Genomic DNA, 57671 nt, shown 5'->3' with positions numbered 1-57671 from the left:
TGAAGATGTAATTCTCAGACAGTTGAATTTTGTTCTTCTAACAGTTCTACATCGCTGTTGTGACCGTCAGTCCAATATTCATTTCACTTTCATAGAGCTTGGAACTATCGCCACAATCTGCAATGGGTTGAAGTCGCAAATACAGCCACATCCAGCGATCGCGGCATTAGACGCATATATTCAATTACTGAATTTTTAGAAGGTGGTACATGAAAGCGCTATCTGTCCGTCAGCCTTGGGCATGGGCAATTATTTATGCTCTCAAAAATGTTGAAAACCGAGGCTGGCCCATTCATTATCGCGGCGACATTCTGATTCACGCTGCCAAAACTTGCACCAACAAAGATTACCAGCTAGCGAGAGAATTTTGCCACAGCATGGGGGTAGTAACCCCAGAATTAATCTCTTTACGTCGCGGTCAAGTTATTGGCATTGTCACAATAGTTGATTGCAAGTTTTCACAAGTTGCGTCTGGCTGGGGGATGCCTGAGCAATACCACTGGAAGCTGGAGAATCCACGCGAGATTACACCGATTCCTTACATTGGGCGATTGGGGATATTTGAAGTGCCAGATGAACTGGTCAGGAGTGCGATCGCCTCATGAAATCAGTCCTTTCTCTTTTCTCCGGTATCGGCGGACTCTGCCACCACGGAATATCAGCCGCAGGTCTATCCCACAAATTCCGAGTCCAGCAATTTGTCGAAATCTCCGCTTATTCTCAATCACAATTGCGCCATGAACAACCAGGAATTCCAATCCACGCAGATATTACCAACTACCACTGCCAAGAATCAATTCGCAATTCGCAATTCGCAATTATTAACTAGGAGTAAAAGAAATGAATCAAAAAATTAGTATTGCTGATAGAACGAAAGCTTTGGCAATAAGAATAGTTAAAGCTTGTACTTTTTTAGATGAAAAACCCGGAGTTTGTCGAACATTATCAAAACAGTTACTCCGAAGTGGTACTTCTATAGGTGCAAACGTTAAAGAAGCATTAAGGATAAGCTCACTCAACAGTTACAGAATCAATTCCCATATCACTGGAGAGCAACAATATAACTGATGATGTTACTTAGATTTTGCTGTCTTAGTAAATTTAGCGGATAAACAACACAATTCATAGCTGCCCTTAAAAGTAGCCAGTATTGTGAGCCCACTTAGGGAGCGATACGCTGTGTGCAGCCGTGAGATTAGATTACTCCTCACCGAAAGTCAAAGCGCCATATAAAAACACAATGCTTTATGTTTATGAGGTGGCGGGATGTTGGTTTAGCTTTGCTGGCGAAGTATTTCCTGAATTCCTGAATCAGCACTTGGCAGCGTCTACTGGCATCTCTGGCTTACCGCATTAGAATTCTGCCTTGTTTTCGGTCTTTTGGCGACACTTGTACAGCTTGCATACTATAATCTGCGGCTTGATGAGCTAGTTCTTTGGCTCTAGCTTTTAAGTCTTTCATTCTCCCTCCATTTCGATAAGCAGAACGTCCAGGTTTTCTATCTCTTCATATAGTTATCTGCCCTGCTAGACAGGAAACTAGCGTCTGCATACAAATCAAATACTACTCGTTGCAGTCCAAAATAAGCTTGCAGTAGTGCATCCCTTGTTTCTGGTTTCATATCCTCCCAAACATCTAAGCAAAATTACAGCATATAGCTGTAGACAAGATTGCATCTTGATTACAACTGTTTACTGTGAAACGGCGATTGCAATTCTTGGGTAGTGCCTGCAATCGCATACGCTTGTACATGATTGCTGATTGGGGGCAATACCAGAGTGTGATCGCCTTGATTCTGGAACAATTGAATGAAGTTTTTGCAACCAGTTTTCAGACTTAGTTTGGTCATCGGGATCTCCCCGGCGGCTCCAGCGTTAGAAGGTTACTTCTGGCTACTCCGGTTTTAGCTCCGGCTACTTTTCCTGGCGGCACTTCAGTTTTAGTTCGTCAATAAACCGTCTTTTTCAAGAATTTAGTAATTTTGATACAACTGGCTGTGATTTATATCTCCGTGAGTGGGAATACTAAACTGTAAGGTAATCACCAATTCAGTTAAAAACTTTTTTTCTGCTTATATGAAGGGAAATATAAATTAGGGATGCAACAACTCTTCAATCTGGGACAACTTGTATACTTGCGTGCTGACCCATCAAGATCGGGGCCAATAATTGAGATTCTTCCGCCAGCAGGGGGACAATCTCGTTACCGCATCTTCCACTCTCCCACTCAAATTCTGGAATACCATGAAGAGCAGCTGGTTGACGCAGGAGCTACTTCAAAAACCACTGGATTATTGGAAACATTAAAAGCAGGGCAATGGCTAAATGTACAGAGCTTTCGTGCCAGATTGACAGCAGCGAGACTTTCTCATCCACAAATTGATAATCTCTACGCCCTGCACTCAGCACGCATCAAGTTTATCCCCTTCCAATTCAAACCTTTGCTGCGTTTCTTGCGTGCTGACCAGCCTCGGTTACTAATTGCTGATGAAGTTGGTGTCGGGAAAACTATTGAGGCTGGTTTAATACTAAGGGAACTCCAAACCCGCCAACAATTAGACAACATTCTGATTGTTTGCCCCAAAGCCCTCGTTTCTAAATGGCGAGCGGAAATGCACCGTTTTGATGAGGATTTTCGACCACTGACTTCAGAAACTCTCTCCTACTGCCTAAGAGAGGCTGATTTAGATGGAGTTTGGCCTCCGCATTATTCTCGTGCCATAGTCCACTTGGAACTCCTGAGAATTGATAAATATCACAAGGGAATCAAGGGGCATGGCTCCAGTCCTGGATTAACGACACTTAACCCATCACCCCGCTTTAGCTTGGTTATTGTTGATGAGGCACACCATCTTAGAAATCCAGGGACTAGTTCTCATGAAGTAGTGAAATTTCTTTGCGACATTAGCGAAGCTGTAATATTTCTCTCCGCTACCCCGCTGCATCTTGGCAATCGTAACCTTTACACGCTACTCAATCTGCTACGTCCAGACCTGTTTCTTGATGAGACAGTTTTTAACGAGATGGTCCAACCTAATCAGCATCTCAATCAAGCCATTAGACATATTCGCAGTCGCCTCCCCCAAAGTACTTGGCAAACGTCATCACTCCAAGCGTTGCGAGATGCCGCAACAACAACTTGGGGTAAGCAGGTACTAAGCCAAGATCCTCGATTTATGGACTGGTATCAAAAGTTTCAGGATCGCGCAACACTGACTAATGCAGATCGAATTAATTGTCTGCGGGATTTAGAAGAGGTGCATTCACTGGCTCATGTAATGAATCGTACTCGTAGGCGGGATATCGGGAGATTTACGATTCGTGAACCACATACCATTTCTGTACCGTTCACACCACAACAGGAAGAATTTTATCAGGCATTGATTGAATTCCGTCGAGAAATGCTCTCCTTAGATCATGAAGAACAAGTGATACGGCTGATTACGGATACTTTAGAGCGTCAGGCGGCGAGTTGTTTACCAGCTCTTGTGCCTACACTTAATAAATTTATCCAGACAGGTAAAATTAAACTTTCTGATATTAGTGACGATATTGAGACAGAAAATGAGGATACTAAACTTCTTCCCTATTTACTAGAGAAAGCAAAGCATCTGCGTAGACTAGCTGCTGCTTTACCAGCGAATGATCCAAAATTGGATCAGTTATTGAGAATAATTGAGGAAACACTACTGGGTGAGTGTTCTGGCAAAGTATTGGTTTTCTCATTCTTTTTGCATACCTTGGCTTATCTGCAAAAACAACTGCAAGGTGCTGGTTACAGAGTAGAAGTAATTACTGGAAAGGTGGAAGATGCAATTAGAGAACATCTACGAGAGCGCTTTCGCTTGCCCCGCAAACATCCAGATGCACTCGATATCCTTTTATCTTCTGAGGTAGGTTGTGAAGGACTAGATTATGAATTTTGCGATCGCTTGGTAAATTACGATATACCCTGGAATCCTATGCGGATTGAACAACGCATTGGACGAATTGACCGTTTTGGTCAGCAAAGCGATAAAGTACTCATCTTTAATTTTGTCACACCAGGCACTGTTGAAGAACGCATTTTCTTTCGTTGCTTTGAACGATTGGGGATCTTTCAAGACACAATTGGGGATTTGGAGGAAGTGCTGGGAGATGTTGTACAAGATTTAACTCGTGTGGCACTTGACCCGAAACTCAGCCCGGAACAAGCTGAACAGAAAGCACAGCAAATGGCAGATAATGCACTCCGCCTAGCAGAAGAACAGCATCGACTGGAAGTAGAAGGTGGTTCATTCTTGGGGCTTGATGAGGGCTTTACTTCGGATATTGAATCTGTAGTTGCTCAAGACAAATTTGTTTCTGCTGATGATTTACGCCATCTGATTGAAATGTTTGTGGAACAGCCGACATTGGAAGGACAAATTACTGTTGATAGTCGGCATTCGGGACTCCATCGGCTACGCCTGAACAAAGATGGACGAGGGGAACTGCTTAAAAAAGTGCGATCGCTGAAACAGTCAGACCGTTCCACGGTTATTTTCACACGTTGGCTAGAAGGTAGTGAGCTACATTGGCTACTCACATTTGACCAGAAAATAGCTCTCGAACAGAGGGATATTCCATTTATCACGCCTATTCATCCTTTAGCGCGGGTGGCGATCGCTCATTTGGCAAGCATAGATGAGCCATTGGTTACGCAAGTCGCTATCCATGACAATACAATGCCACTTGGACAGTACCTTTTTGTTTGTGACCTCTGGGAAACGGTTGCTGTGCGCCCAGAAGTGCGGTTAGTAGGAAAAGCATGGAACCTTAATAATTCCTGTTTTGCACCTGAAGTTTCAGCAGCACTGGTGCGCTTGTTGAGCCACGCCGTACAGCCAGCAGAATATGTCAGTCTTCTACCATCTTTAATCGATTCAAGCATTCAACAGCTAGATGAAACTGCACACCAGCACCGTTTAAAAGAACTCAACGAGTTGCGAGAGAGAAACAATACGCTATTAAATGGCAAACTGGCTAGTCTTGATGCTTATTACCAAAATCGTCTTCAGCGCTTGGAAACTGAACTCAATCAGGCGAAAGATGAACGGATTATTCGGATGAAAGAATCGGAGCGATCGCGTATTCATCGAGATTACAAAAGCAAGCGTTCTGATTTAGAAAATCGCCGTGAAGCAGACATTATTAGTCAGAGGATTACTGTAGGAATTTTATTAGTAGAAGGGATGGTCACAAATGGTTAGCAATTACAAACAGCTTACCGAAGAAAATATTATAAGATATGGTACTGATATAGATGATTATGGACCTGTCTTTCTTACTAGCCTGTATAGTGACAGAACGCACTTTATTTATGAATTACTTCAAAATGCAGAGGATGCAGGAGCTACAAAAGTAAATTTTAAATTATTTAATGATCACCTTAAATTCTATCACAATGGCAGATTATTTACAGAGGCAGATGTTCAGGGTATCTGTGGACTGGTGAAAAGTACCAAAAAGGAAGACTTAACAAAGATTGGAAAGTTTGGCATTGGCTTTAAATCAGTCTATGCCTATACTGATTCTCCAGAAATTCATTCAGGTGATGAACATTTTTTTATTGAACATTATGTTAGACCTCATGCTGTAATGAGTGATGTTATTATCTCTAGAGAATATACTACTCTTTTTATTATTAAATTTAACAAACAAGATTTGTCTAAAGCAGCTGCTTACCAAGAGATTGAAACTCATCTGAGAAAATTTAATCCGCGCAATTTGCTATTTCTAAATTACATTGAAGAAATTTCTTGGCATCTAGAAAAAGGACAGCAAGGAATTTACAAGCGAGAGATTTTAGAACATGACGCTGGTTATAAACGAGTTACTATTAAGATAAATACATCTTTTGATAATAGTCAAGAGACTTGGATCATCTTTGGTAAACCAGTTCCTTATCAGCTAAATCTCAAAGTTGAAGTTGCTTTTCTTGTTCAGAAGGATAAAAAAACTCAGCAAGAACAAATCGTTCCTGTATCGAATTCTCAATTAGTAGTTTTCTTCCCAACTGAAAAGGAAACTCACTTGAATTTTTTATTACAAGGTCCTTATCGTACTACGCCAGATAGGGCAAAAATTCCTCCTAATGATAGCTTTAACCAGAAACTAATTGAAATTACTGCTGATTTAGTAGCTAGTGTTCTTCTAAAGTTAAAAGATTTAGGATTACTCACTGTAAGTTTTTTACAAATTCTTCCCATACGTGCATCTGAATTTCCAGAAAATACTATGTTTTATCCTGTATTTAACGAGGTATGTGAAGCCTTTCAAGAAAATGCCTTGTTGCCTACACCTGACGGACGTTATATTCCAGCTATACAGGCTAAATTAGCTCGAAGTACTGCACTTCGTAAACTTCTTTCAGATACTCAATTACAACAGCTTTATGGAGATAATTACACATGGTTATCTGACGAAATATCTAGGAATACTACTCCTGAATTATGCCAATATATTAGGGATATTTTGAAAGTTGAAGAAATAGAACCTGACAAATTTGCTTCAAAATTTAGTCTAGATTTTATTACACAGCAGTCAGATAATTGGGTAGCAGAATTTTATACCTTCCTCATAGGTCAAGAAGCACTTTGGAAAGAAGAAACACATAGAAAAAATCCACCACTATTGAATAAACCTTTCATCAGGTTACAAAATGATAAGCACGTAACACCATTTGACTATCATAGTAAAAAACCAAATGCCTATTTACCAACTGAGGTACCAACAAGTAAAGCAACAGTTAAAGTAGAAGTTGTTGCAATTCCAGAAGCTAAAATATTTTTAGAAAGACTAGGTTTAGAAAAACCTAGTAGTTATACAGAAGTACGTGATCATATTATTCGTAAATACAAAGTATTAAAACAAATTGATGAAGAAGAAAATAAAAAGGATATTAAAATAATTGAGGATGCTTTACAAATATCGTCTTCTACAGAAAGAAAACAGCTTATAGAACAACTAAAAGATACACCATTTCTACTATGTATCAATGCAAAAACAAATAAACAGGAATATCAATCACCTGAGAAAATATATTTTCGTTCCAAGAGTTTAGAAATGTACTTTGAAGGTAATGAAGCAGCTTGGTTTCTAGATAATAATAATAATATTTTTATTGACCATGAATTGCTGATTGAGCTAGGTATTAGTGAGACAGTTCGTTATTATTATAGTTCTCCTAATGCTCATGGTTATGTTATTCTTTCTGATAGTAAAGGTAATCATAAACGAGGTATTAAAGGATTTGATCCTAACTTTTCTATTGATGGTTTAGCTCATACCTTAGAAAATCCTACATACGATAAGTCATCGTATATATGGAATTATTTGTTATTACCTAACCGACAAAGGCTGAGTGGAGTAATAGAATTATCTAAACGTGTAACCTACCAAGATGCTCAAAAAGAAAAATGTTTTTCCAAAGTATGGCATCAAGTTTCTACCCAAAAATGGCTTCCTAATTCCCTACTAAAATTGTGTCAGGCTAACACTTTATCTCTTGATGATATATCTAAGGATTTTATTAGAGATGAAAAAGATGAGGATCTTGCAACTTGTATAGGAGTCAAACCAAGAGCTTCTCTGCTAGAAGAAGCTACAAGAATAGGAATATTACCCGAACTCCTTGATTACCTAAGAAAAAACCCACGCACGCAAAAGCTCTGGGTTGAAAAATTAATTAAAGGTGCATCATCTGAAGGAACACGAAACAATGGAACAGGATCAATAACAACATCTAGTAATGGTACTTCGCCAGAACCAGAAGCACCTAGTATTGACTACATAACCGCTCTTAAGGAAGTATTTTCACAACCTGGTAAGACTGAATTAAATGAGGCTTTTGAACCAAGTCCGGTTGCTAATCCTGAAGCGCGTTTACAAAAGATACAAGATAGTATTCGCAATGATAAAGAGAATGAACCATCCGCTATCGAAAGATTCAAGAAAATTGAATCTAAGACATGGGAGGGGAAAAATAAAGAGATTGTAACTTTCCTCAAAGAAACGTACAACGGGAAATGTCAAATTTGCTCTGAAACTTTCCCAAAGCGAAATGGCGAAGCCTATTTTGAAAGAGTATATTTAGTTTCTTATACTAAAGCAAGATGGATTGATCAACCCGGTAATGTTCTTTGCTTGTGTCCTACCTGCTGCGCTAAGTTCAAGCACGGTTCAGTCGACCCAGGAGATGATATCGAAGAGCAAATTAATTCACTTCCCTTAACAGGAGGAAAACTTCACATTGAACTCTGTGGTCAAGACACATACATTACATTTTTGGAAAGACACATAATTGCACTTCAAGGTTTGTTAAAGGGGGCTGTAGATTCGGTTCAGTAAATTAGTAAATTAATGGTGATGAACAATTTATCTAAGTAAAAATGCTGTCATAGATTACTTAAATTTTGTGTACAATTTAACAGTTAATAATGAATAGAATATATTACAAATTGTATAGTAAGGTGAATTGTGTCAGTCAGAACAGAATTGCTACTCAATCTCAGACAAGAAGTTCTTGGCCCCAGGGAGTCTTGCTATGAGGTACTGCCCAGCCAGCAAGATCCACGCAATGAATTTATCACTGGTGTCCTCATTCCTAGGGATGCCAGTGATGAAGATGCTAAAGAGATTGAGGGGGAAGCAGAAATATTAGGGACTGGAATGGACGACTATGGCGAGGATGAGTCAGATCAAGATAGTCCTGTAGCTGCTGCTGCACCTGTCTTAAATCCAAAATCACAACCTCGTTCTTTAGGTATTTCTTTTATTATTGGTGCTACGAAAGGGATTGAACCAACAATAGAAATTTGTGCAACTTGGGCGCGATATCGTTCTGAGAGTAATCCCCAAGGAAATCAGGTCTTTAAGCGAATTCCCAATTTTTATATCACCCCTGAACCGATTTCTATCACAAACAACTTAACGATCTCTGAGACTGACGCAGTTAAAATCGCAATTCGGAGTGTTCCTCGCTCTGATAACACCTACAAAGTATCAATTTACCTAGTTAATGAGACTTCTTTAATTGACCCACTGAGTAAATTGGGAAAGAGACGCTTTGAGACTGGCGACCTAATTTTTCAACCTCAAATTCGGGTTGTGACTGGAGAAAATGCAAAGCTTTTGCCTTTTGATAGTTTTCAGCCTTCTGATGAGACTCCTGAAATCGGAAGTCTTCAGGAAGAAGACGAGTCATTAGAATTAATATACCGAGAATATCTTGCCTATGCGCGGGGTCATTTGTGTGCAGCAATTTGGAAAGAAATAGACCCTGAGCGTCCCTGTCAGGGAGAAAATTTATTAAAATGGATTGATGGTTTTCCTGTACAGTTTAAATGTGGAAAACAACAATGGCAGAAGTTTAGTCTGCCAGACTGTAGAACAGAATATGTACCTTGCTACCCAGTTGAATCCCCTGCAATTGATTGGGAATCTGAAATAGAACAAATTCCAGACCTAAATACTGCTACCCTGGCACAAGCATGGAATTCAACCGTAATGTGTACAGCATTACAGCCTCTAGTTGACGGTTATGCAGCCTGGATTCATCAACAACAAACTACGGTCAGTCAATTAGAGCCTAAATATCATCGAGCTGCTAATCGACATCTCGAAAACTGTCGCATAACTCAACAGCGAATACAAGAAGCTATTGAGTTAATTATTCAAAATGAAGAAGTAAGACTGGCTTTTTGTTTTGCCAATAAAGCGATTAATCTTCAGGCATCTTGGAGAAGACCAGGACATGATTTTACCTGGAGACCTTTCCAGCTAGCGTTTATTTTAATGAATATCCCAGCGATCGCTAACCCTTTGCATCAAGATCGTCAAACTTGTGACTTACTAGCTTTCCCAACAGGTGGTGGTAAAACTGAAGCATACTTGGGACTAGCTGCTTTCACACTAGGATTAAGAAGATTACGATCTGGTAAAGATTCCTCCAAAGAGCCAACTGGACAGGGCGTGAGTGTAATTTCTAGATATACCTTGAGATTATTAACAATTCAACAATTTCGTCGCGCTTTAGGGTTAATTGTTGCTTCCGAAGTACTAAGAGTTGAAAACTTAGGAATGGGTTTTCCAATTGGATGGCGACCGAAGGATTGTCAGCGAAGCGACCATCATATTTGGGGAACAACTCGCTTCTCAGTCGGATTGTGGGTAGGTGGTAGCGTAACCCCTAATCGCTTGAAAGATAAATATTCTAATGGTTCTCCTTTGTTAGGTGCTATTTCAGCATTGGAAGGAAAAACAGGAGTAGAAGGCGATCCGGCTCAGATTCTTAACTGCCCTTGTTGTGGTTCAATCCTAGCGATACCAAGAGACGGATTACTTGGAGGAAAAACACACATAATTTATTTAGTTATGCAGGGAGCGGTTGCTAACCCATCAATTTCTCACCAAACAGAAAACTGGGAAGAACTTGAATCCGAACCGATTTTTTCTTCTTCTCCTGTCGCCAATTCTAGTAACTATATAACCCTTTCCCTAAGTCTGAACATAAAAAAAGGATCAAAACTTTCAGTAGGGAAGTTGGAGGGATGGTGGAGAGATAAAATTCAGCCTCAGTTAAACTCTATACATCTAGCCCCCTTTCGAATTAGCAGACCTGGATACTTTAAGAGAATTCATATAGGAACTCGCAAAGGTTCAGAAAAAATAGAAAATTTTGAAATTTATTGTGCTAACCCAGATTGTGATCTTAACACCCAAAAAATCTGGAATGAAAAAGTCCCTCTCGGATTTAATCAAAAGTGTGATAAACAAACAAGTGTCACTGATAAGTTGGTCTGGGAAAAGCCTCTTGAAGCCTTTAAAGCCCACACAAACTTTTCTTCAAGGATTCCAATTTCAGCCTATACAGTTGACGACCAAGTTTATTCCCGTATTCCTTCATTGCTAGTAGCCACAGTTGATAAATTTGCCCGTTTAGCCTTTGAGCCAAGAGCAAGTGCGCTCTTTGGAAACATCAATCATTACAATAGCAGGTCTGGTTTTTATCGTGATAATGCAGGGGCTAGCGAGCCTAAAAGCCACAATAAAGCTGTGAATCCACTCCTGCCACCTGACCTCATTCTTCAAGATGAACTTCATTTAATAGAAGGACCACTCGGTAGCATGGTTGGGCTTTACGAAACAGCAGTCGACACTCTATGTGAACGAATATATCAAGGTCAACTTGTCAACCCTAAATACATTGCTTCCACTGCAACAGTGCGACAGTCTCAATCGCAAGTACAATGCTTGTTTAACCGCTCTGTTTTTCAATTCCCGCCTCCTGCTTTATCAGCGGACAACAGTTTTTTTGCTCGAACATCAAGGAATGTTCATCCATTGGAGATAGATGCTAATGGAAAGCATCCTAGTGGTCGCCTTTATGTAGCTGTTTGCGCTCCAGGGAAGGGCGCTCAAACTCCCATTGTTCGCATTTACTCATCAATGTTTCAGAGTATTGAGCAACTGAAACAGACAGGATATAGCGATAGTGACTGCGACCCATTCTGGACATTAGTAGGCTATTTTAATGCGATTCGAGAATTGGCAGGTGCTGTAACACTTTATCGTCAAGACATTCCTGAACGACTGCGGCACAATGCAGATATTATGGAAGTGACCGGACGAGAACTAGAAGAAGCGATTGAACTTTCCAGTCGTATGGATTCTACTGAATTACCTGGTTTACTTAGCAGCCTATCACTGCCATTACCAGATGCCAGAGATGCTGTTTTAAGCACTTCCATGTTCGGTACTGGTGTTGACATTGACCGCTTGGGTTTAATGGTAGTTAATGGTCAGCCAAAAACTACTTCATCTTATATTCAAGCTACAGGTCGTGTAGGTCGTTCAACTGGAGGGCTGGTGATTACTTTCTTTAGAGCCAGTCGTCCCAGAGACTTAGATCATTATGAATTTTTCACTGGCTATCATAGAGCGATTTACCGTTATGTGGAGCCGATTACAGTGACTCCCTTTGCCTCTAGAGCCAGAGAACGAGGGATTGGACCAGTAGCAGTGGCATTACTGCGACAAGCTAGAACAATTCAGGGAGTAAATGTTTTATCTCAATGGGCGGCGGATGCTAGGCACATTGGAAATGCTCGTAACTCAGCTGAGTTGGGATGTATCACCGAAGTTATTAAAAGGCGATCACAAATTCAGCTAGAAACTCGTCGTCCACCAGAAGACCAAGTTAATGGCGAGATGCAAAGAGGACTTGACCGATGGGAAACTATTGCACAACAAGAAAATAATTTGGAGTATGTAGAGTACGCGATTAACAAACCTCCTACAAAACCTGTTGTGTTAGGAGATGAGCAACATCAACAACAAGATTTTAAATTTGTCTTTCGCAACTCTCCACAGTCTTTGCGCGAAGTCGAGTCCATGACGCGCTTTGGCTATATTTCAATAAATCAGCAAAATCAAGCCAATCAGGGAAGTTAAACTATGGCAAGTAGAGGTCAATCATTGCGTCCTTCACAATACATCACCACCTTTGGACCAGGTAGTATTCTAGAAACACCAGATGGCCCGGTGGTGATCGCAGCACCAAGCCAATCCAAGTTATTTGACAATGGGCGTAGACCTGAAGATTATGAAATTACAGACTTGAGGCTCTCTCAAACATTACTCAATGGCAATAAAATTTTCTATATTCCCTCCAATGCTGATTTGGGAAAACCTGAAAGCATTTCAGTTTACCATGCTTACTATTTTCCTACTTGGTCTTTATGTACAAAACATGGAATTCTCTATCAACATAGAAGAGAGGAAAAAATTGGTTGCCCAAGTTGTGGACAACTACAAACTCCTTATAAGGCTTGGGAGAAATCTCGTGAGGAGGCAGTCAGATTTGTTCTAGCTTGTTCTCATGGACATCTGAATGAAGTCTCGTGGCGCTCACTGATAAAACATAAACCAGAATGTCAGGGAACAGACTTTTACAAATGGGAAGGGGGTGGAGGTGCGATCAGAAATATACAGATTATCTGTCCCAGTTGTAGCGGGACAGAAAATTTTGGAAAAGCTTACTCTAGAGATTTTCAATGTAGTGGTAGATTTGCAGAACGAAAAGAAGATCCAGCAGGATGTGAGAAACGATCCAAAATTATTCAGCGTGGTGCCGCTAATTTAAGAGTGTCTGAACTCAAAACTGCTCTAACAATTCCACCACTGGATACAGCTTTACATCGGTTGCTACAAAGTCGGGCTATTCTTGCTGCTTTGCCTATAAATGTAGAGTCCAAATCTCAAATTGTCCAGATGTTAGATACTTTGGTAACAAGACGACTTCTAGACCCAACATCTGCCGAAACTATTAAACAATATGATGAACAAGAAATCAAGAATGCAGTCAATGATGTTCTTAATGAGCAAACAAGACAACGCAACGCAACTGAAGAAAACCTAAAACAGGAAGAGTTTAAAAGTCTGAGTAATGCTGCTTGTTATGGCGCTCCATCACATCGTTCAGATAAACCAGGTGGTCCAAATCAGTTTGAAGTTCACCACGAAAATGTGGAAACATTCACGTTAGGCTCGGGGCGAATTTTAAGGGTTACACCCCTTAGCCGCTTACGAGTAGTAATGGTACAGGTTGGTTACACACGACCAATTAGCACAGATAAGGATGATCCACAACCTAAAGTTGTCGCTGTTGAGTATAAACCACCTAATGAAACTATTGCTTGGCATCCGGGTGTTGAGTTATTTGGTGAAGGTATTTTTTTAGATTTGATATCTACAGAAGAACCAAAAGGCGTTTCAGAACATTTTGCATTGAAAGGTTTGGCTTATACTCGTTGGTTATCAGCTTATAATTCAACTAATGGCTACCAAAAAATCAAGGCTATGCCCGGAAGTCAGAGGAGTTATTTACACCCCGTCTTTGTCTGGTGGCATACACTAAGTCATCGTTTAATCACAGCGCTCTCGGTAGATTCTGGTTATTCCTCGGCTGCCATTAGGGAACGGGTCTACACCTATACAGAAAATAATAAAACCGTTGGTGGTTTACTACTTTATACAGCCCAGTCAGGAGGTGATGGCACATTGGGAGGACTAATTGGCTTAGTACCTCATTTTGAACGCATTCTTATGTCTGCGTTACGCAACATAGATGCTTGCTCTAATGACCCAATTTGTATTGAAGAAGAATTTGGGGAAGATAAAGTTAATGGCTCTGCTTGCTATGCTTGCCAATTGATTTCTGAAACTTCTTGTGAGCATAGAAATACTTTACTTGATAGGCAATTGCTATTAGAAAATTTACTCTAACAGTAGAAACAGTAGTCGCTGATATAGCATCTGCCTTGGATGCTTTTTATCGTTACTTATGTTCTAACCATTGTTACGCCCAGAGCTATCACAGCTACTGCTCATAAGCTGGCACGAATTTTTATCGACTTTGGATGAATGGACGCAAATATAAAGATACTAGCATGGATTATTATGAGTAACGTTACCAAGAAAGAGTTATGAATAACCTATAGAAAAAGGCTCTAGCTTTAGGTTTTGATCTTACTCCTCAGCCCCAAGCAAATACTGTTTATTAGGAGAGAAATACAATCTTTCTATGATTTGCTTAACAATAGGTTTTGCTATAGCTTCTGCTAGGAGAGGAGGGACAGAATTTCCAACTAATTCGAACATTCTAGTCATTGGGGCCTCAAATACAAAATCGTCTGGAAAACTTTGCAGTCTAGCAGCTTCTCTAACAGAGATAGTGCGATTTTGTTTTGGATGAATATAAGCTAGGCAGTCTTTTCGCATATGAGCTGTCAATGTCCAAGAAGGTTTATCTAATGGTAAACGCTTATATTTATCATTAAAAATATCCCATCTGTAGCGTCTCATTGATTCAGGCAAATTCATGTATTTCCCTCCTGGAGGGATCATAGCAAAGCAAACTAAATCCACTGGATTATGAGATCGGCAAAAATGGTTCCATACTCCTTCCATATCTTCTTCTTGAACTAAATTTTTTCTCATTTTTTTTTGATACTCTGATTGAGGTGGACAAAAATAAGGTTTTTTCCTATCATTTTGTTTTTCACCTGCAAGACCAGTTGCTTTTCCATTTAAAGCTAAATATCGCATATATAAAGAGATAAGAGGTGTATATCGAGATGAAGGATATAATGGTAATAAATCACTGATAGCTTCTTCTACAGATGTAACTGGAACTTTTTGTATCATTTCAAAATCAAAACTGAATGCTAAATCTCGACGTATGCCTATTATAAAGAGCCGCTTTCTTGCTTGAGGGACACCATAATCTGAAGCTGTTAAAACTTTATGATTAATACTGTATATTGGATATGTATCTTTATGTTTAGGTAAACCTAACTCTAGCTGACTAATAATTTTATTAAAAATAACTTTATTCTCTAAATTATCTACATTCTCCATCACAAAAAAGGGAGGTTTATAATAGTTTATGAATTCTATAAAATTTGTATAAAGAAAATTTCTTGGATCTTTTTCTATATCCTTTTTCAAGGATTTCATTTTTCCTATACCAACTAATGAAAAAACTTGGCAAGGCGGACCACCAATTAAAATATCAACCTCTCCAGGGGCTATATTTAATTTATGGAAATCTATAATAGATTCAATTTCTATGGCATCAAGCTTAAGCTTACAATTAGGAAAGTTTTTATGATGAGTCTTGATAGCATGTGGATTTTTATCAATTCCTCCCAATATTTCACAACCAGCATTTTGAAATCCTAAACTCATTCCACCAGCACCACAAAATAAATCTAGTACTGTAGGTCTTCTATATATCTTACTACTCATTGCCATCTATAATCTGTAATAAACTAATTAGTGTAACCTTTGTAAATATCAGCTGTAAAATCACAATTTTTTCCTGCATTTATACAAGCTTTTATCTAATTAGCTTGCATTTATTTTACAGTATTATATCATAGCTTTATAAGTAAAAAAGCAAAATTAAGTCTAATTAATTAGGTTCTAAACTATAAAATTAAAGTATGCAATATTTGCTTATATTTATATGTCATCTTCAACTATTTCGGCAAAGCTACGTAGCTTTTCAAAAATACCCACTGTATCACAATCAAGTGTTCCTAATCTACCAAAAAATCGAGTAAATCTGACTAGTAATGCTTCAGCAAATGGGCTATCAAGTGACGCTATACGTTCTCAGCAATTCTCATCATGAGAATAATTATCAGTATCATCAGCATCTATGCAAAATTTTCAGTTAAAGGTATGGTTTTTGTATCTCAATACTCGTAAGTGCAGGGGCTTTTTTGAATCAGTCAGGAATTTTTGATGAAATAGTGCAATACTTTCACTCAACCCTGAAAAATTTACCTGATAAACAAATAGGTAAAAACAAATACTATCAGATGAGCGATGCAGCATTAAGCGCATTTTCAGTATTTTTTACTCAAAGTCCTTCATTTCTGGCTCATCAAAAGTCAATGGCGCAGAAAAAAGGGCATAACAATGCTCAAAGCTTATTTGGAGTACATCAGATTCCCACAAATAACCATATCAGAGACTTGCTGGATGATGTGGAACCATCTGTAGTATTTCCGGTGTTTTATGAGATTTTTAGAGCATTAGAGCAAGGTAAACATCTGGAAGCGTTTCGCTCTTTGAAAAATAATTTATTGATAGTTCTGGATGGGACAGAATATTTTTCCTCCAATCAGATCCACTGCCAACATTGTTCGAGCAGAACTTTTAGAAATAGAACAACTCAGTATTTTCATACAGTGGTAACACCAGTAATTGTTAGTCCTGGTAATTCCAAAGTAATCCCCTTGATACCAGAATTTGTAGTGCCTCAAGATGGACATCAAAAGCAAGATTGTGAAAATGCGGCGGCAAAGCGTTGGATTGAGAAATATGGTTTACAGTATTCATCTCTTGGTATTATCATCTTAGGGGATGATCTTTATTGTCATCAACCTTTATGTGAATTGCTTTTGATGAAGCAGTTAAATTTTGTTCTCGTGTGTCAGCCTAAATCCCATAAAACACTTTATGAGTGGTTAGAAGAAATGCCTCTTGATACATTAAGTATTAAACGGTGGAAAGGTAAAATTTATGAGATTTATAAGTATCGTTATGTGAATCAAATTCCCTTGCGGGATGGTGAAGATGGCTTATTAGTTAACTGGTGTGAATTAACTGTTACTCGCTCTGATGGCACTATGGTTTACAAAAACAGCTTTGCCACAAATCATCAAATCACTGATATTAACGTTGAGGCAATTGTATCGGCTGGTCGCACCAGATGGAAAGTTGAAAACGAAAATAACAATACACTTAAGACCAAGGGTTATAACTTAGAACACAACTTTGGACATGGTAAAAACCATTTATCTTCCCTATTAGCTACCTTTAACATTCTGGCATTTCTATTTCATACTCTACTTGACCTCACTTCGGAAAAATACCAATTTATTCGCCAGCATTTACCAACGCGCAAGACCTTTTTTGATGATTTACGAGCTTTAACCCGTTATCTCTACTTTGATTCCTAGGACAATCTACTCGACTTTATGATCCACGGTTTGGAATTAGAGTTTCATCCTAACTCAAGCTGAAAACATCATTTTTGAGAATATTCATAATTCCGTGTAATACATGGGTATTTTTCCCATTCTATGTATTACTTGGTGGATTCTTGCACCTATTAATTTGTTTTCAATAGCCATACATACCTTCAATTCATTATTCAGCAACATTCTCAATAGATTTCATGTTCCATCAGTTAGTCTTACGCTAAAAGTTGTGATACCCATTCTCATAATGAGAATTGCTGCTACAGTCAATGAATAGATATGTTGCAGAATAATTTTATGGTAAAGTAAATAATTTTGACATAAATTTGTTGTGCCAATGCGATCCGAACAAACTTTGCGACTGTCCAATCGTGAATTTAAAGAGGAAAAAAGTCATTGTTGACTCCATCACAAGAACCGAAAACATTAGCAATGGATGTAACTGAAAGTCCCACAGAAGGACCTAAATATGGTCAGAAACGTTTTTTCAGTGGTAAACAAAAACGACATACGCTTAAGTCTCAATTTGTGATTGACCTGGAAAGATTACAAGTGATTTGTGTTGTCAATAATTCAGTCCGTAGACTTGATTTCAGGCTCTTTATTCACAATAAAGTTCGTTTTCATCCTCATACTAAAAGTTTAGAAGATAGCGGCTACCAAGGAATCGCTAAATTTTATGCCCATAGTTATGTACCAATAAAGAAACCGATAAAAGGTAAATTAACCAAGGAAGAAAAGCAATTTAATCGTGATTTAGCGCGTCGAAAAGTTGCTGTTGAATACGTTAACCGTACATTCAAAATATTTCTGATTTTTAGCCAGCGATACCGTAATGGCAGAAAACAGTTTGCATTGCGTTGTCACTTAACCAAGCTATGTATAACTATGACCTTCAAATAAAATGCTATTTAAATTTTTGACAATTTGTTTAACTCCTTAATCTACCACAAAAATTTTTGCAAGAGGTCTAATTTATTTTTTGAAAGTCCCTTGTGAAAAGCTGTGATGAACTGCGGATATAGAGCGACGAATCATTTGACAAAGAGGGAAGATCGTTTGTCATCAATCTAAATCCTTCTACATCACCTGTTAAATCAAACAATTTTTACAAATTCATATTGTAAATTCTACAAATTAGACGGACTTTCGATAAACTTGGAAGGATCAAAAAATTAACTTTTAATTTGTCGCTACGCTCAATTCATCGCTATACATTTGCCCAAACTTTACTTCTAAAATAGATAAACAAATAGTTTTATAATTTTAAACAATATAAGTATTGACATTTGGTGTATTAAAAAAGAAAATATAAATTAATTAGATTTATCATGATTAAAATTATAGTACTTTGAAAAATGCCAGCCAAAAATTTAGTTAGTTCTAATAAAGTTAAACCCACTGTTCTCGATTTATTTTGTGGTGCAGGTGGTATGGCACTAGGTTTTCAAAATGCTGGGTGTGAAATTTTAGGAGGAATAGACCTCAATCCTCATGCTATTAGGACTCATCATCAAAATTTTCCTAACTGTAAACTGAAACTTAAACCTCAAGATATTATTAATCTTAAACCTAATGATTTAAATTTAAAATCAGATGAAGTAGATATTTTAATTGGTGGACCTCCCTGCCAAGTCTACTCAGTAGTAGGTATTGGTAAAATGCGTTCATTAGGTAAAATAGTTGAAAGTGACCCCAGAAACTTTTTATATCGAAAATTCGTAGAATTTTTAGATTTTTATAAGCCACCATTTTTTGTAATGGAGAATGTAGATAGTTTAGTAAAAAGAAAAATATTTTTGACTATTCTTGAAGAGCTTGAGTTTGGCTTACCACGAAAAAGAAAATCTTATCCTGGCTACCGAATTCATCATAATGTATTAATAGCTTCTGATTATGGTGTACCTCAAATAAGGAAACGTCTTTTTATTGTAGGTATTCGTAAAGATTTAGACTTGGAATTTCAATTTCCTCAACCATTTAAGCGGAAACCAGTTTCAGTAGGCGAGGCGATAAGTGATTTGATTTCACTTACCGCACCATATTTGCCTTTAAAAAGCAAAAGTAGTGGACTTCATCAAGAAGATACTAAAAAGCCTTATTTAACTCGTCCAGAATCTAATTATCAGAAAAAAATGAGAAAAGAGATTACTAAAATGCCAGAACCAGATGGCGTTATGAATCATATTTGTCGCTCCCATAACCCATTAGATATAATTTGTTTTGCCATGCTTTCTCAAGGTGGAAAGTATACGGATTTACCCGAAAGTATGAGGCGTTATCGTTGGGATATCTTTGACGACAAGTATAAACGCTTACCTTACAATAAACCTTCTTGGACTCTCACCGCTCATATGCAGAAAGATTGTCTAGCTTATATTCATCCTGTACAAAATCGTAGTATTTCGGTTAGAGAAGCAGCTCGCCTGCAAAGTTTCCCCGATCACTTCGTTTTCAATGCCCCCATGACTAGAATGTTTGAATTAGTTGGAAATTCCGTACCACCTCTTTTGGCAGAAGCGATCGCTAAACCAATTGTCAAGCAAGTACAAATGTACTATGAAACACACCCAGAAGTTAAGCAACTTAGCTTACTCTAGTTAATTACGACCTACACTGTTAAGCTTTGCTTCAAGTAATCCAAATAATTTAATCACACAATGATAATTATTTACAGATAAGTGAAAATTATGTCATTATAACAACTAAGCTAAATTACTTAGTCGGGGGTTACAACCGTATGATTTGTGATCAGTTGAACGACGGTTATGATTTGGTTGAACCCCAAGCACCTACAATGCTGGAGTCGTTAAGGGCATTTGGATATAATGTGCAAACTGCAATTGCCGATCTCATTGACAACAGTATATCAGCAGGTGCAAAAAACGTATGGCTGCTATTTTACTGGGATGGTTCCGAGTCTTATGTATCCATCATGGATGATGGCAAAGGCATGACGGAAGAGAAACTAGTAAATGCCATGCGACTAGGTAGCCGTAATCCTCTAGATGAAAGAGAACCAAATGATTTGGGAAGATTTGGTTTAGGGCTTAAGACGGCATCTTTTTCTCAGTGTAGACGGCTCACAGTTTGCACTAAGACAGTTAATCAAAACTCTGTGACTCGACGCTGGGACTTGGATTATGTAAGTCAAATAAGAGAGTGGCGGTTACTACGTTCAGCAGCATCAAATTCAGAAGGTCGGCTGGCCTGCTTAAATAGAGTGCAAAGTGGTACCGTCGTGCTATGGGAGCGTATGGATCGGTTAGTAGGGGAAACAAAAACTGACGATTCAAGGGCACACAAACGGTTTTTAGAAATAATTGAAGATGTAGAAAACCATCTGGCGATGGTATTTCATAGATTTTTGGGACGCAAGAATAACTTACAAATTTGGATTAATGATCGCCTAGTTAAGCCTTGGGACCCATTCTTAACAAATGAAAAAGCAACACAATGGTTGCCAGAAGAAAATTTATACTTTCGAGAAGATACAGTTGTTATTCAACCATACGTGCTACCTCATCACTCAAAAGTAGATCAGTCAACCTATGAACAAGCAGCTGGCCCAAATGGCTGGAATGCTCAACAAGGTTTTTATATTTACCGTAATAAGAGGATGTTGGTTGCAGGTGACTGGCTGGGTTTAGGTTTACAAAGAGATGATCATTGTAAGCTTGTACGTATCCAAGTTGATTTGCCAAATTCAATGGATAGCGACTGGAGCATTGATGTTAAAAAATCTAGAGCGCGTCCACCTGCTTCTTTAAGAGAAGACTTTAGACGTATTGCAAAACTGACTCGAGAAAGAGCAACAGATATATACAGATATCGGGGAAAACTTGTTGCTAGAAAATCTTCAGCAAATTACCTCTTTACTTGGTTAAAGAAGGTTAAGCATGGCAAGGTTTTTTATGTTATTAATCCAGAACATCCATTAGTTCAAGAAGCGCTCAATATTCCTATAGAATATCATGAAGTTATTAAGGCGTTACTTCGATTGCTCGAAGAAACTATTCCTGTTCAGCAGATTTGGTTGGACAGTACTGAAAGCTCAGATAAACAAAGTCAACCTTTTGAGGGAGAACCTTCCAAAGAAGTGATAGAAGTAATTAATCAAGTTTACAAAGCTCTAATTAAAAGTGGATTATCTTCAACTGAAGCTAAAAAACGTTTAAATACTATGGAGCCATTTCACCATTTTGAAGAATTGGTAGATAGTTTAGGTGAATAAAAAAGTATTTATATAGGAAAACTGAAATGAACGATTACGATCAAGCTCGTCAGATGGCACAAGTATTGTTGAAGAGTGAACAAAGACCCACAAGAGAAATTATTCAGAAAAAAGTTGGACTTGCTATGTCCACGCTTCGTATTTCAGAAAGTCGTGATATCCAAATTGATGAAGATAAACTTGTACGAGAATTAGAAACGATATTTAATATTTGGATAGGTACTGCTACCATACTTGATAATCAAGAAGATCACATTCCTTGGTTGCCTGACCGCAGAAGCAAAATTAGCTGGTATTTCTGGAATCGCTACGTTCGTTATTTGGAAGAGGAGAAAGGGTGGGCACCAGCCACTATTAATAGTATTGCTCAACAAACTGACGAAATTCTTGAACGCTTAGAAGATCCTCAGCGTCCAGGTATTTGGGATACAAGGGGAATGGTTGTAGGAGAAGTTCAATCAGGCAAAACAGGGAACTATACTGGTTTGATTTGTAAGGCAGTTGATGCAGGATACAAGTTGATAATTGTTCTAACTGGTTTGACTGACAGTTTACGGAGCCAAACACAAATTCGTTTAGATGAAAGCTTTTTGGGTTTTGATTCATCACGGGTATATACAGCAAGCGAGGAAAACAAGAATGCTTTAGTAGGTGTTGGTATGATTCCAACGGAAAAAGCACAATATCCTTTTTCTGGAACCACAAGCGCTCAGAAAGGTGATTTTAATCGCAAAATAGTTACCCAATTTGGAGTTGTGCCAGGTAACGTTCCTATCTTACTCGTTGTTAAAAAGAACAAATCTGTACTAACTAATATTTTTAACTGGGCATTAGCTGTTCGAGGAGAGAAAGATGAAAAATCAGGAAGACGTGTAGTTAGAGAAGTTCCCTTGCTTGTTCTTGATGATGAAGCAGATAGTGGGTCAATAGATACTAATCCTCTAGCTTTGGATGAAAATGGCAATCTTATAGAAGAACACGACCCTACGACAATTAATGCACTTATAAGAAAACTACTTCACAGTTTTGAGCAAAGTGCTTATGTCGGTTATACTGCGACACCTTTTGCCAATATTTTTATCCATCCACAGGTAACAAATGCTAACTATGGAGACGACTTGTTTCCACAAAGTTTCATCATCAATTTACCTACACCATCAAACTACATTGGCGCTTCCAAAGTATTTGGGCTAGATGCCGACCCAACGATTAGTCTTGATGAGATTGAAAGATTACCTATTATTAGGTCAATAGATGACGAAAAAGAATGGATGCCAGATAAACATAAAAAAGACCACAATCCCGGCGAATTTCCGTGGTCTCTCAAGGAGGCTATCACGGCATTTATTCTTTCTTGTGCTGTAAGGATGGCACGGGGGCAAGAGAAAGAACACAACTCGATGCTGATACATGTGACCTTGTTCACAGACGTACAAGAAAAAGTGACAGATCAAGTACAAGAATATCTCACTTACCTGCGAAGACGGTTAGAGTATGGCGACGGGAACACATCATCGGTATTAAAAGATTTTGAGCAACTATGGGAAAAAGACTTTAAGCCAACTAGCAAGTCGATAGCTGACTCTGAGCCAAAGCTTGTACCTCTGGATGAAGTTGATAGTATATCTTGGGAACAAATAAGTGTACTACTATACCACGCCGCGTCCAAGATTCAAGTTAAGAAAATTAACGGTACGGTTAGAGACGTACTGGAATACGAAGAATATAAAAAAAAGGGGCTGGGACTGAACGTTATTGCCATAGGAGGTAATAAGCTTTCTCGTGGTTTGACCCTAGAAGGTCTGACTGTAAGCTATTATCTCCGAACCTCGAAGATGTATGACACTTTGATGCAAATGGGACGTTGGTTTGGCTATAGACCAGGTTATCTCGACTTGTGCCGCCTTTATACAACAGATGATCTAATCGAGCGCTATGAACATATAGCTATTGTCAATGAAGAATTACGCCAAGAGTTTGATCGAATGGCTTATGAAGGTGCGACACCCGATGATTTCGGGTTAAAGGTTCGTACACATCCCGATAACCTAATTATCGTGACTGCGACAAATAAAATGAGAGCAAGCACTTCAATTAGTTTATCTTATTCTAGAAGCCTCAGCGAAACAACTATCTTTTACAAGCAAGAAAATCTAAATCAGAAAAATTTTGATGTTACTCAAGAATTGCTAGTAAATATTAGTGCATATAGTAGAACAGAGAAGTACAATTATATTTGGGAAAAAGTCGCTTATGACAAAATTATTAATTTTCTATCTGATTATAAATCACATGAAAAATGCCAAACTGCTAATACATCACTTCTTATAGAATACATAAAGCCACGCTTACACTTAAATGAATTGGTATCATGGACAGTAATTTTAATATCTAAAAATAAAGCTAAAAATAGCTACCCTATAGCGGGTCATGATATTGGTTTAACTAAACGTACAAATGTATCTAAATTTCTACAAGAATATCGAGTTTCTAAGTCTCATCTTCTTAGTCCACCCGATGAATGGCTGGATCTACCAAAAGAAACTCGTGAAGACATCCTTGCGGAAAGTAATGATATACGGATAAAGAAAGGTGAAAAAATAAGTCCTACACCAAGCCCTAACGTAATACGTTCAAAGCGTCCATCTACAAATGGCTTACTTATCTTATACCCACTTGATCCAGAAGAGATTACTAACTCGAAAATACCTATTATTGGTTTTGTAATTAGCTTCCCAAATAGCAAAATAACGGCAGAGGTTGAATATAGAGTAAATCCCACGTTTTTAGAACAGCTTTAGTATTTATGATAGTACAAGATACCTGGGAGCTATTAGAAAATGATACCGGAGCATTATCTTCTGGTTATCTTACTCGTCGCCTTATACCAGAATTAAATTATGATGTTTTCTTAGCAATAGAACAGCCTAGTAATACACGTTTATTTATGCTGAGAATTAAGCATATATCTGTTGCAAAAGGCATTGTTTTCCCAAAATCGAGCAGTTTTGAGGTAAGGCGTGTTGCTCTACCAAATGATAATGAAGCCTATGTCACTATTCAACTATTACTAACAAATTATCGGTATAAAGATATCTTCACTACACTGGTACAAGATATAGTGACTCGTCTTGCATCTCTAGTTGATGAAAAAGATGCTGTAGCTGAATTTATTACCCGTTTGCAAAGGTGGCAAGCCTTTTTAGAAAAACATAAACCTGAAGGACTTAACCGAACTCAACAGCAAGGATTATATGGTGAACTTTGGTTTCTACGCCACATTGTTATTCCTAAACTTGGTTCACATCAAGGGATTCAAAGCTGGACTGGACCTAAAGGTACACAACAGGATTTTCAATTTATAAACTGTGCGATTGAGGTTAAGACAACTGTAGAAAAGCAGCATCAAAAGCTAATTGTTAATAGTGAACGACAGTTAGATGATACTGGTATAGGTAGACTGTTTATTCTACATTTATCCTTGGATGCTAGACAAGGAAGAGGAGAATCTTTACCAAAAATTGTTAACAGCATAAGAATATTAGTAGAAAATGATCCTATAGCAAGTGAAGCATTAGAAACACTTCTATTTGAAGTTGGCTATCTGGATATACATATTCCCTATTATAAAGAAATTAGCTATACCCAAAGGGAGATTAACTATTTTAAAGTCCAAGGCGATTTTCCCCGAATTGTGGAATCAGATTTGCGAAATGGCATTGGAAATGTTAATTATACCATCAGCGTTGCAGAATGTAAGCGATTTTCAATAACAGAACTAGATGTGATTTCTGAAATCAGGTGCAACGATGAGTGAACAAACCAAATTAATTCAATTTACAGAAAACCTCAGACAAGAGGTAATTAATAATTCCCAAGATGGACGAGATAGTGAAAATTGCGAGAGAGATTCTTTCCGAGAAGATGAATTTACCCGCCTGATGATTGAATACTTAACTAATGCCGGAGAACTAGACGATGGAGAAGTCTGCTACCACCGTACTCGTGGTATTAAAGTTAATGGCTACAGTATTAATCAAGACTTTGAATGCCTTAATCTGTTTACTTCTATATATACTCAAACTGTTCCACCTGTAACTGTCTCTAAACAAGATGTAGAAAAAGGATTTCACAGACTTACTACATTTTTAAAAAAGGCACTTAAAGGATATCATCACTCTATTGAAGAAGCATCTGCTATCTTTGATATGGCGCTACAAATTCATGATTTAAGAACACATATTAGCCAGGTTAGGTTGTATTTGTTTACAGATGGTCGTACAACTATTAATCTTAAAAAACATGAGGATCTTGAAAATATAAACTGCTCTTTTCATGTTTGGGATATTGAAAGAACTTATAAATGTGTCACTTCAGGTCAACAACGAGAAACTATAAAAATTGACTTTGAATCTAAATATGGACTGGCAATTCCTTGTTTGTCAATGCCAGAGCTTAATCCAGATTATACTGCTTATCTTACAATCATTCCTGGTCATATTCTTTATAATATATATGTTGAGTATGGTCCCCGTTTGTTAGAACGTAACGTCCGCTCATTTCTGCAAGCTAGAGGAAAAGTTAATAAGGGAATTAGACAAACAATATTAGAAGAGCCTCATCGTTTTTTAGCTTATAACAATGGCATTTCTGCTACTGCCGAGACTGTGGAGATAGTCGATTTACCTGGAGGAGGTAAAGGTATAAAAGCCGCGCAAGATTTACAAATTGTTAATGGAGGGCAAACTACTGTATCAATTTATCAAGCAATAAGAAAAGATAAAGCAGATGTATCTGGTATTTATGTACAAGCGAAATTGTCAGTTGTATCCCATGAAAAAGTAAATGAAATTGTTCCCCTTATCTCTCGTTACGCTAACAATCAGAATAAAGTTAGTGAAGCGGATTTTTCGGCCAACGATCCATTCCATATCAAAATTGAGGAATTATCTCGCACTATCTGGGCACCAGCAGTTGATGGAACACAGCGACAGACTCGCTGGTTTTATGAAAGAGCTAGAGGACAGTATCTTGATGCAAAGGGAAGTGAGGGGACGGTAGCAAAACAGAAAGCTTTTATCGTAATCCACCCCACTTCACAGAAATTTACTAAAACAGATTTAGCCAAATTTGAGAATACTTGGAATCAACTACCTCATTTAGTTAGTCTTGGTGCTGAAAAAAACTTTCGTGAATTTACAATTCAACTAGACAAACGTGGTAAATTTCAACCAAATGAAGAATATTTTAAGCGACTCATTTCCAAAGTAATTCTATTTAGACAAACAGAAAAGATTGTCCAAGCCCAGAAATTTGGTGGCTATCGTGCAAATATTGTAACCTATACTATTGCTTATCTGAGTAACAAAAGCGCACAAAGGATTGACTTAGATCGAATTTGGAAAGAGCAAAGACTTTCATCTGCTTTGCAAGAAGCCATAAAAATTGTATCTCGCTTAGTCCATCAATTTATTCTTAATCCTCCAGGCGGTCGTAATGTAACTGAATGGTGCAAAAAAGAAGAATGTTGGAAGCGTATTCAAACTATCAAAATTGAGATACCACAAGAATTCTGGCAAGAGTTGATATCAGTTTCTCACAGCAAGCCAAATGACATCGACAAGGGAATTGAAAGTCCTGATTCTGATGATTTAAAACTTATTGCACAAATCAGCGAATTGACTGCTGATAATTGGTTTCAACTTGCTCATTGGGCAAAGGAAACCAGGAATTTACAATCTTGGCAGCGAAGTTTAGCGTTTAGTCTTGGAAAACTTGCCGCCAAACGCAAGAATCCGTCTTATAAGCAAGCTAAACAGGGTATAAATATTCTGCAAGAAGCAGAACAACTAGGATTTAAATATATGAATGAAAGTAATGAAGAATTTACTCAACTAATTCTATTTTAGATGCAAAAGGGTTTGGATTGATGACAACCAATCTGTCGTTTTGATCAAATAATTCGTTGCTCTCAATTTGGTTTGCAAAAGTAACTGGTAGCAATGTATAAGACGGACTACGCCTCAATACTTCTCAGTTTATGTCAACTACGATACCCGAAAAAGCAAGCGAGAAAGGGGTCAAAGCCAAACAGGAGCAATCAATTGGATGTCTTTACCCGTACTTAGAAACCAAAGCGAAAACTAAAAAGTACTCTCCAAAAATTTTAGATGTCTGCAAAAATTTTGATAACACAAAATTAAAACCAGTTCTTCCAGATGATGCACTGATCGCTGTAGTACTTTTTGCTGGTGGCGGCGGGATTGAAACGGGGATGGTGGTGCGATTCGTTGATTAGTGAATCACGGTAATCAGTCCGTAAATAACTAATCCAGTCCGACAGCAGATTACTGTCACTAAAGGCTGAACTCTCGGTCAGATGCAGGTGAAAGCCCTGCCATTCAGACTCAGAATTGACTCCTTACCTGCCCACACCGAACAAGCTCGGTTCTTGTAGAGTGAAGCTGGGAACAGGGCGCAATCAGACGACCGTTGCGGGTTGACACTGGCGCTAATAGGGAGTTCCTACGGTGAAACAGAGCCTAGAAAAGCGACTTACCCGCAGGCAGGGCGCAACGCAAAATTCCCTGACCTCACTGGAGTTCATTCCCGCCGAACAACGCCATAGTAACGGCATGAGTCTAGGGAATCCAGCAGTCGAAGTGGCTACATCTAACGGAACAATCAATCTCTCCGAGGGAACGAATAAAAACGAGTTGTGGGTCTAGGGGCTTTCGTTCCCCAAGTAGCCCAGACGAGCGGAGGAATCCCCACAATTCGGGTAGGACAGACCGTAATTGGTCTGAGGTGTTCAGAAAATACAAACTCCAGAAGAGAAAATGATTAGACACAGTAAACATACTAGTGAATCTTGGAGAGCCTTACCGTGGAAGAAATTCCGCCGTAACCTTTTCCGCCTTCAAAAGCGCGTATTTAAAGCGGTTCTTGTTGGAGACAAGCGGAAAGCTCGGTCACTCCAAAAGCTTATTCTAAAATCAACCTCGGCTCGATTTCTTGCAATAAGACTTGTATCTCAGCTAAATGCTGGTAAAAAGACGGCTGGTATTGATGGCAAAAAATCCCTCTCATTTGAAGAACGCTTCAACCTTGAAGAATTACTGAAAATGAATAGTGGAAATTGGAAACATCAAGGCTTACGGGAAATCCCCATCCCCAAAAAGGACGGGACTACTAGAATGCTTAAGATACCTACCATCGCGGATAGGTGCTGGCAATGCCTCGCAAAATACGCACTCGAACCAGCACACGAAGCCACTTTCCACGCCAGGAGTTATGGGTTTAGAACTGGGCGCTCTGCCCACGATGCACAAAAGTACATCTTTTTAAACCTTAGCTCCAAAGCCAACGGAATAGAGAAACGAGTAATCGAACTCGATATCGAAAAGTGCTTTGATTAGACATCTTGATACTCCTATCAAAAACGCAAGTTGTAGACGAGTCCAGCTTTGAGTTTTTGGAATTGCTCAAGCGTACCAGGCACATCAGGGAAAAGATAAAGCCCAGTTGATTCATCCTTGCTAATGGCGATCGTTCCCTTATGAATGCGATCGTAGATCCAATGGGGTGAAAGTTCTAACGACTTGGCAACTTGGGGAACCGTTAGATAACCCGAAATCTGACGGGGATGAGACTGGCTCGACGAGTGGAAAATATGATGTTTGAGCCTCAAAGTTTTAACCGTACTGGGTAACAGAGTTTTGCAAAGTGGTGAGCGATAACCAAGCTTCGTCAGTGTAAGAGCAATAGTCTGGTCGTCAATACCTTGCTGGCTCATAGCAATGATGCGATTTTCTAATTCAGTTGCTCCCGTCATTTCAGAAAACGAACCAACTGGAATAGGAAGATCAACAGTAGTACTTTCACCGCCTTTCCAAATAATCCGAGTCCGGACTGTATCACGGACAACACGATGAATAACAACCTTATCAATCAAACAGCGGAGTAAAGATTTTTTTTGGACTTGGGTTAAGGTATCACTTTGCCAAAGTTCAGGGAGCTTTTGCCCAATGGTAATGAAAGCGGCTTTGAGTTCTTTTGGGATTTGATCTACTGTTTGAGGTCGCTGGCGTTGAGCATAGTAATCTTTGGCAAGCTTGAGTTCGCGTAAAGCGTTTTCCCAACGAAGTTCAAGTTCGGCAGCCACCAATCGGTTATCCGGGTCAACTCGATTAAACTGTCTTTCGGCTAGTGCTACTTGATACTGTAAGCGCTGTATTTGTTGAGAATGCGCCCGTTCCACTGTCTCTTGTGACTGCTGTTGGGTTTTGATAGCTTTGTGATAGGCATCAAGCTCCACTGACGACAGTGCTTCTAAAAATGCATTGACTACGTACTGATCAATTGCCGAAGCCGGAATATACTGACAAACAGGCACACGATACTGCTGCCGTAAGGAGTTGCAAATATAGCGGGTTGCACCTTTATACTGGACAACCATCTTGTGGCCACATTCGCCACAGTAAACTATCCCATGCAATAATGCTGCACCAGGGCGAGGAATACCACGGGTTTTATTACGGTCATACTCAGCATAGTTGTCCATAAGCTGTGCCTGATTACGCTCGTAGGTTTGCCAACTGATGTAAGCCGGATATATGTCATTGACTCGGATTTTCCATTCTGCCATTGGTAAATGCTTTTGTTGTGGTTGATTTGAAACCAAACCACGTTTCAAAGTACGTGTACGTCCATAGACAAACGCACCAGCGTAGGCAGGGTTTTTCAGGATTGATATGATACTTGCCACGCTCGGGTTACGCCAGACAATATCGCCGAATCGATTCCTTCGCGGCAGCAGCAGCCCTTCACGGTTGAACGTCTCCAACACTTTGGATGCTGACTTGCGTTGTCCAAAAATTTCAAACACTAAGTTAATTCGGTCAATCACTTCACGATTTGGGTCTTTGTTTACCACTCCCAGTTCATTACGAACCAAACCCACGGGTAAGGTCAGTGCCAGTTCACCACGCCCAGCTTTGCTCAGAATTCCGGCATTTAACCGAGAACGAATCGTATGCAACTCTACTTCTGAGATTTGTCCTTTGAGTCCCAGCAATAATCGACCATTGGCACTACTTGGATCATAAACCCCATCTCTGTCAGCAATCAAACAACCTCTGTAACCGCACAAGTCCAGCAGGGGATACCAGTCTGAGCAATTACGTGACAGGCGAGTAACATCATAAGAGAGGATAATTCCTACTAATCCCAGGGTTACTTGGGCTAACAATTCTTTAAAGCCTGGTCGTTGCTCTGCACTTGCTGCGGTGATTCCTAAATCACTGTCAATTACTTCAATGTTATTATCCGACCAACCCAGTTCTATAGCTCGCTGGCGCAGAGCGTATTGCAGACGCAGGCTCTCCTGGTTGCTGATTAATTGATGCGGGGTAGACTGACGAATGTAGATTATCGCTTTGCGGTTCAGGTGCTGGAGTGTTACTAGTTCTGAGGTACTCATAAATTACCTCCTGGAAGACCGTTTGCAGTTCATCTGTGATTACTTCTTGGAGGGAAGGGGTGAGGCGTTCCCAGATTTCACGGGGTGGGATTGACATAAAACCTCACATTGTTTAACTAATGTGACCAACTCGGCCACACTCTCTAATGTGAGCTTAGTACATAAATACTGCTTTGGCAGAGCTAGTTGGGTTACAGATATTGGAATGCGTAAGCGCATATGACTTTGATAGGCTACTACTACATGACCTAAACCACTTGGTGGGTTTGAGATGGATATCACTGCAAACCTTCTTCCAAAGAGTGGGTGCATCACATCAGTCACTTCAATTTGGGTTAAATCTTCTGATGGGTTCTTGAGATGGGCATTAAGTAATGGGTTCGTTCGACAGGATTAATCACTCAGCAATAATGGACGAACTCATCGCCCCCAAAGGCTTAAAACTCGGTATCTTCCGATGCCTCAAAGCAGGAGTCAATCCAGGATTTCCCCAACAAGGAACACCCCAAGGGGGAGTGGTCAGCCCATTACTAGCAAATATTGCACTCAACGGAATTGAGAGTATACACAGATACCACTCTCAATACAGAGATGGTAAAAGGATTACACCCAAAACATCGGCAGAACGAATTGCCGAGCCATCAATCCGATACGCGGATGACATGGTTATTATACTCCGACCCGAAGATAACGCGATAGAGATACTTGAAAGAATCAGCGAGTTCCTCCGCAAACGCGGAATGAATGTAAGCCAAAAGAAAACCAAAGTTACCGCCGCGACAGATGGGTTTGATTTCCTCGGCTGGCACTTCAAAGTCCAGAAAAACGGAAAGTTTAGATGTACTCCCTCAGTGGACAACTTTAAAGCGTTCCGTAAGAAAGTAAAACACATCGTCAACAACTCGAATTATGGTGCTACCACAAAGGCTGAGAAACTAGCCCCGGTAGTTAGAGGTTGGAGAAATTACCATAAGTTCTGCAAGATGGACGGGTCTAGAAACTCGTTATACCACATTGAAAAAAGAGCCTACACGGTATTCAACAAGGAAACCAAGCAAACACGCCACACAAGCGAGGAGTTAGTTAAAAAGGCATTCCCAGCAGTTCCTTACTCCGAAAATAAACACGTCATGGTTCAAGGAATAAAATCCCCCTATGACGGAAATATAGCCTACTGGAGCGAACGTAAAAGTAAGCTCTACGACGGCGAAACCTCTTTTGCTCTCAAGAAGCAAAACCATAGATGTGCCTCCTGCGGTTTAAAATTCATCGATGAAGAACGGATTCATCTGCATCACATTGATGGAAATCACGCCAACTGGAAGAAAAATAATCTGGAAGCAATTCACGAGAGTTGCCACGATTACAAACACATGAGCAAAAGCGCAAGCTGAGAACATCGGAAGCTGGGTGCGGTGAAAGTCGCACGCCCAGATTTAACAGAGAGGTGCCCCGGATAATACCGGGCATCGACTCTACCCAAGCTGGTATTCGCCCAGTCATCGCAGTGGAGTTCGACCCCACAAAACCAGATTTAAGTTAGGCGATCGCCAAAACTCATCACCGCAACTTTAGTGAGTATGGCTGTAGAATAATCCAGCTAACAGTTCAAGAAGTAGCACGGTTAGGATTTCTAGGTTTTCCCCGCCGCCCCGACTATCTCCACGCCTCCCCGGTGTGCGCCAACTTCAGCCAAGCTCACACAGCCAAAGCGGGTGTTGCGCTTGAAACGGCTGATGATTTGACGGCTGCGATCGCGGTAGCTGAAGCCATCCGACAGTTGCAGCCACAGGTGTTTACGCTGGAGAATGTACCGCGCTATCAGAACAGTCAGAGTTTCAGTATCATTCTGTCAGCTTTGGAACAAGAGGGATACTTGGTCAATTACAGTGTGGTCAACATGGCCGACTTTGGGTTGCCCCAGGCGCGGCGGCGGTTAGTTCTGGTTGCCAGTAGGGGTTTTCATGTTGCCCTACCTTCGGGAGCTACACCTTGTGGTTGGGTATGAGGCGATCACGCATCTCATCCCTAGCATGACCGATTCCCAACTACTCCCCAAACAACGGCAAGCGGTAGAACAATTTCTGGCAACTAATGAACCAACGCCATTGCTAATACAGAGAGTTGGGGGACGTTCACAGTCCAAGTATAAACCTGCATACTTGCCCTGTAACACCATTCTGCGATGGCGCGAGCGCCCGCCGGAGGCGATCGCATTTCACCGATCACAAAGGTTGCAACCGTAGTAAGTTTGCTGATATCTGGTTGCCGGATGGTACTGTCAAATCCTTGTCTATTGAAGGGGCTGCAATCTTGCAAGGGTTTCCCGGTTGGTACGAGTTTCCTAACGAAACTGCTACGGCGGGGTCAATCATTGGCTATTCTGTGCCTCCCAGTTTAGCAACTCAATTATTCATGTCAGCACAAAGTATTTTGAAAGGAGCAAAAGTATGACTAACCTGTTCTTCCTCGGTCATCTCTGGAACTTCCACCGCTTCTACATCAACCGTGACTGCGCTTGGATTTTCCGGCTCTTGTGCTGGTTTGAGGGCTGACTTTGGTTTATCGGGAGTTGTGGGGGTGAGTCTTTTGCGCTTGGAGGTTGGTTGGTTCATGCTACCACCTCCAGACTGTAAGTGGTTGAGACAGTATTGAGTTGTGTCATGATAGGGGAAGAGTTTTCTAATGTATCCCCAGCCTCACGAGAACGTTGGGGTTTTTCATCTATTTCTTATATATTTGCATTTCTTCTTAAATGGGTAAACACAAAAAAAAGCAAAAGAATGTCCCACCGTGGTTGGCGCACGAGAATCTGTTTATCCCTAAAACTGGCCAGCAAATAACTACAGATGCAGGCTGGGAAAAAATATTATTTGATGATGCTGCTAAATTTTTTAGCACCCAAACCATTCAAGATTGGCACGAATCTTTCATTGAAGGGTTTGATGATATCTCTGATTTACTATTCGCACAGGGTGTAGATATCGATTTAGAAGATGAAGCTGCTGTAGATAACTTTTTGGATAACTACAAGCCTCAACATATCAATGTAGTTATAGCTAAAGCTGTCTATAATATTCATTCTTGGGCCAGAGTTCTACTAATTTCCACTCCTGAAGATGAAGAATACTATTTTCACAACCATGAGATTGAGGCAATTCGTTTAGGCATTGGGTTGCGAAGGTATCTAAACTTAGACATTCCAGTAATTAATGATTGTCAAGATGCTGTGAGATATCTGCAAGGTAAATACCCGAACATCGCTTGGCAACCTAGACATTGTGTTTCGGTTGCTCATCGCCTGAAAATTGCTCAAGCCACCAAGGTCTACAACGAACAAACCTGGGATGAGGAGTGGAGCGAAGTTCTGGATGAAGAATTAATTGTATCCGCTCGGTAAATCGGGGTAGAAACAAAAAATCAGAATTTAAATTGGGCGATCGCTTACGTTAGGCGCACTTTCACAAAAATACTCTACTGAGCTATTCACATCAATAGAGTATATAAATTTACTATAATCATCTTTTCCAAATTCAGCTTATACTTTGATAACTATTTATACCTCTGTGTAAGTACTGCAAATCTTACCTACAGCAATCATCCCAGAAGAGACAAACTTTCGGCAAAATGTCTCTGATTCGCTAATAACTTCCTGTATTCTGGGATATCCGTTCTTTGTGGAAAGCCGAATGATTCCTATAGATATGAAACGACTCATCAAAAAAAACCCTAACCCAGTTCGCAAGAAAACAGAAGTAACCCCACCACCGATTGAACCCATTGAGATTCCTGAGAATCAAAATATTCCTGAACCGGTAATTGAACCAAACCCACCTGTGTACATTGAAGGCTACATTTCCGAATCCGAATACATTTCTGAACACTATCGCCCCCTCCGCTCTGTGGGTAACTCCGGGTGGCAACCGTCTGATGTTTGGCGCGAGTTGAGAGTTGATGATTTTTGTCGTGGGTGAGTCAGTATTTAAACAGCACTATGCCTGTGGTTCTTGCTAGCCTACGCTAAAATATAATGCCTGAATCTTGAAATAGTGGCAGTTGAATCACTTGGGTTTCTTTGGCATTATCCAGGTTGGACAAGGAAATGCCCAGCAACCTAATACTGCGGTTTTCCAGTTCAATCGACTCAAACAGCGCTTTGGCTATCTCGAAAATCGTAGAGAGTTCACTGATGGGAGCAAGCATTGTTTTACTGCGGGTTAACTGCTGATAGTCAGAGAACTTGACTTTTAACATTAATGTGCGACCTCGTGTTTCATGCTTCTCTAACCTTTGCTCGACAATTTGGGCAATCTGTTCGAGTTCTTGCAACATCTGGCTGATATCACTTAAGTCCTGTGCAAACGAGGTTTCTGCACCAACTGACTTGAGCCACGCACATATAATATTTAAGGAAGCGAATTTGGGGCTATTTTGGCGCAATCCAGCATTTGATAATGAGATACATTCGATTTAAGTAAGTTAGAAATGCGCTCTACTTCATTCGGAGGTATATTTTTTCCATATTTCTGTGTTACTGCTTCCACCTCTCGTTTCCAAGATGGTGAAATTTGCTCACATTTTCGCTTCCTTTGACTTATCGCCTCAGTTTCCAAATAATTTTGATATGCTTCAGTGCTGAAATATGCGATCGCACAAGCGGCGACCGTCCCCAACACTAGCCAAATTGACGCTTCTTTCATAGTACGATCACCTCTTGCCCTCTTGATATAATAAAATCAGCCTCTTTTGCCGTGACATTCAGGCTATAAACCAAAGTCCACGGTGACTTTGCGCGGGGGAATAGCTAACCGCGCCTTAAGCTTTTAGTGTCATTCAGTCAGACTCGCGATCGTTTACCACCCCAAAGGGGCAGTAGCCCCAAACGCACTTGGAGGTTATCAAAATGATGACAGATAACAGTCCCCAAGTCACGACACCTCAAGAATACGCTCTTTCAAATCAGCCCCAGTGTGAATGCCGAGCGAGTGCATTTTAGCCGCAGTCACCTTTTTAATCCCGTGAAACTTCTCAATCGCTAGCTGTTCTACAAAGGCGTAGACGCTTGCGGCTTGTCGTAGACATCGCATCTTCCGGTAAAATCACCGTTAGTCCATTCGGCTTATTCTGTCCTGATGCCATTTTTGCTAGGAACTTGTTAATTGACACACCCGCAGTTGCCGTCAACTGAGTTTCCTGGAAAATCGCAGTTTTGATGTGTCTTGCGATCGTAGAAGCGTAGGGGATGTTTTGCTTATTCTCAGTAACATCAAGGTATGCCTCATCTAGCGCAACCCCTTCCACTAAATCACTGTAGCGTTTGAATATGGCGTGGATTGAAGTGGAAATATCTCGGTAAACGTCGAATCTCGGTCTGACAAAGATAAGCCCAGGGCATTTGGCGATCGCAGTTATTGAAGGCATTGCTGAGTGAATGCCAAACTTACGAGCTTCATAACTAGCTGCTGCAACTACGCCTTGCTGATTCGGACTGCCACCAACGACTAACGGTTTGCCTCGGTAACTAGGGTTGTCCCTCTGTTCCACCGATGCGTAGAAGGCATCCATATCAACGTGAATTATCTTCCTCGTCTGCATTGTTGTTGAAGTATTACCATTTCTACCAAGCGGCGGGAACGACTATTCTCTGGTAAATTTATGATTCAATCTGGATATTTGAGAAATTTCTCACCACAATAGTACATTAGCACTAGCACTTTTAGGCTTTCATAAGCTTTTTCATTGAGAAAGTTTTTGTAACAATGACGTTACACTTGATTGAATAGAATTTTGTCGTCACGTTGCCAACGCACGGTATTAGAGGGAGCAAGGGCATGACTATTGGTGTTTGGGTTCTCGGAGATCAACTTTGGGCTGGGCAGTCAGCGCTAGAGAGTTGCCTACAAAAACACCAACAGACTCCTGTGATTTTTATCGAATCTCTAACTCATGCAGGGCAACTTCCTTACCATTTGCAAAAACTGGTATTGGTCTGGTCAGCCATGCGTCACTTTGCTGCCGAATTGCGATCGCTTGGCTTCCCAGTAACATACGCTCAAAGCCAAGATTTCAAAACACCTTTACTCCAATGGATTGAACAATACCAAATTACCGAACTGCGGGTGATGACTCCAACAGATCGCCCTTTTGCTACATTAATTCAAAAATTAAACTTGACAATTCAAGTCACTTTTACACCAAATAACCGTTTTATCTGGAGTGATCAGGAGTTCATTGACTGGGCAAGTGGACGCAAACGCCTAATCATGGAGGACTTTTACCGCCAGGGACGAAAGCGGTTCAACATTCTAATGGAGGGCAACCAACCTGTTGGTGGTCGATGGAACTTTGACAAACAAAATCGCAAACCACCAAAAGGCAAACTGACCTTACCCGAAGCTTTATGGTTTGAACCAGACTCAATTACACAAGATGTAATTGACTTCATTAAGCAATCTGAGGCATTCCAAGACAATCAAAGTTACTGGCTCCTTGAACCCTTCTGCTGGGGTGTAACGCGACAGCAAGCACTACTTGTAATGAAGTTTTTTATCGAAACACGTTTGTCCTCATTCGGGCCATACCAGGACGCGATGGTGACTGGCGAACAGACAATGTGGCACGCGATGCTTTCTCCCTATCTCAATATTGGATTGCTTCATCCCTTGGAAGTTGTTCAGGCGGCACAGCTTGCATATTTAGACAACAGCAGCGACTGGGAGCTAAACAGCATTGAAGGCTTTATCCGTCAGGTGCTTGGCTGGCGAGAGTATATGCACGGTGTTTATGTTTACCTAGATGATGACTATTCAGAACGTAACTGGTTTAACCACACTCATCCACTGCCTGCTTTTTATTGGACTGGCGATACACAGATGAATTGTCTGCACCAAATTCTAACTCAGGTTAAACAAATAGGTTATGCTCATCATATTCAACGGTTGATGGTGTTGAACAACTTTGCAATGATAGCAGGTATCTCCCCCCAAGAACTTGAAGACTGGTTTCATGCTGCTTTTATTGATGGGTACGATTGGGTGATGCAAACCAATGTTATTGGTATGGGGCAGTTTGCTGACGGTGGAATGATTGCATCTAAGCCTTATGCTGCTTCTGCTAACTACATCAACAATATGAGTGACTATTGTAAAAATTGTACTTACAACCCTCGTGAGCGCACCACTGAAAATGCTTGTCCTTTCAACTTTTTTTATTGGGACTTCCTGGCTCGTCATTACGACTTGTTAAAAGAACAGCCACGTATGACTCAAATACTGCGTAACTTAGAGCGAATCTCTCCATCGGAACTTCAAAAAATCCGCTCTCTGGCTTCTAATTGGCACACTACGTAAGCAGCAGCCGTTAGCTATTCCTGTAAAGGAATATCCGAATTTCTTCCAGGTAGTTTTGAGACTATCGCAAAGAGCGCTCTTCATGACGATTGTGCCTTTGTGTGTAGCGCTTATTGGATGCGATAGATTTAGCTATGCAAGAAATTGAAAATAAGATTGAACGTTTGACTAATTTTGTCACTGTAAGGATAAGGTGAGCAACTTTGAAAGTATAACTTGAGCAACTAACCAGCCCAAAGGGTTTAATTGCGTTGGGAGTTATTAGTTGTAAATAGATTTTGAAACAATAACCTGAGCAAAGGTTCTGTTTTGTAACCGTAACCTGAGCAAACATACTTATGCAGGATATCAAGCAACTTAAATTTTCCTTTTAAGCCGTGAAAGCTAGAAATAGCAATAGTTTAGCAGCGGATTATATTTTCAATAACCTTATTTTAATGACAATACACCATAAATGAATAGGACTTTGAGATAGGTAGATACAAAAGCGATCGCTCTATCGAAAAAGAAATCAGATCAACAACAGAGGTATTTCCACTCTTTAGGTTCACTGTCTTCACTTTGGGACGCATAAATTGAGCAACCCGGTTTGAAACCATAAAGTGAGCAAGTTGCTCATCTTATGCTTACAGTGACAAATTTTACCGAAGATAATTTACCAAATTTAGGTAAGTGGTTTATTAATATCTGTTGTAGAGTAACGTAATTTTCAAAAAGTTAAAAGCGCCAAAATAATCGATATCAATATCAATTCTGCTCACTGCATTTAAGAACTATCTTTGTGCAGACATTTGTCTTGCATATTTATGGAGAGAGAGAGGTTGCCGTCGGCAACCTCTCTCTCCTTAAAATGATTATCATTTCTATTAACTGTATATTTTATTCTCTGGAAGTCCCTAACTTGGATGCTTAGTCTTCTTGAGAAAGAATCAAGTTTAATATATTCAACTCATTGGAAGTCAAAAGCTGCTTATCTGTGAATAACTTGTGCCTAATTTCGCCTAAACTATAGCTTCTAAAGACAACAAATGGAAATTCCCCATACTGAGAGCCAATGGGCAAAATGTTGTCTACAGGAAACATACAACGGATATATTCAGCTAAAATATCTCGGAATGATTCTCCATCTGGCTCCTCTACACTCCTTGAAAAATAGTCTTTAATCGCCTCATTGCTGGTAAATATAAATAGTGGAATTGCATAATACTGGTCAAAACGCTGACTATTTTGCTCAAACCACTGTGTCCGGCTCACTTGTTTTCCAAGTAAGTTAACTAGCTCAATTGCTCCAAAACTTGCCGAACGCAAACTCTCTGGATAGGCTGGATTAGAATTAATAGAATATAACTTTTTTAAAAGTTCATTATTGGCGTAAGGTTTTAGTTCTCGCTCTAGACGCATTTCATAGTTTTCTTGAAGTGCTTTATTAGCTAAAGAAACTACTAGCATACTGCCACTAATGTGGCTGGCTTCTACAGGGCCAAAGCTTAATAGCTGATCCAAACCACTACTTACCAACTTCACAAACTGGTCTGCAAAAGACTCTCGCATTGATAGATAAGAAAGGGTTTGTGTCGGCGGGGAATTGTCTAAATCACTCAAGATTATCTTTACACGACCTAGCAGCTGCTCTAGACTCGTATAAACCTCTTTCAAGAGCTTGTCACTGCGACGGCGAATATGCTCTTTCTTCAGTTCTTTGATTAAACCGGATATCTTACCCGTAAATGTTTCACCAGCGGCAAATACTGATTTTCCACCAATAGGAATCATCATAAAATAGTTTTTACCTATCTGCCCAGATCCGGAAATTCTTGTCATTACAGATGTCTTGAGAATTAATAGAATATTCACAAGACTCAGCACACTTTCTTGTAAAGAAAGCTCCGGGTCATCAGCGTAATATACAGCCCGCTCTGAGAAGTAAAGAATTAAATCTTTCTCCTCATTATCTAAGGTTTTGGTAATTCCATCTTCAAGGTAGCTACCGCGACCCCGGTAAATTACCTGAATAATTTCCATTAGGTTTTGTTCAATGGCAAAGCGAGGGATATCAACCAGAATATGCTTAGTTTTAGGAAATGATAACCCCCGACTAGCTGAGGCAGTCATAAAGACCACTTTCACATTGTTCTTACGTTTTTGGATTTCTTCTTTTTCCTGCTCTGAAATATTGGCGTGTATTTCTAGGTAGTCTGTAAATTTCTGAAATGTACCTCGATGTTTTTTTAGATATTCAGTCAGTTCTTTTAATCTCTGCTTATCCTGGATATACACAATTATCTGTCCAGCTTCTGGGTTATCCAAGAAAGCATTAATATCTTCAGCAATCTCTGCTTGTACACGCTTGACTAAGCTATATTTTTTCTCTAAAAAAACTGAATTGCTAAATTTAAAAGATTCTAGAAATACTTTGTAAGTAATGTTTAAACTACTAGCAGGGTAGGAGTTAGAATTGATGACAGTTGCACCTAACCCCTTAAATTTGAAAATTTGTAATGAAAGGGGAGAGTTGTTCTCTGAAGCTCGCCGATAAAAGATTTTGTCTGGTTCTGAAACTGTAGTAGAAAGATGCTGTTGAATGACATCTGGATCAACAATAGAAGCATCAGCTACAATAATTTTGGTGTTAAAGCCATATTGAGAATTGGTCAGCTGATATTGGCGAAGGATAGAACTGATGCGGTTTAAAAATTCTACACCGCTATGGTCTCCTGTAATCTCATCAACCATGATAAATATATGTTTAATGCGTTGAGAGATTTTCTTCATTTGCTCAGGAATGACTGAACCTTCACTTTGGTTATAGGCGTTCCTAAATATCTTTTCAAAATGGCGGAGAGTGTCTTGGCCGTTTCCCGTTTTTTTCAAAGATTGTAGCGAAATTGTTGCCACTATATTATTGGAAAGTTGACGGTCTATAATTGTGTAAATAGCTTCACAGATACTATCTAAAACTCCTTTAGTCTGCTCACCAGCATCCTGAATTAAATCTTCCATTTTGCGCTGGAGTCTTTGAGAAGCTGAGGGACGGCGCTCAATCAGAGCTTGACCATCGATAAAATGAACAGCTTGCTCTGTAAAGTCTCCTTCTCGTAAATCAGAGAAATACTGCACAGTACAGTGTCCAGCATTAGCTTGAATAATCTCTGCATTGGTATTGATGCAAAACAGTCCGTGATTCTCCGATGGTGCTGCAATGCTCCCGCCCAATGATTCTCCCGGTTGACTCTTGAACTTCTCAATCACGTCCTTATTGACGTTTTTTCTGGGACTGACATAGAAAAACAAAAAACCATCTTCGAGATGCTGTTTGAGAAATTCCACAATGGTTGTGGTTTTACCAATGCCAGGATTGCCAGTTAAAAAAAGATAAGGATTGTCATTAGTCAGGGCAGTTTGAATTAGGGCGGTGTGAGCCGAACGCAGGTCTAGACTACCACTCAGTCCGAGTTGAGCCATTAATTGAAGCGGTACTTCCCCACTTGAGTTGAAAAACCCTGTTACTCGTTCCTGGTGAGTAACCAAAGTAGTTGTGTCAGGTGGCACTGCTAAAAGAGAGTTTATAAATGTCTTGCCATCAACAAAACTCTCAGCTGCTTTCCTTTTGATGATTCTGAGAACTTGTTGACGAGCTTCGGCGATCGCTTGACCACTTTCTTGGTGCTTATAAATGCGGCGGCAGGTATTTAAGATATCTAAATTTTCTTGATTTACTGACATGGCACTAACGCCCCGGTCAGTGTAACCCATAATGTTAAACATTACGGGGTCAGCTTCTTGGAGAAGAGAGTGCTGTCGTAAAAACTCATAGAAGCTATGAGCATAACTGGCGGCTTGGATTAATTTGACACTCTCTTTGTCCTTGCGCTTGAAAGCTGTGAAATAACGAGCAATCCCTTCAGAAAAGGTTAATCCAAGTTTTGTGGTATCTGTTCCTGTATCGATACTAAGTCCAGAGAAAACACTTTTTGAGCGTAAATAACTAATTTCACTTAGCAGTAATTGCCGTAGAACTTCTATATTATCTAAATCTTTAATATCTTCAGCTGACTTTATCGAAAACACTGATAAATCCACTGAGAGGATACGAAACTGTTTGCCGTTGTGCAGCAGCATTAAAGTATCAGCCCTAAGAAACTCTCCCTGCTGCTTATAGCGACCGATATCAACCTTGATATCTCCTAATTGTGACAGGATATCTCTAAAGGCTTGTTCCTCACCCTTAACATGAGTACCAAGGCTGTTGTCATCACAAAAGTTGCACTGGTAGTATAAAATTTCCAGCTTTCGATGTTTCCAACCTGTTGATTCCAGGTACTCCCTAAAGAAATTTAAGCCGGATAAAAACCCCTTTTGGAGGAAAAATATACTCCACTTAGCAATGATTTTGCTATCACTATCATTAATTACATTAGCGCGGTCAACTATACGCCGATGCAGTTGGGGAAAGCGCAACGCTTGTAAGTCACGTTGATATAAATTTCCAAATCGGTTATTTAGTTGGTTTTGCTGAATATAAGCAAGGATACCAACATTGAAGCCTATTTCAAATAATCGTCCAAAGTCTTCTGCAATCATTTATGCTCCTCTCCTTCTACATTCAAGGCACGTCTAACTTCAGTTAAAAACGCCAAAGAGTTAAAGCTTACGCTCCTAGTGGTGTGCTTGAAAACTGACAATTTACCAACTGCATCATCCCCAATTATATTTTCGTAAGGATCGAGCTTAAAGCTAATGTTGCGATTCCTTCTAGGAACAGCTTCGTAGCGCGAAAAGTGAAATAAGGTTAGATATTGCAAAATATCATTTTTGATAGGATTGTTTTCGCGGTCATAAATTAGTCCCCTACGGATATCTTCATCATCTAGAATGTCATCATAGACATTTAGCAAGGTGGCGTAGGAAATTACCCCGTTGTAGTAACGCTCGTCATCTTGACCGACTTTAATTCCATTGAATAGATTGAAAAAGACAACAGCTTTCTTGCTGGGGTCTTCAACTAAGCCTGTTAGTTCAAGTGTGTCCTGGATGTACAGAGAACTAACAGTGCGCCCCAGATTTACCACATAATATTTATCAAAGAATACTGGGTATATTTTGATGTCGTCTTTATCTCCCTTTAAAGCCTTGAGTACAGGTGTGGACATGAAAAATAGTGATTCATCTTCACCACTCTGAGTCATATTTAGAGTGCTAGAATATGGCGACTTGGCAATATACATAAAGTGCCGATAGCCCTCGCGGTATAATTTGTCAACTTCGTCAATGACAATAGTAGGTCTTTGAAACATCTGCTGATGTTCATAGTTTGCTGCGAAAGTTTTGAGCGTTTCTAAGCGAACTGTGCCATCCTGTAGACGCTCTACTCCCACAACTTCTCCTAACAAGTTTGATATTCGTTCTCCACCTCGCCAACTGGCATCACTTTCACGGCTGGAGACTATAATAATTGCTAATTTATCTAGCTGGGTCTTGTAGGAAGAAGCGTTGAATTTAAATTTTTTGGGCAGTACAGAGTAAAGAGAACTTAGACCATTTTCAATTTTGTAAGGATTCAGGTTTTTGACACAGAATCCTTGAGTACTGGATTGATGTTCTTCGCTCAATAAGTGGGATAAAGTTTTAGAGAGCGATCGCATAAATTCTTCCTCTGGTGTAGAGTTCTGCTTGCTACGCAGTTGCAACCGCACAATGGGAATAAAAAGTTTATCTTTGACAGACTCAAGCAGTACTTTTAGGCAGATATAAATAAGCAGAGAAAAAGTAAACCGATAAATAAACGCTTTGGGGGAGTCGGGATTGTTGAAAATTTGCTCTCGTAATTTTTTATGATTGTAGATGAATAAAATTGGTTTTTGATGTTTGAAAGAATTATTGTAGATGTTCTGACAGCTTGCTTCAGTAAGAGGAACCAAAAGAATTGGTAGTGCTTTAATATCTGTGATATCATACGCCATGCTAAATGTTTGGCGCTCATCAGTGGGGAAATAGCGAATATCTTCTACCGCGATGCTGACAGAAAGATTGCAGAGATAACTACTATCAATATGAGGCTCTCTGATGGCAATATACTTTAGGGTTTCTCGTGACCTCTCACCAAAGACAGGCTTGAAAAATGTGGATTTGGTCAAAATGCTGTCCATATCCCGCTCTAGGATGCCTCTTTTCACGCCGATAACGAGCGGATATTCTCGCTTGTTCAGGATAGGCTTACGTTGCAGAAAATTCTTCAGTAGCTGCTTCAGGTTTTCAATTTTTATTTTGACGTTAAATTTTTCAATTCCTTCCTTAATTTTGGCAAATATTTTCTTCTTAGCTTCCTCGTCAGATCCTTTGAGTATGGGTAAGACTTTTTCATCAAATACAGAGACAGGCTGATAATTTAATTCTGAGCTATAATCGTAGTCATCAGCTAAAGGATCACTTTTGGAAGCAAAGATAAAGTAGAACAAGAAAACTATTTTTAAGACTTTCTCTTTAAAATAATCACTTTTAAAAGGGTCTTCTAATCCTGTCTGATGTTCTTGACTTTCTGGGTCGATCAGGTTGAGGTAATAATCTAGTACAGAAAGTGGCTCATCTCCATAAGCTTGAACTGTACCGCCAAATTTTAGCTTGAAACCAAAAATAAATTGCTGCTCTCCTTTAGTATCATCTTTAGTTTCTCCCAGATACCCTTCGATTAAGGGAATAATGGGGAGAATATCTAAAGCTTCGGCACGAGAAAATAAATCTCTATAGTTGACTGACTTTCCGGCATAGCTTACTTGGTAATGACCATCCTCTCGGTTGATATCACTGATATATTCTTCCAACAAGCGCAACCGCCGAATCAAATCCTGAAGATAGATTTTGCCATCTGTACTATCGTCGATGTTTTCCTGAAGAAACTCTAAATACCTGATTTTTGCCTCTCGCTTCAGCTTGCCAATAGCTTCGGTGTACATGACTCGCTTGAGCTTGTAAAAGTCAGATTTCTTATTTTTAATCAGTTCTTGGAGTGTGTCGCTTAATTCCTCTAAATCACTCTCATTTTCTTCGCTAAATTCTCGTTGGATATAGTTATCAAGACTGGAAGAAAGTTGAGAATCAAATCCCTTAATATCTTTAACTGTGATGATTAGTTTATGAAACTTCAGGAGAGAATCGCTGCCTGAACGGTGGCGCTGAAGACTGAGCCGCTGTTTTTGCAAACCTTTATACTCTCCGAAAGGATAAGTAAATCCCAGAGCTGGTTTTGTACCTTGAAAAGACTGTAAATCTGTCAGTAATTGCGAAATTGCTGACTCTACTGTTTTGTTTGGTGGTAATGCCGCACTCAAGAGGTTTTGCAAATAATCGCGGATTAGCCTGATTTGCTCTGGGAAATTTTTACCTGTGCGATCGCTAAAGTTGACAGTTGCGGAACGAATCCCGCTAGTAGATGCCAAAGGGCTTTCCACTTGTGAATTAGCAACCAGATCAGCGATTTTGTCAATATTGATCCGCAACCGACTGTCATCTGGGGAGAACTGGAATGGGTTTTGATTGGGCAGCACTTCCAATATTTTATTGAGTAAACTGCTGTAATCTAAGGGAGCTAAATGATTGTCACCAAGAGAAATAATATTCACCCTCATGCCTCCTACAAATGGTTGAGATAGTGTAAGATGCCTCAATTGATAGTGGCGATAAAAACTACATCATTTGCGCTCTTAACATTAAAAAGCAATACATTTGCACTATTACAGCATAATAAATCAATGCTAGGCAAGTAGGGACAGATTTAGCGATCGCCACCGGACTTAGTAGCTATTTTCTACTTGAATATTAGAGTGCTGTGATCTTTGAGGTCAAACGAGTGTTAAAACCAGGTGGACATTTTGTGTTTGACATCCTCAATCTAGAACAACCTCTAGCCGAAGATTGGGCAGTTGAAACATATTTGGGTGCTAAAGTGTTTCTGGAATCTGTGGTTACAGCGCTTCTGGCTATTATGCAATATAGTTTTCTCCTTGTCCCTCTCCTATCATCGCTTTCAGCTTTTAGGATGTACCTCATAGCTGCTGGAAGTGCTGTAAGTGGGAAAAAACAATCACGGGAAAATCCACAACGAAAACTAGCGCATCTCAATTCATTGGGGCTTATTTTGGGTCAATACAATTGTTTTATGACCAATTTCAAAAACCCTCAATATCTTCTCCTCCCACACCACCGGAGTCTTCCCCAAAAATCCAGTCGCTATCACTGTCGGCATTACCTTCGCCATCCACTTGAAGATTTAAGGAAGGTATTAGCTGTTCAATCTGGCTTTCAAGTCGGGAGAAGCTATGTTTTCCGCCGCACTGTACTAGCCTGTGCTAAAGCCAAAGGCGATGCATATACGCACTCATCACCGTTCATCCCGCAACCACTCTAACCCAGTTCTCAACGCCGCCTCCGCCGTGTAATAAATCTTTTGTTCCCCGAATATCCCACCCGTGCGGCTGATGATACGGAATTCCCAGCAATGCCCTGGTGTGTAAAAGACCATTAGGATACTGCTGTTGACACAGAGTACCGTATAAACTTTAACTTGAGACATTTACTGATGTTGTGGGTGTGATGATGCAAAAGCAATTGTCTAGGATTTCTCACCCAGATACTAACTCAAGCTGTAGTAATTAATCCCAAATGCGAATGGATTGGAGCTTTCGTTTGCTGCTACCGTTACCTAATGCTCCGCGCGTTTCAACCCAATAGCCAAAGCGCAGTATTGTTATAAGTCTCCTCTTGAACCTACTGTTATTATCGTAACTTCAGTTTTCGGCTTGGTGCAGTCAAACTTTGCCTCAATTGGCTTCAGGAATATTATTAATTAACGCAATATATTCTCCATAGTCAACATTATACTTTGCCAGCATATTCTCTAAATCATCATAAAACTGTAGCTCGATTCCAAAAGCATGATAAATCCACTTAGCATTATTAAAATATCCTTTTATTGAAAAATCCTGTGCAGGATAGGTACAATACCAACCTCCCTTCTTAGGTTGCCAGATATAGCCTTCAGCATTGAGTAAATCTTTAATTGCGTAAGTGCCGTTTCGGCCTTTTCCAGCCTGATTACCCACTTTAACAGTAATGCGCTGTATGCTTCCAACAAAAGATGGATAATCTAACCAATCAAGTAAGCTAATTCTTTTCCTACTTTTTAATTCTTCAAGGAAAGGTGATAAGCTTTGGGTTTCTGTGAGAATAAATAAATGCTCTACTGCACGAGTTAAGGCAACATAAAAAAGGCGACGTTCCTCATCAACTACTTGCTCAATGCTATCACCGAAAACACGGCTAAACATCAAATCAGGGTGTATTAATGGGTAACAACGAGGGACAGCATCAAGTATTATAACTACATCATTCTGAAGACCTTTATACTTGTGAGCGGTTGATATGCTTACAGCCTTTCTTGATTCTTCAGGAAGATAGGAGCGTACCAAGTTTAAGAACTTGTCGAGTACGCCATTTTTTGATTTACCTTTACCATAATTTACATACCAAGGTAAACTATTCTTACGGCTGAGTAAAACTACATTTTTTCTATCCTTGATAGCCTTGTCTACTAAGCGCAATATAGCAGGCGTTATACTGTCCCCTGGATGCTGTTCTTGCTCCTTGGGAGTTGGCTCAAATTGTCCCATCTCAGCAATTTCAACCGTTCCAAATATAGCTTTATGGGCGCGTGCAGGAGTACCCAATCCATACATCAATGTATTACCGATATCGACAATTGAAATAGCTGAACGGTAATTAGTAGCTATATTTAATTTTTGCGAAGGCTGGAAAAACTGCGCGAAATTCTGGTAAAAGCGAAGATCAGAACCAGCAAAACCATTAATTGCTTGCCAGTCATCACCAACACAGAAAAATTCTGCTTGAGGATTTTGTTGTCGAATTGCTTCTATTAAATGGTGAAAAAGTTCTGAGAAATCTTGATATTCATCAATCAGTATGTATCGAAGACACCTTAGATCGCCAGTGCCAGATTTGCGACTAAATACAGTTTGTCCCGATGCGATAACTGCGGCAGCTTTTTGCATCAGTCCATCAAAATCTTCCTCACCTGTTGCCTGAAGCTGTTGCAAATAGGACTGATAAAACTTTTGTGCAAGCTCCAAAAAAACCTGCTCAACATCACTAGCACACTTATGATTATCAACGAGAGAGGCTAATTTTTCTGAAGTGAGAGACAGTTTGCGACAACGCTGGATAAATCCTTCTACTACTTTGGTAAAACGGTCTATAACTCTAAGTTTAATTTTCTTCCAAATCTCGTCTTCGGTCAAGCGATGGCACTTCATCCCATAATTTTCAAGACATCGTTTAAGTAAAGCACAAAAATCTTCTACTCCTTCAAATCTGAGGGTAGTTGGGGATAACTCCACAAAATGCCAGTTAGGATGATTTCGCCAATATTCTCGCTTTTGTTCTGACATTATATCGTAATCTGGATCGCCTTTTAGTCCAAAATATTCAATCACTATCCCCTGATTTTCTCCAGTAACAATCGTGAAATCAGGGCGATAATTAATGTCATTCCACCAAAAATTACGCTCGTATTTGTATGTAATGTCGTGTTCTAATAAAAAATTTGCAATTACTTTCTCACCAAAAGACTTGTAGTAGTTTCCGTCAAGCCCCTCTCTTGGTAATGAGCGACGGTAACGTAACATTTCTTCAGTACTTTTATCATAACCACCCCAAGCAATGCGCTCCCAGTCTTCACGAAAGTGCGCCATCATCAAAACGCGAATTTTTTCATAAACATCTGGCTTGCAGTGATACTCATAAATTACAGTCTGTAAAGCTTTGGCTTGATTCTGTTGTCCATCTGGTTCATTGAAAAGAATGCTTTTTTCTGGATGAACTAAAGCATAAGCTAATGCATGAAAAGTCATTACATGAGGAACAGAGTTTTGTAATTGTAGAGTAAGACGCTCTCGTATTTCTTCCGCAGCCTTGCGATTGAAAGCTAAAAGTAATATTTCATTGGGTGCAACACCACAATGTTTTTGTAAAAATAAAGCTCGATTTACCAAAGTTGAAGTTTTGCCACTTCCAGCTCGTGCTACTACTTGTATATGACCTTCCACAGCACCAATTGCTGCTGCTTGCTCAAGATCAGGTGAGGTATTTAAGTTAGTTTTTACCCATGATTGCACATAACTTAGCTTTTCAGCTTGGTACTCTTTAAATAATATGTGTCCAGTACACTTAGTTTGATAAAAGTTATCAGCATTGAAAAAATTTTGTTCAAACTGCTCTTTTATGCTGTTTAGTAAAAATAATTTTTTAACTTTCCTTGCTTCAGCTTCTATTATTTCAGCTTCTAGTTTTTGAGCTTCGCATCTTTCAATTTCTAGTTTTTGTGCTTCCCGCTTTTCAGCTTCCAGCCTTTGCGCTTCTAGCCTTTGAGCCTGGCGTATTTTAATTTCTTTCTCTTTTGCTTCCAATTTTTCAGCTTTCAATGTTCTCGCTTCTTGCTCAATTTTTGCTAATGAAATTATTTGTTTTAGAGAACAAGGTGGTGACATTGTATTAAATATTTCAATAAATATCTCTTTGTAATATTTAATGTTAAATTCGTTTTTATAATTTATTTCAATTAATATTTCTTCGTGTTTTGTGTTTTGGTCTTTTATGTTCTGTATTTGTAAAATTTTTCCTTTAATTCCATACGTAATTTCTGCTTGAAAGCGACTAACTTCTCTACCAACCAAAAGATTCCAGAGGTTATCGTTATCCCCAATTAATTCTGCAAAGCTTTGAACATTGTCAATCTGTGAATCTTTATCCATTCTCTACCTAACTCTTACTCAAATGCTTACAGTGACTTAAGCGCCTACTTTTATTTTTCCCGTAGATAGGGCAGAATTAACACAGACTATTTAGCACTTTAAAGATTAATGCTCTAGTTGAGCAATTCGTTGAAAAAAGTAACCAGTTCCTCTTTGTGTCAAAATATATTCTGGATTTTCCGGGTCATCTTCTAACTTCAAGCGCAAACGAGAGATATGCACATCCACCACACGAGTCTCTGCATGTTGTTCTGGGTTATAACCCCGCACAAACTGGCAAAGAATTACGTCTATAATTGAATTAATAGATCAAAAATAAATAACTCTTCCGTAGACGTTATGCTGAACTTTAAAGGAAAATTCGGAATTTACCTTTAATAGCAAGGCTTTTGGGCATTTTTAACCTTGATTTTATTCCAAAGGCTAAAAATCACAGTTTAAAATCTATCTTTCTTGCCCAGTAAGGAATCTGAGCTATTTTATAAGCGTTTTTAGCATAACAAGTAATGAAGAACCAAATAAATCTGTTCAAATTACGCTATACCAGTTTTTAAATTGATTGATTTTTTTTGATAAAAATAGTTGATAGGATTATAAGTTGATGGAAAATCCTGATGAATATGATCAGAATGGTTTTATTTTCCCTCGTAGTCGATACTACGGTCAGGTGAAACCTGAATATCTAGTATTTAATGCTAATTTACAAGAATTTGCTCAAAAAACTGGTTACATCACTAATTTAGAAACCAATGGCAAGATGAACCCAGAAGATGCCTACAAACAGATTAAACTACTTTGGAAACAGTTAAAACAAAGCAAAAAAGGATTGGGAATTGTTAAGGAGCTACCAGGAGCAGATTGAAGTTACTTTCACAAACAGCAATATTGGTGTCAGTCGCTAGAAGAAGATTCTTATAGTGTGCGTGAATGACCGAACAATTCCCAGTTCGCAATGACTGACATCAAAATTGATTTTGTCTTCCTTGAGGAGAAATTATACAGATTCTGATAAAACATTCAAAAGTGGTAGATGAAATTGAACTTATTTACCTAGCAAGATACAAGAAGTATTCGATGTTTTATGTTCTAGTTAAAATAAGGGAACTAATAAGGGATTTTGCGGAGGTCGAGGAAGCAAATCTAAAAGGGGCTTTAGCTCCCGGTTCAAACTGAGGAGGAAGTTCAGGTAGAATCGCCTCACTTTTTTTGCAATAGCGTAACCGCCTGCTGGAAGCGATGCCTGCGGCGAGCTACGCCTACGCCACATCCTTGCAAACGTTTGCCAGCCTGGACATTCAAAAGATTATATATTCTGAAAGTGTGCTGAGATTGGTTGCCTATATTTTTTTAGGTCATGCGCCGATCGCCAAAATTGTCTTTCCATAATTCAATACAGACACTCAATGACAAGAGTGCAAAAGTAACTTTTGCACTCTTGTGGGAAAAGGGTAAAGGTTAAAGGGTAAAGGTTTTTTCTTATTCCTTTCCCCCTTCCCCTTTTCCCACTTCTGAAAGAAGTCTAATCTAGAAGTGTCTTTGTCGCTCTAATTAATCTCTCTACAACAAAGGAATCATCCCATGACTACAAGCATACTCTCATTGAAGATAAACAAAATTCGTTGGGCGGACATCATTGAGTATCCCCAGCATGGAGCTAAAAGTAAGGTTCTGCTAGAAGATGAAAACTGCCGCTATACGCTGATGTCTCTGGCGGCAGAATCGACCATTGCAGAACATACCAATCCTCGCAATGCGACTGTGAATGTAATTGAAGGACAAGGCGTGCTGACGCTGGAAGATCAAGAGATTGTTCTAGAATCTGGAGTCTTTGCTTTTATACCCGCCAACGCACGCCACGCACTTAAAGCAGCAACTAACCTCGCCTTTTTATTAACGCTTTCTGAACAGGTTGCCAACTCCAAACATTGACCTGATAAGTTTCTCAACGCTGTTCCTAATGAGCGAGAACTCTCAACCATGTCTTATCTGTTTATTAGGAGTCAAAAGCGCAAAACAGTCTTAAGTTACAGTCATGAGGAAAGAAGCGATCGCTTAATACTTGTATCTGTGCAACAGATTATGCTGGGACATCTGCACGAAAAAGAAATTTGTACTCAATTGGTAAATTCTTCAGCAAGGGACTCGTATTTCCCATCGATTTGGTGTACCTTATTAATTTCGTGCAATTATTAATACTCATCTTCTCCCAAATTTACTCAGACAAATTTTAAGCCAATGCCTTCAAGGGAACAGCCAATGAAAACTTCTAATGAGATACATACAAAGAAAATCATCAAAAAATCTGATAAGCTTACCCTGAGACAGATGAAGCTAATTGAGGAGGCAGAAGACCAACTTCTTGAAGCTAATACTGTCAATTCTCCAGCCCCTGTGGTTGAGGTTGAGGAGAAACCAGTAGCGATTTCAGAGCCTAGAGTTCCTGACTATGTTCCACTGCTTGACAATCCTCCAGTACAATCGGTGGGCAACTCTGGCTGGCAAGTGTCTGATGTCTGGCGGGATATTCGAGTAGATGATTTTTGTAATTAAAGCAGACAATTTGTATTCCCAGACGGTTCTGCATCAAGGCGGTTGCAGTTATCCATGATCCAAATCTTAGAAATTGAGGGACAGGCACCTGATCAGGGAGAAAAGTTTTCCCGAAGGCATACTTGTGCAGCAATACCTCAATACTTCGTTAAAACGATAATATGCAACCGCCTGAGCAATTTTTGTAAACTATCTTTGCACTCAGTCAAAGATATAGTTAATTGTGCCTATAATAAGTTACGGCTAACTATAACTGGAAGTTAGCACCCTGTAAATGGTTATCGCTTGGATTACGCATCAAAAGCGATACCAAAGACAAACAAAATTTATCGGCAGCGCAATAGTTCCTATTCCGTTGCCAACATGCACCCTCCGCGATCGCATGTTGGTGAAAGTGTTGTATATCAGGGGAATTAGTGTTAATCGTAGTTTATGTCGGATAAAAGATAAGGGTTAATTATTTTGTCTTCAACCGCGATCGGGTATGATGGTTGAAGTCGCAAGGGGAGCAATGCGGTTTTGTCAGATCCGCTAAAAAACAAGCGATCGCAAAAATCAAATCTAAGTAAGAAGTGACTTTATTTACTAAATATATGCTGATAGCCGTGAGAATTCATCTTGATGAGATATCTCAAAAAGATTAATAGCAAGCCATTTGACCATTGTTACCAAAAATATCTACAATCAGTCTTTTATACTTGGTGTTAATTAAAGCAAATAATAAGTTAAGAGTAGAACTAAAGTATAAAATTTATCAAGCAGTTTGGGGTTTGATAAAGGAATTAAAGATAGAACCACAAAAATTATCCCAACTTCCAGCTATCCATTGGCAACGCAGATGTAACATAATTTCTGCATTTTCTTTCAACCAGAATTTACTGTTTCCTTTGATTCTTAGATTAGACCTCTTGCAGAATTATTTTATGGTAAAGTGGAAGATTTTGAGATGAATTGGCTTCACCAATGCGATACGAACAAACAAAGCGACTGTCCAATCGGGAATTTAAACGTCTGGTTGGGGTACAAAGACGGACATTTGAAGAGATAGTCAAGGTACTGCAAGATGCTGTCAGTCACAGAGAAACACGGGGTTGTTGTAAGAAACTGTGTCTGGAAGACCAGGCATTGGTGTGTTTAACGTACTGGCGTGAATATCGAACTTATTTCCATATCGCCAGTGATTGGCAAGTGTCAGAAGCAACTGTTTGTCGTACTGTTCATTGGGTAGAAAATATTTTAGTCAATTCCGGGAGGTTTCGGTTAGGAGGAAAAAAGTCATTGTTGACACCATCACAAAAACCGAAAACAGTAGCAATGGATGTGACTGAAAGTCCCATAGAACGTCCTAAATATGGTCAGAAACGTTTTTTTAGTGGTAAACAAAAAAGACATACACTGAAGTCTCAATTTGTGATTGACCTGGAAACGTTACAAGTAATTTGTGTTGTCAATGATTCAGGCCGTAGACATGATTTCAAGCTGTTTATTCACAGTAAAGTTCGTTTTCATCCTGATACCGAAAGTCTAGAAGATAGCGGCTACCAAGGAATTGCTAAATTTCATGCCAATAGCCGTATACCAAGAAAGAAACCGAGAAAAGGTAAGTTGACCAAGGAAGATAAGCAGTTTAACCGTGATTTAGCACGCCGCCGAGTTGCTGTGGAACACGTCAACCGGAGATTAAAAATTTTTCGGATTTTCAGCCAGCGATACCGCAATCGCAGAAAACGCTTTGCATTGCGTTGCCACTTAATTGCTGGTGTTTATAACTATGATATTCAAAATGCTTGTTAACTTTTTGACAATTTGTTTAACCCTCAAATCTTGCGGGGCTACAAAAAGGCTAGGATGCAGATAGAATAAGCCTCATAGCCCTCTCCCCTTGCTGGTAGTACTTACGCTTATTAAGACTTAATCTCAATAATTCAGTAACTAACTCATAAGAATTTTCCATGAAATTAACCCAATTGTCGCCATAAAGACCAATATAAAAACTACTATGTCGTCGAACAATCCTTAAGGATTCTTTAATTCGTCCTACATATTTTTGAACACCCATGCGTTTAATTTTTTGACCAGATATAGTTGCAGCCGTATAAGCAAGTGAGATTAATAATATTAGGGAAATTAACCGTTCACCTGATACATTAGTATCTTCTAAATTATAACCACCGCTTTTAAAATCTCTAAACATCTCTTCAATATCAAAACGTTGTTTATAAGCTCTAATAACTGAATCTAAATCATCTAAGTTGGTAAGGATAAACCAGCCCTCCTCCGGCGCAACTCCCAAACGTTTACGCTTCCATTTAGCAGCAAGATTAAAGCTAATAAACCCAAGGGATTTTGTATATTTAATCCCTTGATAAAAGAAGGAAAGACCAGGCGCTAAACCTAAATCTCTTAATTGCAGCCAAATTTCCGGTTCTATTTCTATAAATGCATCTTTTTTTAAGCGTAAACAGAAATATATTTTCTGCTCTGTCAGCCAGTTAGCCAGCTTTATCGAGCAAAATTCACGGTCTCCTAACACTACAGTTTTATAATTATTAAAAAGCGGCAATGCTTTTTTGAATACCGCTTCTTGCTCATCAAAATTACTTGAACCTAATTTGTTTAATAGCTTAAAGTATATTGGAATAGACCTTTTATCCCAAACCACACTAATCATTAACAGATTAATACACCCCCAATTAGTTCGGTCAATTACTAAATAAATAACTTCATTCAAGGGAAAATATATCTCTAACCAGCTTTTAATAATTGGGAACCAAATTTCTTCAATATTTATGTAATTTAATGACAAAAATCTTTGGATTTTCTTTCTTCTACTTTCAAAAAATATAGGGATAGGTAAAGCAGTAGCCAGTGCTTCAATGCTAACAGTTTTAATAGATTGTAATAAATTTATTAGGATTTTTAGTAATAAATATTCTGCACGTCCCAATTCTCGCTTGAGGTTTGTCTCGTAGAATTCTGGTAACATTATCATTAAATAGAGCTTGTTGCGAATAAATGCTCTTTTTCTTTTACCACAAATTGCTACACTCTTTGCAATATAAGCATTCTAAACCATTTTGTCCCCCCGCAAGCCCTCAAATATACCACAAAACTTTTTTGCAAAAGGTCTAAAGAAAGCTGGTGGAGAATTCTTAATTATCTGTAGTAAATCTGATGCTAAATCTCTTGTTAGCTTTTGAATAGCAATCTCTAAATTTTCTTCTGGTGTACGACTTGTATCTAGCTCGACTTCACTACCATTAGATATAGATTGCTCTGATTGCTGATTATAATTTTGGAATTCTAGAAATTCAGGAAATTGCTTTAAAAATTTAGCATTAATCTCAACAGGATTAGTTTTAACAGCATCGAATCCCCTATCAGTTATACGAAAATAACCTCGCTTAGTTGATTCTATTAACCCAGCTTTCTTGAGATAAGTGCGTGCCCATCCTATACGATTATCAAAAGTCGGTTGGCGACCACTAGGCAGTAGTTCTTTGCGTTCTTCTTCGGTTAATCGGAAGTGAACCGCCAGAGCCTCAATTCCTTCCCGTAATGAATGTTCCTTTTGGTCAGTCGTAAACTTCAGCAACGGCAGCATTATAGCTTGGTACTGTTCGTCGTGGCGCACCAGTTCTGACTTTACGTTTAATCGAAATTAAAGTTGGTAAGGCTAATTATTCTTATATTACTTCTGTCCTTAATCCACAAGTTTTACCTCCTTATGTGGTGGCTGATTTATATCGCCGAAGATGGCGCATTGAGGCTTTTTACACGGTAAAACGTTTATTAGGATTATCTTATTTGTGGACAGTTTCTATTAATGCTGTCAAGTTACAGGTATGGGCTACTTGGTTATTTTATGCTGTTTTAATTGACTTAGCAGATGCTGTTGCTGATGAGTTATCTCTACCATTTGACCGCATTTCTTTAGAGAGGATCTTTCGTGGTTTGTATCATTTTAGTGTCGCTTACGACAAAGGGAAGGCGGATGACCCCATTAAATACTTTGCTGCTTTAGAAAATCAAGATTTAGGAACTGTCAAAGCCCTGCGAAAACCAGTCTCCAGGCTGGATTTATCCCCTTTTCCTGCTCCTTCTTGACAAATGTGCAATTACCTTAACCTCTCACGGATGGGTCAGCTCCATCGAGGTTAACGCGATAGAGGTTAGCAGTTGAGGAATGCAAAATGACCATATATTTTCACACGTTAGCTGCTTATGGACTTCCTGGAGTGCCAGGGCACTTAGGGAAGCTGGAGCTTTTGCTAAAAATTTGATCTTACTAAAGTTAGAGGTTTGGTTTTTGGAGAACTGGCATCATATACATAACTATACCTAATAATTAAAGACAACTTATGTCTGTTATGGAAGGATAATTATCCAAGCTAGAATGGGATACTCTTTCACTGTGCTCACAGAATTAAGTCATAGTAATGCAGCGTTTGAGATGATTTTGAAAAAATTAGGTAACAGAGATGATAAATGAAATTCAAAATCCCGAAATAGACAGATTCGATAGAGAAATTCCCTTCATCATCATCGACAACTTTAGACCATTAAATGTGGACGATAAAGAGGATAAAATTCCTAGCTACATTGCTATCAGTACGGCAACAAATAATGCTGAAGATAACTATGATCAATCAATTTTAAGAA

41 protein-coding genes and 6 pseudogenes (2 of these 47 running past the window's edge) are annotated in these 57671 nt (G+C 39.3%); 32 read left to right on the top strand and 15 right to left on the bottom strand.

Features of this window, described 5'->3' with window-relative positions:
* From RRG12_RS02845 to RRG12_RS02825, 5 genes and pseudogenes are all read left to right on the top strand, one after another.
* Positions 1-199 carry the 3' portion of a hypothetical protein gene (locus RRG12_RS02845; RefSeq protein WP_334896176.1) on the top strand. The gene continues 182 nt to the left of window position 1, outside the view, so only the last 199 of its 381 coding nucleotides appear in the window; its start codon lies off the left edge, out of view; the stop codon is at positions 197-199.
* A 10-nt stretch (positions 200-209) separates the two neighbouring features.
* Entirely contained in the window at positions 210-605 is a 396-nt protein-coding gene (locus RRG12_RS02840) for an ASCH domain-containing protein (protein WP_420758269.1), read from the top strand.
* The gene (locus RRG12_RS02835; protein WP_420758268.1) at positions 602-829 is read left to right on the top strand and encodes a hypothetical protein; all 228 of its coding nucleotides are present in this window, start codon (positions 602-604) and stop codon (positions 827-829) included. Before RRG12_RS02840 ends, RRG12_RS02835 begins: the two co-directional genes overlap by 4 nt.
* Before the next feature lie 11 nt (positions 830-840).
* A pseudogene (locus RRG12_RS02830) lies at positions 841-1044 on the top strand (four helix bundle protein); the annotation flags it as partial.
* 145 nt (positions 1045-1189) lie between these two features.
* Complete coding sequence (locus RRG12_RS02825; protein WP_334896168.1) at positions 1190-1357, top strand: hypothetical protein; 168 nt, start codon at positions 1190-1192, stop codon at positions 1355-1357.
* A gap of 325 nt (positions 1358-1682) precedes the next feature.
* On the opposite strand, the gene RRG12_RS02820 is transcribed toward RRG12_RS02825, so the two are convergent.
* Positions 1683-1850 carry a hypothetical protein gene (locus RRG12_RS02820; protein ID WP_334896164.1) on the bottom strand — a complete coding sequence of 56 codons (168 nt, stop codon included), beginning with the start codon at positions 1848-1850 and terminating at the stop codon, positions 1683-1685.
* A 249-nt stretch (positions 1851-2099) separates the two neighbouring features.
* Between RRG12_RS02820 and RRG12_RS02815 the strand changes: the two genes are divergently transcribed.
* The 4 genes from RRG12_RS02815 to drmB all read left to right on the top strand — a co-directional run bounded on the left by RRG12_RS02815 (position 2100) and on the right by drmB (position 14307).
* Positions 2100-5231, top strand: coding sequence for a DEAD/DEAH box helicase (locus tag RRG12_RS02815; RefSeq protein ID WP_420758267.1), 3132 nt, complete (start codon positions 2100-2102; stop codon positions 5229-5231).
* Positions 5224-8370: a sacsin N-terminal ATP-binding-like domain-containing protein gene (locus tag RRG12_RS02810; RefSeq protein WP_420758266.1), complete on the top strand. Its 3147-nt coding sequence runs from the start codon at positions 5224-5226 to the stop codon at positions 8368-8370. The genes RRG12_RS02815 and RRG12_RS02810 overlap by 8 nt, the downstream gene beginning before the upstream one ends.
* Before the next feature lie 129 nt (positions 8371-8499).
* Entirely contained in the window at positions 8500-12474 is a 3975-nt protein-coding gene (drmA, locus tag RRG12_RS02805) for a DISARM system helicase DrmA (RefSeq protein WP_420758265.1), read from the top strand.
* 3 nt (positions 12475-12477) lie between these two features.
* Positions 12478-14307, top strand: a complete 1830-nt coding sequence (gene drmB / locus RRG12_RS02800) for a DrmB family protein (RefSeq protein WP_420758264.1) — start codon at positions 12478-12480, stop codon at positions 14305-14307.
* 243 nt (positions 14308-14550) lie between these two features.
* Here the strand turns inward: drmB and RRG12_RS02795 are convergent, their stop codons facing one another.
* Positions 14551-15837, bottom strand: a complete 1287-nt coding sequence (locus RRG12_RS02795) for a DNA cytosine methyltransferase (protein WP_420758263.1) — start codon at positions 15835-15837, stop codon at positions 14551-14553.
* 500 nt (positions 15838-16337) lie between these two features.
* Here RRG12_RS02795 and RRG12_RS02790 point away from each other — a divergent pair, with 500 nt between their 5' ends.
* The 9 genes and pseudogenes from RRG12_RS02790 to RRG12_RS02750 form a co-directional block, all read left to right on the top strand.
* Positions 16338-17555 carry an ISNCY family transposase gene (locus tag RRG12_RS02790; RefSeq protein ID WP_420758284.1) on the top strand — a complete coding sequence of 406 codons (1218 nt, stop codon included), beginning with the start codon at positions 16338-16340 and terminating at the stop codon, positions 17553-17555.
* A gap of 417 nt (positions 17556-17972) precedes the next feature.
* Positions 17973-18479: a transposase family protein gene (locus RRG12_RS02785; RefSeq protein ID WP_420758262.1), complete on the top strand. Its 507-nt coding sequence runs from the start codon at positions 17973-17975 to the stop codon at positions 18477-18479.
* A 455-nt stretch (positions 18480-18934) separates the two neighbouring features.
* On the top strand, positions 18935-20176 hold the full coding sequence (locus RRG12_RS02780; protein WP_420758261.1) for a DNA cytosine methyltransferase: 1242 nt from the start codon (positions 18935-18937) through the stop codon (positions 20174-20176).
* A 140-nt stretch (positions 20177-20316) separates the two neighbouring features.
* Positions 20317-21810, top strand: a complete 1494-nt coding sequence (locus tag RRG12_RS02775; protein WP_420758260.1) for an ATP-binding protein — start codon at positions 20317-20319, stop codon at positions 21808-21810.
* Between the two features lie 26 nt (positions 21811-21836).
* Entirely contained in the window at positions 21837-24611 is a 2775-nt protein-coding gene (locus RRG12_RS02770; RefSeq protein ID WP_420758259.1) for a Z1 domain-containing protein, read from the top strand.
* Positions 24612-24616: 5 nt separating this feature from the next.
* Positions 24617-25627: a PD-(D/E)XK motif protein gene (locus tag RRG12_RS02765; RefSeq protein WP_420758258.1), complete on the top strand. Its 1011-nt coding sequence runs from the start codon at positions 24617-24619 to the stop codon at positions 25625-25627.
* A gap of 124 nt (positions 25628-25751) precedes the next feature.
* Positions 25752-27719, top strand: a complete 1968-nt coding sequence (locus RRG12_RS02760; protein ID WP_420758257.1) for an AIPR family protein — start codon at positions 25752-25754, stop codon at positions 27717-27719.
* Positions 27720-27850: 131 nt separating this feature from the next.
* Positions 27851-28108 (top strand): hypothetical protein, encoded by a 258-nt coding sequence (locus RRG12_RS02755; protein ID WP_420758256.1) that lies wholly within the window; start codon positions 27851-27853, stop codon positions 28106-28108.
* Positions 28109-28649: 541 nt separating this feature from the next.
* A pseudogene (locus RRG12_RS02750) lies at positions 28650-29225 on the top strand (reverse transcriptase N-terminal domain-containing protein); the annotation flags it as partial.
* Positions 29226-29245: 20 nt separating this feature from the next.
* On the opposite strand, the gene RRG12_RS02745 reads toward RRG12_RS02750, so the two are convergent.
* Positions 29246-31291, bottom strand: coding sequence for a recombinase family protein (locus RRG12_RS02745; protein WP_420758255.1), 2046 nt, complete (start codon positions 31289-31291; stop codon positions 29246-29248).
* Positions 31292-31674: 383 nt separating this feature from the next.
* On the opposite strand from RRG12_RS02745, the pseudogene RRG12_RS02740 reads away from it, so the two are divergent.
* Together RRG12_RS02740 and RRG12_RS02735 are read left to right on the top strand one after the other, a co-directional pair.
* A pseudogene (locus tag RRG12_RS02740) lies at positions 31675-32685 on the top strand (group II intron reverse transcriptase); the annotation flags it as partial.
* A gap of 152 nt (positions 32686-32837) precedes the next feature.
* On the top strand, positions 32838-33299 hold the full coding sequence (locus RRG12_RS02735; RefSeq protein ID WP_420758283.1) for a DNA cytosine methyltransferase: 462 nt from the start codon (positions 32838-32840) through the stop codon (positions 33297-33299).
* Positions 33300-33382: 83 nt separating this feature from the next.
* Here RRG12_RS02735 and RRG12_RS02730 read toward each other — a convergent pair whose 3' ends face one another.
* Entirely contained in the window at positions 33383-33610 is a 228-nt protein-coding gene (locus RRG12_RS02730) for a hypothetical protein (RefSeq protein WP_420758285.1), read from the bottom strand.
* Here RRG12_RS02730 and RRG12_RS02725 point away from each other — a divergent pair.
* A complete protein-coding gene (locus tag RRG12_RS02725; protein ID WP_420758282.1) occupies positions 33551-33745 on the top strand; it encodes a DNA cytosine methyltransferase in 195 nt (64 codons plus the stop codon). The genes RRG12_RS02730 and RRG12_RS02725 overlap by 60 nt on opposite strands.
* Here the strand turns inward: RRG12_RS02725 and RRG12_RS02720 are convergent.
* A complete protein-coding gene (locus tag RRG12_RS02720) occupies positions 33697-33906 on the bottom strand; it encodes a hypothetical protein (RefSeq protein WP_334896152.1) in 210 nt (69 codons plus the stop codon). The two genes, RRG12_RS02725 and RRG12_RS02720, sit on opposite strands and share 49 nt — an antisense overlap.
* 140 nt (positions 33907-34046) lie before the next feature.
* Between RRG12_RS02720 and RRG12_RS02715 the strand changes: the two genes are divergently transcribed.
* Together RRG12_RS02715 and RRG12_RS02710 are read left to right on the top strand one after the other, a co-directional pair.
* Positions 34047-34691 carry a hypothetical protein gene (locus RRG12_RS02715; RefSeq protein ID WP_420758254.1) on the top strand — a complete coding sequence of 215 codons (645 nt, stop codon included), beginning with the start codon at positions 34047-34049 and terminating at the stop codon, positions 34689-34691.
* A 289-nt stretch (positions 34692-34980) separates the two neighbouring features.
* Complete coding sequence (locus RRG12_RS02710; protein ID WP_335036260.1) at positions 34981-35265, top strand: hypothetical protein; 285 nt, start codon at positions 34981-34983, stop codon at positions 35263-35265.
* A gap of 46 nt (positions 35266-35311) precedes the next feature.
* On the opposite strand, the gene RRG12_RS02705 is transcribed toward RRG12_RS02710, so the two are convergent.
* The 3 genes from RRG12_RS02705 to dinB form a co-directional block, all read right to left on the bottom strand.
* A complete protein-coding gene (locus RRG12_RS02705; protein WP_420758253.1) occupies positions 35312-35731 on the bottom strand; it encodes a hypothetical protein in 420 nt (139 codons plus the stop codon).
* The gene (locus tag RRG12_RS02700; protein ID WP_229556266.1) at positions 35698-35991 is read right to left on the bottom strand and encodes a hypothetical protein; all 294 of its coding nucleotides are present in this window, start codon (positions 35989-35991) and stop codon (positions 35698-35700) included. The genes RRG12_RS02705 and RRG12_RS02700 overlap by 34 nt, the downstream gene beginning before the upstream one ends.
* A gap of 328 nt (positions 35992-36319) precedes the next feature.
* Positions 36320-36886 carry a DNA polymerase IV gene (gene dinB / locus RRG12_RS02695; RefSeq protein ID WP_420758252.1) on the bottom strand — a complete coding sequence of 189 codons (567 nt, stop codon included), beginning with the start codon at positions 36884-36886 and terminating at the stop codon, positions 36320-36322.
* 236 nt (positions 36887-37122) lie between these two features.
* On the opposite strand from dinB, the gene RRG12_RS02690 reads away from it, so the two are divergent.
* Positions 37123-38640 carry a cryptochrome/photolyase family protein gene (locus RRG12_RS02690; protein ID WP_420758251.1) on the top strand — a complete coding sequence of 506 codons (1518 nt, stop codon included), beginning with the start codon at positions 37123-37125 and terminating at the stop codon, positions 38638-38640.
* 909 nt (positions 38641-39549) lie between these two features.
* Here RRG12_RS02690 and RRG12_RS02685 read toward each other — a convergent pair.
* Both RRG12_RS02685 and RRG12_RS02680 read right to left on the bottom strand, forming a co-directional pair.
* Entirely contained in the window at positions 39550-43221 is a 3672-nt protein-coding gene (locus tag RRG12_RS02685) for a helicase-related protein (RefSeq protein WP_420758250.1), read from the bottom strand.
* A complete protein-coding gene (locus RRG12_RS02680; RefSeq protein WP_420758249.1) occupies positions 43218-46262 on the bottom strand; it encodes a hypothetical protein in 3045 nt (1014 codons plus the stop codon). Before RRG12_RS02680 ends, RRG12_RS02685 begins: the two co-directional genes overlap by 4 nt.
* A 143-nt stretch (positions 46263-46405) precedes the next feature.
* Here RRG12_RS02680 and RRG12_RS02675 point away from each other — a divergent pair.
* Positions 46406-46597 (top strand): annotated as a pseudogene (locus RRG12_RS02675) (SAM-dependent methyltransferase); the annotation flags it as partial.
* A 417-nt stretch (positions 46598-47014) separates the two neighbouring features.
* Here the strand turns inward: RRG12_RS02675 and RRG12_RS02670 are convergent.
* The 3 genes and pseudogenes from RRG12_RS02670 to RRG12_RS02660 form a co-directional block, all read right to left on the bottom strand.
* Positions 47015-47206: a hypothetical protein gene (locus RRG12_RS02670; protein WP_420758248.1), complete on the bottom strand. Its 192-nt coding sequence runs from the start codon at positions 47204-47206 to the stop codon at positions 47015-47017.
* A gap of 247 nt (positions 47207-47453) precedes the next feature.
* A complete protein-coding gene (locus tag RRG12_RS02665; protein WP_420758247.1) occupies positions 47454-50459 on the bottom strand; it encodes a UvrD-helicase domain-containing protein in 3006 nt (1001 codons plus the stop codon).
* A 105-nt stretch (positions 50460-50564) separates the two neighbouring features.
* A pseudogene (locus RRG12_RS02660) lies at positions 50565-50741 on the bottom strand (winged helix-turn-helix domain-containing protein); the annotation flags it as partial.
* A gap of 319 nt (positions 50742-51060) precedes the next feature.
* On the opposite strand from RRG12_RS02660, the gene RRG12_RS02655 reads away from it, so the two are divergent.
* From RRG12_RS02655 to RRG12_RS02635, 5 genes are all read left to right on the top strand, one after another.
* Positions 51061-51321, top strand: a complete 261-nt coding sequence (locus RRG12_RS02655; protein ID WP_420758246.1) for a DUF7219 family protein — start codon at positions 51061-51063, stop codon at positions 51319-51321.
* A 374-nt stretch (positions 51322-51695) separates the two neighbouring features.
* Positions 51696-51845, top strand: coding sequence for a hypothetical protein (locus RRG12_RS02650; protein WP_420758245.1), 150 nt, complete (start codon positions 51696-51698; stop codon positions 51843-51845).
* 192 nt (positions 51846-52037) lie between these two features.
* A complete protein-coding gene (locus RRG12_RS02645; RefSeq protein WP_190736712.1) occupies positions 52038-52388 on the top strand; it encodes a cupin domain-containing protein in 351 nt (116 codons plus the stop codon).
* Positions 52389-52715: 327 nt separating this feature from the next.
* Positions 52716-53009, top strand: coding sequence for a hypothetical protein (locus RRG12_RS02640; RefSeq protein WP_420758244.1), 294 nt, complete (start codon positions 52716-52718; stop codon positions 53007-53009).
* 963 nt (positions 53010-53972) lie between these two features.
* A complete protein-coding gene (locus tag RRG12_RS02635; RefSeq protein ID WP_420758243.1) occupies positions 53973-54803 on the top strand; it encodes an IS5 family transposase in 831 nt (276 codons plus the stop codon).
* Positions 54804-54852: 49 nt separating this feature from the next.
* Here the strand turns inward: RRG12_RS02635 and RRG12_RS02630 are convergent, their stop codons facing one another.
* Together RRG12_RS02630 and RRG12_RS02625 are read right to left on the bottom strand one after the other, a co-directional pair.
* The gene (locus RRG12_RS02630; RefSeq protein ID WP_420758242.1) at positions 54853-55995 is read right to left on the bottom strand and encodes an IS4 family transposase; all 1143 of its coding nucleotides are present in this window, start codon (positions 55993-55995) and stop codon (positions 54853-54855) included.
* Between the two features lie 81 nt (positions 55996-56076).
* A complete protein-coding gene (locus RRG12_RS02625) occupies positions 56077-56613 on the bottom strand; it encodes a winged helix-turn-helix domain-containing protein (protein ID WP_420758281.1) in 537 nt (178 codons plus the stop codon).
* A gap of 5 nt (positions 56614-56618) precedes the next feature.
* Here RRG12_RS02625 and RRG12_RS02620 point away from each other — a divergent pair.
* Positions 56619-57104 (top strand): annotated as a pseudogene (locus RRG12_RS02620) (transposase); the annotation flags it as partial.
* Between the two features lie 386 nt (positions 57105-57490).
* On the top strand, positions 57491-57671 hold the 5' portion of the coding sequence (locus RRG12_RS02615; protein WP_420758241.1) for a hypothetical protein. Its footprint extends 1493 nt past the window's final position; 181 of the gene's 1674 nt are visible here — the first part of the coding sequence; the start codon lies at positions 57491-57493; its stop codon lies beyond the right edge, outside the window.

It is taken from the genome of Nostoc sp. CALU 546 (assembly GCF_048836525.1).
This window is presented reverse-complemented; position numbering and strand designations above follow the sequence as displayed.

Coding starts and splice junctions, on each gene's coding strand:
- RRG12_RS02840 (WP_420758269.1), top strand. CDS start 210: ATGAAAGCGCTATCTGTCCGTCAGCCTTGGGCATGGGCAATTATTTAT.
- RRG12_RS02835 (WP_420758268.1), top strand. CDS start 602: ATGAAATCAGTCCTTTCTCTTTTCTCCGGTATCGGCGGACTCTGCCAC.
- RRG12_RS02820 (WP_334896164.1), bottom strand. CDS start 1,850: ATGACCAAACTAAGTCTGAAAACTGGTTGCAAAAACTTCATTCAATTG.
- RRG12_RS02815 (WP_420758267.1), top strand. CDS start 2,100: ATGCAACAACTCTTCAATCTGGGACAACTTGTATACTTGCGTGCTGAC.
- RRG12_RS02810 (WP_420758266.1), top strand. CDS start 5,224: ATGGTTAGCAATTACAAACAGCTTACCGAAGAAAATATTATAAGATAT.
- drmB (WP_420758264.1), top strand. CDS start 12,478: ATGGCAAGTAGAGGTCAATCATTGCGTCCTTCACAATACATCACCACC.
- RRG12_RS02795 (WP_420758263.1), bottom strand. CDS start 15,837: ATGGCAATGAGTAGTAAGATATATAGAAGACCTACAGTACTAGATTTA.
- RRG12_RS02780 (WP_420758261.1), top strand. CDS start 18,935: ATGCCAGCCAAAAATTTAGTTAGTTCTAATAAAGTTAAACCCACTGTT.
- RRG12_RS02775 (WP_420758260.1), top strand. CDS start 20,317: ATGATTTGTGATCAGTTGAACGACGGTTATGATTTGGTTGAACCCCAA.
- RRG12_RS02770 (WP_420758259.1), top strand. CDS start 21,837: ATGAACGATTACGATCAAGCTCGTCAGATGGCACAAGTATTGTTGAAG.
- RRG12_RS02765 (WP_420758258.1), top strand. CDS start 24,617: ATGATAGTACAAGATACCTGGGAGCTATTAGAAAATGATACCGGAGCA.
- RRG12_RS02760 (WP_420758257.1), top strand. CDS start 25,752: ATGATTGAATACTTAACTAATGCCGGAGAACTAGACGATGGAGAAGTC.
- RRG12_RS02755 (WP_420758256.1), top strand. CDS start 27,851: ATGTCAACTACGATACCCGAAAAAGCAAGCGAGAAAGGGGTCAAAGCC.
- RRG12_RS02745 (WP_420758255.1), bottom strand. CDS start 31,291: ATGAGTACCTCAGAACTAGTAACACTCCAGCACCTGAACCGCAAAGCG.
- RRG12_RS02720 (WP_334896152.1), bottom strand. CDS start 33,906: ATGAACCAACCAACCTCCAAGCGCAAAAGACTCACCCCCACAACTCCC.
- RRG12_RS02715 (WP_420758254.1), top strand. CDS start 34,047: ATGGGTAAACACAAAAAAAAGCAAAAGAATGTCCCACCGTGGTTGGCG.
- RRG12_RS02710 (WP_335036260.1), top strand. CDS start 34,981: ATGATTCCTATAGATATGAAACGACTCATCAAAAAAAACCCTAACCCA.
- RRG12_RS02700 (WP_229556266.1), bottom strand. CDS start 35,991: ATGAAAGAAGCGTCAATTTGGCTAGTGTTGGGGACGGTCGCCGCTTGT.
- dinB (WP_420758252.1), bottom strand. CDS start 36,886: ATGCAGACGAGGAAGATAATTCACGTTGATATGGATGCCTTCTACGCA.
- RRG12_RS02690 (WP_420758251.1), top strand. CDS start 37,123: ATGACTATTGGTGTTTGGGTTCTCGGAGATCAACTTTGGGCTGGGCAG.
- RRG12_RS02685 (WP_420758250.1), bottom strand. CDS start 43,221: ATGATTGCAGAAGACTTTGGACGATTATTTGAAATAGGCTTCAATGTT.
- RRG12_RS02680 (WP_420758249.1), bottom strand. CDS start 46,262: ATGAGGGTGAATATTATTTCTCTTGGTGACAATCATTTAGCTCCCTTA.
- RRG12_RS02670 (WP_420758248.1), bottom strand. CDS start 47,206: ATGTCTCAAGTTAAAGTTTATACGGTACTCTGTGTCAACAGCAGTATC.
- RRG12_RS02665 (WP_420758247.1), bottom strand. CDS start 50,459: ATGGATAAAGATTCACAGATTGACAATGTTCAAAGCTTTGCAGAATTA.
- RRG12_RS02655 (WP_420758246.1), top strand. CDS start 51,061: ATGGAAAATCCTGATGAATATGATCAGAATGGTTTTATTTTCCCTCGT.
- RRG12_RS02650 (WP_420758245.1), top strand. CDS start 51,696: ATGCCTGCGGCGAGCTACGCCTACGCCACATCCTTGCAAACGTTTGCC.
- RRG12_RS02645 (WP_190736712.1), top strand. CDS start 52,038: ATGACTACAAGCATACTCTCATTGAAGATAAACAAAATTCGTTGGGCG.
- RRG12_RS02640 (WP_420758244.1), top strand. CDS start 52,716: ATGAAAACTTCTAATGAGATACATACAAAGAAAATCATCAAAAAATCT.
- RRG12_RS02635 (WP_420758243.1), top strand. CDS start 53,973: ATGCGATACGAACAAACAAAGCGACTGTCCAATCGGGAATTTAAACGT.
- RRG12_RS02630 (WP_420758242.1), bottom strand. CDS start 55,995: ATGTTACCAGAATTCTACGAGACAAACCTCAAGCGAGAATTGGGACGT.
- RRG12_RS02625 (WP_420758281.1), bottom strand. CDS start 56,613: ATGCTGCCGTTGCTGAAGTTTACGACTGACCAAAAGGAACATTCATTA.